General features: G+C 39.0%; 57 protein-coding genes and 1 pseudogene (1 of these 58 running past the window's edge). 13 read left to right on the top strand and 45 right to left on the bottom strand.

Going from position 1 to position 57,671, the window contains the following annotated elements; all coding sequences use genetic code 11:
* The 5 genes from hetF to petJ form a co-directional block, all read right to left on the bottom strand.
* On the bottom strand, positions 1–343 hold the beginning of the coding sequence (gene hetF / locus H6G74_RS17940) for a cell division protein HetF (protein ID WP_190968958.1). Its footprint begins 2,144 nt before the window's first position; only the first 343 of its 2,487 coding nucleotides appear in the window; its start codon is at positions 341–343; its stop codon lies beyond the left edge, outside the window.
* Positions 344–761: 418 nt separating this feature from the next.
* Positions 762–2,861, bottom strand: a complete 2,100-nt coding sequence (locus tag H6G74_RS17935) for a TonB-dependent receptor plug domain-containing protein (RefSeq protein WP_190968957.1) — start codon at positions 2,859–2,861, stop codon at positions 762–764.
* A gap of 226 nt (positions 2,862–3,087) precedes the next feature.
* Complete coding sequence (locus H6G74_RS17930) at positions 3,088–3,318, bottom strand: hypothetical protein (protein WP_190968956.1); 231 nt, start codon at positions 3,316–3,318, stop codon at positions 3,088–3,090.
* A 342-nt stretch (positions 3,319–3,660) separates the two neighbouring features.
* A complete protein-coding gene (locus tag H6G74_RS17925) occupies positions 3,661–4,575 on the bottom strand; it encodes a tetratricopeptide repeat protein (protein ID WP_190968955.1) in 915 nt (304 codons plus the stop codon).
* 84 nt (positions 4,576–4,659) lie between these two features.
* The gene (gene petJ / locus H6G74_RS17920) at positions 4,660–4,998 is read right to left on the bottom strand and encodes a cytochrome c6 PetJ (RefSeq protein ID WP_190968988.1); all 339 of its coding nucleotides are present in this window, start codon (positions 4,996–4,998) and stop codon (positions 4,660–4,662) included.
* 105 nt (positions 4,999–5,103) lie between these two features.
* Here petJ and H6G74_RS31560 point away from each other — a divergent pair, with 105 nt between their 5' ends.
* On the top strand, positions 5,104–5,229 hold the full coding sequence (locus tag H6G74_RS31560; RefSeq protein WP_277927163.1) for a hypothetical protein: 126 nt from the start codon (positions 5,104–5,106) through the stop codon (positions 5,227–5,229).
* A gap of 82 nt (positions 5,230–5,311) precedes the next feature.
* Positions 5,312–5,569: an ATP-binding protein gene (locus H6G74_RS31255; protein ID WP_242051269.1), complete on the top strand. Its 258-nt coding sequence runs from the start codon at positions 5,312–5,314 to the stop codon at positions 5,567–5,569.
* Here H6G74_RS31255 and H6G74_RS17910 read toward each other — a convergent pair.
* The 7 genes from H6G74_RS17910 to H6G74_RS17880 form a co-directional block, all read right to left on the bottom strand.
* Positions 5,492–6,283, bottom strand: coding sequence for an ABC transporter ATP-binding protein (locus H6G74_RS17910; RefSeq protein ID WP_190968954.1), 792 nt, complete (start codon positions 6,281–6,283; stop codon positions 5,492–5,494). The genes H6G74_RS31255 and H6G74_RS17910 overlap by 78 nt on opposite strands.
* Before the next feature lie 191 nt (positions 6,284–6,474).
* Positions 6,475–7,515, bottom strand: coding sequence for a FecCD family ABC transporter permease (locus H6G74_RS17905; RefSeq protein WP_190968953.1), 1,041 nt, complete (start codon positions 7,513–7,515; stop codon positions 6,475–6,477).
* On the bottom strand, positions 7,512–8,543 hold the full coding sequence (locus H6G74_RS17900) for a FecCD family ABC transporter permease (protein ID WP_190968952.1): 1,032 nt from the start codon (positions 8,541–8,543) through the stop codon (positions 7,512–7,514). Before H6G74_RS17900 ends, H6G74_RS17905 begins: the two co-directional genes overlap by 4 nt.
* Before the next feature lie 257 nt (positions 8,544–8,800).
* Positions 8,801–9,268 (bottom strand): hypothetical protein, encoded by a 468-nt coding sequence (locus tag H6G74_RS17895; RefSeq protein WP_190968951.1) that lies wholly within the window; start codon positions 9,266–9,268, stop codon positions 8,801–8,803.
* A gap of 129 nt (positions 9,269–9,397) precedes the next feature.
* Entirely contained in the window at positions 9,398–9,904 is a 507-nt protein-coding gene (locus H6G74_RS17890) for a hypothetical protein (RefSeq protein ID WP_190968950.1), read from the bottom strand.
* Between the two features lie 297 nt (positions 9,905–10,201).
* Positions 10,202–11,479, bottom strand: coding sequence for an adenosylhomocysteinase (ahcY, locus tag H6G74_RS17885; protein WP_190968949.1), 1,278 nt, complete (start codon positions 11,477–11,479; stop codon positions 10,202–10,204).
* A 286-nt stretch (positions 11,480–11,765) separates the two neighbouring features.
* The gene (locus H6G74_RS17880; protein ID WP_190968948.1) at positions 11,766–12,611 is read right to left on the bottom strand and encodes an Rpn family recombination-promoting nuclease/putative transposase; all 846 of its coding nucleotides are present in this window, start codon (positions 12,609–12,611) and stop codon (positions 11,766–11,768) included.
* Positions 12,612–12,840: 229 nt separating this feature from the next.
* Here H6G74_RS17880 and H6G74_RS17875 point away from each other — a divergent pair, with 229 nt between their 5' ends.
* The gene (locus H6G74_RS17875) at positions 12,841–13,494 is read left to right on the top strand and encodes a glycoside hydrolase family 24 protein (protein WP_390849968.1); all 654 of its coding nucleotides are present in this window, start codon (positions 12,841–12,843) and stop codon (positions 13,492–13,494) included.
* Between the two features lie 86 nt (positions 13,495–13,580).
* A complete protein-coding gene (locus H6G74_RS17870) occupies positions 13,581–14,159 on the top strand; it encodes a Uma2 family endonuclease (RefSeq protein ID WP_190968947.1) in 579 nt (192 codons plus the stop codon).
* A 102-nt stretch (positions 14,160–14,261) separates the two neighbouring features.
* On the opposite strand, the gene menH is transcribed toward H6G74_RS17870, so the two are convergent.
* Positions 14,262–15,071: a 2-succinyl-6-hydroxy-2,4-cyclohexadiene-1-carboxylate synthase gene (menH, locus tag H6G74_RS17865; RefSeq protein ID WP_190968946.1), complete on the bottom strand. Its 810-nt coding sequence runs from the start codon at positions 15,069–15,071 to the stop codon at positions 14,262–14,264.
* Between the two features lie 23 nt (positions 15,072–15,094).
* Here menH and H6G74_RS17860 point away from each other — a divergent pair, with 23 nt between their 5' ends.
* Complete coding sequence (locus H6G74_RS17860; protein ID WP_190968945.1) at positions 15,095–15,613, top strand: dihydrofolate reductase family protein; 519 nt, start codon at positions 15,095–15,097, stop codon at positions 15,611–15,613.
* A 31-nt stretch (positions 15,614–15,644) separates the two neighbouring features.
* Here H6G74_RS17860 and H6G74_RS17855 read toward each other — a convergent pair whose 3' ends face one another.
* From H6G74_RS17855 to H6G74_RS17725, 27 genes are all read right to left on the bottom strand, one after another.
* Positions 15,645–16,097, bottom strand: a complete 453-nt coding sequence (locus H6G74_RS17855) for a DUF3592 domain-containing protein (protein WP_190968944.1) — start codon at positions 16,095–16,097, stop codon at positions 15,645–15,647.
* Positions 16,098–16,121: 24 nt separating this feature from the next.
* Positions 16,122–17,090 carry a glutathione S-transferase family protein gene (locus tag H6G74_RS17850; protein ID WP_190968943.1) on the bottom strand — a complete coding sequence of 323 codons (969 nt, stop codon included), beginning with the start codon at positions 17,088–17,090 and terminating at the stop codon, positions 16,122–16,124.
* A gap of 77 nt (positions 17,091–17,167) precedes the next feature.
* Positions 17,168–18,328, bottom strand: coding sequence for a hybrid sensor histidine kinase/response regulator (locus tag H6G74_RS17845; RefSeq protein ID WP_190968942.1), 1,161 nt, complete (start codon positions 18,326–18,328; stop codon positions 17,168–17,170).
* Positions 18,329–18,477: 149 nt separating this feature from the next.
* Positions 18,478–18,924, bottom strand: coding sequence for a response regulator (locus tag H6G74_RS17840; RefSeq protein WP_190589735.1), 447 nt, complete (start codon positions 18,922–18,924; stop codon positions 18,478–18,480).
* Positions 18,872–21,175: a sensor histidine kinase gene (locus tag H6G74_RS17835; protein ID WP_190968941.1), complete on the bottom strand. Its 2,304-nt coding sequence runs from the start codon at positions 21,173–21,175 to the stop codon at positions 18,872–18,874. Before H6G74_RS17835 ends, H6G74_RS17840 begins: the two co-directional genes overlap by 53 nt.
* 403 nt (positions 21,176–21,578) lie before the next feature.
* The gene (locus H6G74_RS17830) at positions 21,579–23,030 is read right to left on the bottom strand and encodes a dolichyl-phosphate-mannose--protein mannosyltransferase (protein ID WP_190968940.1); all 1,452 of its coding nucleotides are present in this window, start codon (positions 23,028–23,030) and stop codon (positions 21,579–21,581) included.
* A gap of 111 nt (positions 23,031–23,141) precedes the next feature.
* Positions 23,142–23,501 carry a XisI protein gene (locus H6G74_RS17825; protein WP_190968939.1) on the bottom strand — a complete coding sequence of 120 codons (360 nt, stop codon included), beginning with the start codon at positions 23,499–23,501 and terminating at the stop codon, positions 23,142–23,144.
* 130 nt (positions 23,502–23,631) lie between these two features.
* The gene (gene ppsA / locus H6G74_RS17820) at positions 23,632–26,196 is read right to left on the bottom strand and encodes a phosphoenolpyruvate synthase (RefSeq protein WP_190968938.1); all 2,565 of its coding nucleotides are present in this window, start codon (positions 26,194–26,196) and stop codon (positions 23,632–23,634) included.
* A 341-nt stretch (positions 26,197–26,537) separates the two neighbouring features.
* On the bottom strand, positions 26,538–26,837 hold the full coding sequence (locus tag H6G74_RS17815) for a hypothetical protein (RefSeq protein ID WP_190968937.1): 300 nt from the start codon (positions 26,835–26,837) through the stop codon (positions 26,538–26,540).
* Positions 26,838–27,149: 312 nt separating this feature from the next.
* Positions 27,150–29,036, bottom strand: a complete 1,887-nt coding sequence (locus H6G74_RS17810; protein WP_190968936.1) for a sensor histidine kinase — start codon at positions 29,034–29,036, stop codon at positions 27,150–27,152.
* Positions 29,037–29,324: 288 nt separating this feature from the next.
* On the bottom strand, positions 29,325–30,002 hold the full coding sequence (locus H6G74_RS17805) for a response regulator transcription factor (protein WP_190968935.1): 678 nt from the start codon (positions 30,000–30,002) through the stop codon (positions 29,325–29,327).
* A 181-nt stretch (positions 30,003–30,183) separates the two neighbouring features.
* Entirely contained in the window at positions 30,184–30,891 is a 708-nt protein-coding gene (locus tag H6G74_RS17800) for a hypothetical protein (protein WP_313888492.1), read from the bottom strand.
* A gap of 12 nt (positions 30,892–30,903) precedes the next feature.
* On the bottom strand, positions 30,904–32,316 hold the full coding sequence (locus H6G74_RS17795) for an HlyD family secretion protein (protein WP_190968934.1): 1,413 nt from the start codon (positions 32,314–32,316) through the stop codon (positions 30,904–30,906).
* A gap of 24 nt (positions 32,317–32,340) precedes the next feature.
* Positions 32,341–34,491: a peptidase domain-containing ABC transporter gene (locus H6G74_RS17790; protein ID WP_190968933.1), complete on the bottom strand. Its 2,151-nt coding sequence runs from the start codon at positions 34,489–34,491 to the stop codon at positions 32,341–32,343.
* An 83-nt stretch (positions 34,492–34,574) separates the two neighbouring features.
* Positions 34,575–34,913 (bottom strand): hypothetical protein, encoded by a 339-nt coding sequence (locus H6G74_RS17785; RefSeq protein WP_190968932.1) that lies wholly within the window; start codon positions 34,911–34,913, stop codon positions 34,575–34,577.
* Between the two features lie 111 nt (positions 34,914–35,024).
* Positions 35,025–35,276, bottom strand: a complete 252-nt coding sequence (locus H6G74_RS17780; RefSeq protein WP_190968931.1) for a CTB family bacteriocin — start codon at positions 35,274–35,276, stop codon at positions 35,025–35,027.
* 264 nt (positions 35,277–35,540) lie between these two features.
* Entirely contained in the window at positions 35,541–35,777 is a 237-nt protein-coding gene (locus tag H6G74_RS17775; protein WP_190968930.1) for a CTB family bacteriocin, read from the bottom strand.
* A gap of 447 nt (positions 35,778–36,224) precedes the next feature.
* A complete protein-coding gene (locus tag H6G74_RS17770) occupies positions 36,225–36,731 on the bottom strand; it encodes a hypothetical protein (protein ID WP_190968929.1) in 507 nt (168 codons plus the stop codon).
* Positions 36,732–36,830: 99 nt separating this feature from the next.
* Positions 36,831–38,216, bottom strand: a complete 1,386-nt coding sequence (locus tag H6G74_RS17765) for a hypothetical protein (RefSeq protein ID WP_190968928.1) — start codon at positions 38,214–38,216, stop codon at positions 36,831–36,833.
* A gap of 122 nt (positions 38,217–38,338) precedes the next feature.
* Entirely contained in the window at positions 38,339–38,905 is a 567-nt protein-coding gene (locus H6G74_RS17760) for a Uma2 family endonuclease (protein ID WP_190968927.1), read from the bottom strand.
* Positions 38,906–39,004: 99 nt separating this feature from the next.
* Positions 39,005–39,184: a hypothetical protein gene (locus tag H6G74_RS17755; protein ID WP_190968926.1), complete on the bottom strand. Its 180-nt coding sequence runs from the start codon at positions 39,182–39,184 to the stop codon at positions 39,005–39,007.
* Positions 39,185–39,210: 26 nt separating this feature from the next.
* Complete coding sequence (locus tag H6G74_RS17750) at positions 39,211–40,563, bottom strand: eCIS core domain-containing protein (RefSeq protein WP_190968925.1); 1,353 nt, start codon at positions 40,561–40,563, stop codon at positions 39,211–39,213.
* Positions 40,564–40,731: 168 nt separating this feature from the next.
* Positions 40,732–42,756: an AAA family ATPase gene (locus tag H6G74_RS17745; protein ID WP_190968924.1), complete on the bottom strand. Its 2,025-nt coding sequence runs from the start codon at positions 42,754–42,756 to the stop codon at positions 40,732–40,734.
* Positions 42,757–42,873: 117 nt separating this feature from the next.
* Positions 42,874–43,965 carry a Kelch repeat-containing protein gene (locus H6G74_RS17740; protein WP_190968923.1) on the bottom strand — a complete coding sequence of 364 codons (1,092 nt, stop codon included), beginning with the start codon at positions 43,963–43,965 and terminating at the stop codon, positions 42,874–42,876.
* Between the two features lie 27 nt (positions 43,966–43,992).
* Positions 43,993–45,258 (bottom strand): DUF4255 domain-containing protein, encoded by a 1,266-nt coding sequence (locus tag H6G74_RS17735; protein WP_190968922.1) that lies wholly within the window; start codon positions 45,256–45,258, stop codon positions 43,993–43,995.
* Between the two features lie 80 nt (positions 45,259–45,338).
* Positions 45,339–46,022 (bottom strand): response regulator, encoded by a 684-nt coding sequence (locus H6G74_RS17730; RefSeq protein WP_190968921.1) that lies wholly within the window; start codon positions 46,020–46,022, stop codon positions 45,339–45,341.
* Positions 46,023–46,133: 111 nt separating this feature from the next.
* On the bottom strand, positions 46,134–47,324 hold the full coding sequence (locus tag H6G74_RS17725) for a sensor histidine kinase (protein WP_190968920.1): 1,191 nt from the start codon (positions 47,322–47,324) through the stop codon (positions 46,134–46,136).
* A gap of 588 nt (positions 47,325–47,912) precedes the next feature.
* On the opposite strand from H6G74_RS17725, the gene H6G74_RS17720 reads away from it, so the two are divergent.
* The 8 genes from H6G74_RS17720 to H6G74_RS31750 all read left to right on the top strand — a co-directional run bounded on the left by H6G74_RS17720 (position 47,913) and on the right by H6G74_RS31750 (position 53,015).
* Positions 47,913–48,455 (top strand): Pvc16 family protein, encoded by a 543-nt coding sequence (locus H6G74_RS17720; protein WP_190968919.1) that lies wholly within the window; start codon positions 47,913–47,915, stop codon positions 48,453–48,455.
* Between the two features lie 129 nt (positions 48,456–48,584).
* Complete coding sequence (locus H6G74_RS17715) at positions 48,585–50,255, top strand: phage tail sheath family protein (protein WP_190968918.1); 1,671 nt, start codon at positions 48,585–48,587, stop codon at positions 50,253–50,255.
* An 88-nt stretch (positions 50,256–50,343) separates the two neighbouring features.
* Positions 50,344–50,829, top strand: coding sequence for a phage tail protein (locus tag H6G74_RS17710; protein WP_190968917.1), 486 nt, complete (start codon positions 50,344–50,346; stop codon positions 50,827–50,829).
* Between the two features lie 243 nt (positions 50,830–51,072).
* Positions 51,073–51,537 (top strand): phage tail protein, encoded by a 465-nt coding sequence (locus H6G74_RS17705; protein ID WP_190968916.1) that lies wholly within the window; start codon positions 51,073–51,075, stop codon positions 51,535–51,537.
* A gap of 113 nt (positions 51,538–51,650) precedes the next feature.
* Complete coding sequence (locus H6G74_RS17700) at positions 51,651–52,142, top strand: phage tail protein (RefSeq protein ID WP_190968915.1); 492 nt, start codon at positions 51,651–51,653, stop codon at positions 52,140–52,142.
* A 1-nt stretch (position 52,143) separates the two neighbouring features.
* On the top strand, positions 52,144–52,452 hold the full coding sequence (locus H6G74_RS17695; RefSeq protein ID WP_190968914.1) for a hypothetical protein: 309 nt from the start codon (positions 52,144–52,146) through the stop codon (positions 52,450–52,452).
* Positions 52,453–52,500: 48 nt separating this feature from the next.
* A complete protein-coding gene (locus H6G74_RS17690) occupies positions 52,501–52,872 on the top strand; it encodes a phage tail assembly protein (RefSeq protein WP_190968913.1) in 372 nt (123 codons plus the stop codon).
* On the top strand, positions 52,836–53,015 hold the full coding sequence (locus H6G74_RS31750; RefSeq protein WP_313888494.1) for a DUF6760 family protein: 180 nt from the start codon (positions 52,836–52,838) through the stop codon (positions 53,013–53,015). Before H6G74_RS17690 ends, H6G74_RS31750 begins: the two co-directional genes overlap by 37 nt.
* 1,250 nt (positions 53,016–54,265) lie before the next feature.
* Here H6G74_RS31750 and H6G74_RS17685 read toward each other — a convergent pair.
* From H6G74_RS17685 to H6G74_RS31555, 5 genes and pseudogenes are all read right to left on the bottom strand, one after another.
* Entirely contained in the window at positions 54,266–55,579 is a 1,314-nt protein-coding gene (locus H6G74_RS17685; RefSeq protein ID WP_190968912.1) for an ATP-binding protein, read from the bottom strand.
* A 141-nt stretch (positions 55,580–55,720) separates the two neighbouring features.
* Positions 55,721–56,257, bottom strand: a complete 537-nt coding sequence (locus H6G74_RS17680) for a methanogen output domain 1-containing protein (RefSeq protein WP_190968911.1) — start codon at positions 56,255–56,257, stop codon at positions 55,721–55,723.
* A gap of 209 nt (positions 56,258–56,466) precedes the next feature.
* Positions 56,467–57,042, bottom strand: coding sequence for an HD domain-containing protein (locus H6G74_RS17675; RefSeq protein WP_190968910.1), 576 nt, complete (start codon positions 57,040–57,042; stop codon positions 56,467–56,469).
* 90 nt (positions 57,043–57,132) lie between these two features.
* Positions 57,133–57,381: a PEP-CTERM sorting domain-containing protein gene (locus H6G74_RS31250; protein ID WP_242051268.1), complete on the bottom strand. Its 249-nt coding sequence runs from the start codon at positions 57,379–57,381 to the stop codon at positions 57,133–57,135.
* Positions 57,382–57,396: 15 nt separating this feature from the next.
* Positions 57,397–57,573, bottom strand: a pseudogene (locus H6G74_RS31555) (collagen-binding domain-containing protein); the annotation flags it as partial.
* Positions 57,574–57,671: the final 98 nt, after the last annotated feature.

Raw genomic sequence — 57,671 nt, 5'->3', positions numbered from 1 at the left:
GTGCTAATCTATTGTCCTTGAGACCTAACCGCAAGCGCAGTACTTGTTGATGGTTTTGGGCAATGCCTTGAGCAGTAATCCAGCTATCTCTGAGAGTGCCGTGAAACAGAGCATTATAAAATTGCTGACCCAATGCCACCAAGTTTACAGAGTTTCTGGCGATCGCATCACCCTGTAACACCGACTGTAATGGGTCATTCATGAGATGTCCTGCGGCTGCTAACCAATCAGCTACAGGCCATGTCACTAGTTCTTCTGCCAATGGCACCCCAGGCGCGACTTGTTCCGTTCGCACCAAGTAGTCATTCTGCCCTACTGGAGTTACGGAAATGTGAAATTCCATACAAGTAACGCAATCTCAATGTTTTTAGCTGTCAAACCCTCATTCATACTCAATAGATGCCCAAACCCGGATTTTTGTTTTTGAACATTAAATTTTAGTATAGGCCTACACTAAATCTTCATGCTCAAACAATGCTCATTCCTCATTATGACAACTAGAGAACATTTTTAGCAGCCTCTCATATTATGTCTGGCAAAAGGGAGCAGAGGAGTAGGGGCTTAAAACCCACATTTTTCGTTGCTCCTCTCTCGCCTTTTAGGTTAGGGCGATATTTCTAGTTGAAACACCTGATAATAAGTTAAGAGAATAGTAGGTTGGGTGTAGCGATAGCGGAACCCAACAAAGTATGCGTGAATGTTGGGTTCCGTTCCTCCACCCAACCTACACCAGTCTAAAGTTATTGCCTTAACTGAACTGTCTACAAACTTGAGCTTAACCCCAAACGAAAGGTAAACCCAGGGCTATAAATACGATTTACTCGCTCGTATTGCTCACCTAGTAAGTTTTCTAAGTAAACTGTCAGCCCTAAATTGCCAGCTACAGGGATGCGACCACTAAAATCTAAGTTGAAATAGGATGGGGCAAAATCTGTAATTTGGTCTCCGGTTCGATTAAACAAGGCTCGTCTTGCACCAGTGTTGTAGGTCATATACAAGTTAGCTTGCCAACCAGAATTTTGATACCCAACACCAGCTTGTAGTAAAGAATAGGGAATCAAACCCAACTGCAAGCCCCTTTCTGAGCCTGTTTTAATTTGAGCATCTGTGTAGGTGTAGTTGAGAAAAGTTGACCAGCCAGAATTGAGTCTGAGTTGTAAGGCTGCTTCTAAACCGTTGGTATCTACTAGCCCAATATTTGCCCAGCGTCCAGCTACAATACCGAGACGATTATCGATACTGCTGCCGAAATAAGTAAACTGTCCAGTTAAATTCTCGGCAAATTTGACATCTACTCCCGCAGTCCAACTCGAACCGGTTTCGGGGTCTAAATCAGGGTTTGGTTCCCAACCATGCACTGTGTCATAAACATATAACTGGTCTAGTCCGGGGTTGCGTTGTCCGCCAGCCCAACTTCCCCGCATTGCAAGTGTGGGGGTGAGGGCATAACGCAAGCCGACGCTCGGATTAAGATAGTTACCAAATTCTGTATCAAAACTCTGTCTGAGTCCTAAATCGATTTGAAAATTTTTGCTGATATTCCAACTATTAACAGCAAATAAAGCTGTGTTTAATAAATCTCGGTTTTCGGTTTCATTATTAGCGATACGCTGTGGGCTGGTACTTAAAACATCACCGTTTAAGTTAGTATTTTTTAAATCTAATCCCCAGCGTAATTTATTGCTTTGCCCTAATTGCCACTCATGGTCTACTCTGGCGGAAAACTGTTGTGTATCCAAAGCCCCTGTCCGATAAAAGTTACCTGTCGGCCCGTAGGTACTGAAATAGTTTTGATTGTAACCAATGGTAGTGGTTAAATTAGAGCGATCGCCATTTCCTAACCGAGCTTTCCAAGATAAACCAATATTTAAACCATCATGGTCTAAACGGTCTCTCTGCAACGGAAAACCAAAATAAATTAAACCTCGACGGCTACTCAAAGCAGTCACATCTAAATTTAAAGTATTGCGAGGATTTAAATCTATGCCGATGTTACCAAAATAAGTACTTGTCGCTGTATCTGCGTTGAATAAGAAACCTTGAGCATCTCTATTTGCTGCACCTACAGGCACACGATAACGGTTATCGGTAAAAAATCTTTCAAAGCTAAAATTATATCTCGCCGCCCCAACTGAACCACTAAAACTAGTTTGTTGATTATTTAAGCTTAAGGAGCCATATTCCACACTACCAGTTAGCTTTGGTTTACCATAACCTTCTTTGGTGATAATATTCACCACTCCACCAAAAGCTGAGGAACCATACAAAGTAGAAGCGACACCGCTCGATAATTCGACTCGTTCGATTGATTCTACTGGAATGCTATTTAAATCGGTTGTGCCGTGATAAGTGTTGATATTATTATTAATCGGTCTGCCATTGATTAAAAATACAGACTGATTAATCGAAGCACCACGATAATATGTGCCTGTGTGAATATCTGCGCCATGACCGACATCATTAATCGCAAACCCAGGTAATCTTTTTAAAACATCTGCAACGCTAGTAGCACCTTGTTTTTGAATTTCTTCTTTTTCAATTACATAAACAGGTGTAGAGCCAGATAAAGTATCTTGTTCTCCAATAACTTCTGTAGAAATATCTGCATTATCAGCAGGTTGGATTTCTGCTTCTGGTGGGGTTTCTTGTTTAAATTCTATATCATTCTCATTACTCGTTTCTTGAGTTAATAATTCGGCACGAGTAATCGGTAAATCAATGTCTTTTAAGTCAGAAATAGTTGAAGTTATCGGAGTTAATTCAGTATCAGCTTGCTGTTGAATTTCAGTATCAATGGCTTCAGCAGGTAGAGTTATCAGTAAATTAGGTACAGCAACTAGCAGCCAACAATTTTTTTTCACTTCTTGTCTCACACCAAGTAACAATAATTACTACTAGGTATTGTTACTGTTACTGTAAAATCTTGTCAAAAGACATTTTGTCATATTTCCCATCAAATATTCATGAATCAAGCAAATATTAGGATTCTATATTATTGGTCTGAAAAATTGATTCAATCTAAGAAAAAAACTAGAAGAGTAATCATAATTACTCTTTTAGTTAATTAACTTGCTCATGAATTAACACCTAACAGAAGGAATTATATCCAAAGCCATAGCCACCATAACTACCAAAGCCACCAAAGCCACTGTAGCTACCAAAACCACCATAGCCTGCACTTAATCCAGATGGTGTTGAATAAAAACCACCTTCAAGAGATAGTATTTCTTGGCTATTTAGCCCGTCAAGAAAGCTTTCAGAATCATTAAACAATTCATAACCAAGAATATTTAATTGATTAATTGTGATATTTGTCATTAGCTTTGCTCCTTGATTTGTAAATATTAGACAGATGAATTTAGGTTTTGTCTAATTTTGATGTTTGCAAAGCAATGAGATAAATTCAATATTTTTAAATATAATAAATGGACATAATGGCAGTGTTTTTGTCTATTGCTTAATGAAGAGTGCTGAGTTGAAAGACCGCCAGGCGAGTTTCCCGACTTGAGAGAACTGAAATCGGGGTATTTACCATAATGCCAAAGTGCTGAGTAAAAAAGTACTCAGTACTCAGCACTCAGCACTCAGCACTCAGCACTCAGCACTCAGCACTCAGCACTCAGCACTGAGAATGATGAATTACCTGTTTATGAGGTGGAATTAACCTATTTGGATTGCAAGTTGAACTTCTTGCTGCAAACGATGGAGTAAATCTTTGGTTCTCTCGTAGGCAATTTTTTGGTTTTGCTGTTCAAAGTACTCAGATGCTTTATTTAAATCTGCGATCGCTCTTTGATTGTACCCCAGATAATATTGAGCTATGGCGCGATTCAAATAAGCTTGACCATTACTCGGATCTAATCTAATCACTTCTGAAAAATGATTGACGGCGGCGGTGTTGTCTCCGTTACGACCACAGACACAACCAAGGTTAAAATAAGCTCGGTAATCATAAGCGTTGAAGCGAATCGCTAAGTGAAAGTCTTGCATTGCTGCATCTAAGTTATGCAACTGAAAATGCGCTAAACCTCTGTCATTGTAAATATCTGCAAAGAATATATTGGCTACTAATGGAATTTGTGTTAATGCCAAATTAAAATCCGTGATTGCAGATGTGTGATCACCAATAGCGTTATGCGCTACACCACGATTATAGTAGGCGCGAAAATCTTGGGGTTTGTGGGCGATCGCTAAATTATCATCGTCAATCGCACTGAGATAATTACCTTGTCTGTAATGGGCTAGTCCTCGATTCAGATAAGCTTCCACATTATTTGGAGAAAAATTTATTGCTTGTGTACAATCAGCGATCGCTTGATGGTAATCTTGTAAATGAAGATAAGCCAAACAGCGATTACTATAAGCCACAGCATTTTTTCCATTCTGGGCAATTGCTTGATTAAAGTGAACTATGGCTAGTTCATAATTACCTTGCTGCATCTGCACAACGCCTAAATCCACAGACTGGTTAGAGACACGTTGAGCCAAGGATGTTGACGGCAATAAAAGCTGACTCGCAAAAGTCACAGAAAACACAACTAGCAAACTGAATAAAAACCGCCAAAAATTAGTCATAATTATCGTCGACAATTTCGGCAAAACAACATAATCTGCGGGACAATTCGCCCCGCAGTTTGTAAGACTATACCAGTCTATACTCTATTTCCAGTCTTTGTTATTTGCTTCGTCTAATACGTAAGCAGCTACATCTTCAATTTGATTGGATTTTAGACGACCTTTAAAAGCAGGCATGGCATTTTTACCATTTGTTACTTGAGCAATAATGGCCTCTGCTGAGTTCATACCGTACTTATCTAAAGCGTCTTTTTTCAAGGTCTTGTTAGCTTGAACTAAATTTTTACCGCCTGCATGACAAGAAGCGCAATTAGCACTAAATACTTTAGCTCCGTTGCTGGTGTCGGCGGCTAAAGCGGGGGTGCTGAAGGCAAAAGTGAAGATAGCAATGCCTAACAGCAAAACGGAAATAACTTTTTTCATGGAGTGTTCTCTCTGAAACCAACGTACATTTCGGACGATATCATTCATAATTGTCAATTGATGAAATTCCCCTCGTCAAAAGACAGGCTGTCAAACTTCGCTGTAATGATTGTGAATAGCGAATTTCAGCAGTTAAGAAAAGCTCATCTAAAAATCAGCGATCGCACTCTTGCTATACTCACAATCAGTATGCAATTGGTTGCAGATCAAGCCTCACAAGATACAACATAATCGTCCCGCAATTACAGTTATCAAAGAATGTTGCAACTTACCTTTAGTAGAATGCTATCCAAGAAAGTTGAATCAGGTTTTTATGAACATTTTGGTCAACGCTTTAGATGCTTTAGAAGAACGAGATCAAAAATGTTCTCTCGAACAAATTCAATCAAAATCTAGTAATATCTGCATTCAGATTTCTGTATCAGATACACAACATATTGTCATTCGGTTTATTGATAATATGCCAGGTATTCCAGAGAATTTACTCAAACGTTTATTTGACTCCCTTACGCCCGATCGGAACACACATTGGTGTTCCAACAATTGGATCAGGCACAATCCGACATTCTAAGCCAAATACTTCTTGTACCATATCCTCTGTCATAACATTTTGTGGTTCTCCAGCCGTAAAAATTCTTCCTTGCTTGACAGCCACTAAATAATCTGCATAACGACAAGCTTGATTTAAATCATGCAGCACCATTACAACAGTTCTTCCTTGATGCTGGTTTAATTCATATAACAAATCTAAGACTTCTATTTGATGTGCTAAATCTAAAAAAGTGGTCGGTTCATCTAGTAATAAAATATCTGTATCTTGTGCCAATGCCATTGCAATCCAAGCACGTTGTCTTTGTCCGCCAGATAAAGTGTCTAAGGCTCTGTTTGCTAAATCTAATAAATTGGTAATTTCGAGTGCTTGTTGGACAATTTTTTCATCTTTTTCTGACCATTGTTGTAGCCAGTTTTGATAAGGGTAACGTCCTTGTCCTACTAAGTCTTTGACGGTTAGCCCTTCTGGTGCTAGGGGATTTTGCGGCAAGATTCCCAATTGTTGGGCTACTTCTTTGGTAGAAAGATTAAAAATAGATTGACCATCAAGATAAACTGTACCACCATAAGGTTTTAGAAGTCTGGCTAAACCTCTTAATAAAGTGGATTTACCACAACCATTTGCGCCTACTAAAGCACTAATTTTGCCGCCAGGAATTACCAAATTCAAGTCACGAATAATTGGCGCACCATCATAAGCTAAAGATAAACTTTTCGTTGATAAGCCTTTCATATTTTTTACCATCTTAAATTATTAAAATCAGATTTTTACCTAGTACAAATTGGCGTAAATAAACAGACCATACTTCGACTATACTCAGTGAATATCTGGAATTGCTAAAAGGCTTGTAATATCACTAATTCTTTCTTTTTATTTTTGCCTTTTTACTTTTGCCTTTTGCCTTGTTATACCAGTTCACAAAACTATTTCTTCCGATTACGAATTAACAAATAGAGGAAATAAGGCGCACCGACGGCAGCCGTCACAATGCCACAAGGAATTTCAATAGGTGCAAACATAGTTCTTCCTAGAAAGTCTGCTATTACAACTAACATTCCTCCCAACAATGTCGAGATAGGAATCAAGCCTTGATGATTTGTACCTACTAACTGTCTGCCGATATGGGGTGCAATTAATCCTACAAAACCAATCATTCCTGCTGTGGTGACTGCTGCACCAGCTAAGGCGACACCGACTAGCACCAGTAAACCCCGTTGCCATTCCACGCGAGTTCCTAAACCTTTGGCGACATCATCCCCCAAATTTAAGGCGTTCAACTGTCTGGCTAATATCAATGCCATCGGCACAAAAACGATTAACCAAGGTAAGAAGGAAAAGACTTGTTCCCAGGTGCGTCCGTAAACACTGCCCGCTAACCACACTAAGGCATCACTGACGCTATAAATATTGCCAAAGGTAATCATCAAACTGGTGAAAGCACTGGCGATCGCAGACAAACCCACGCCCATTAAAATAAATAAAACGGGGGAACTACCATTGTTCCAAGCTAAGGAGTAAATTAACCCAGCCATTAATAAAGCACCGCCAAAGGCTGATAAAGGCAAAGCGTAAATGGGTGCTGTTGGCAATAGTACAATTACAGAAACGGCTGCTAAACTTGCGCCTGCATTAATCCCAATAATACTGGGGTCAGCTAATGGGTTGCGTGTGATGCCTTGAAAGATAGTCCCAGCAACCCCCAGTGCCATTCCCACCATGACAGCTACTAAGGTACGGGGTAGACGCAGATTATCAATCACAAAAGCATGATCTGGGTTGCCTGTATCTATACCCAATACAGTTTTGACGATATCTAAGGGAGAAATCGGATATTCACCCTGTCCTAAATTCATCACCATCGCCACCACAATAGCCACTGCCAAACATAACAGCATTGGTGGTACACGGCGGTCAATCCGCAAAGATATCGTTTCAGAACGAAATACAAGCCAATCCAATTTCATTTTCTTACCTTCGATTTAGCCAAGTAGACAAAAAAGGGTGCGCCAACCAAGGCTGTCATGACTCCTACGGGTATTTCTTGGGGTTTGAGTAAGACACGCGCCGCGATATCTGCAATTAACAGTAAAGTTGCACCCAGGACTGCGGAATAAGGCAAAATCCAACGGTAATCAGCTTTGATAAAAAACCGCACAATATGGGGAACAATTAAGCCAATAAAGCCAACTGGCCCAGCTAAAGATACAGAACTTCCCGCCAGTAAGACTACGCTGATGGCAGTCGTAATTTTTACCCAACCCGTCTGTTGACCCAAGCCTTTAGCCACATCTTCACCTAGACTCATGGTGGTAATTTGTCTACCCAGGGCAAATGCTACTACTAAGCCAATCACGACAAAAGGTAATGCTGACAATAATATATTGATATCGCGGCCAGCTAATGAACCAGCTAACCAAAATCGAATTTCTTCTAAGGTTTTTTGGCTAACTATGAGCATCGCCGTCATCACAGAGGAAATCAGGGCGGTAATTGCTGCACCTGCAATGGTGAGATTCAGTGGGGTGGCTCCGCCTTTGCCCAAGGAACCAATCAGGTAGACTAACATTGCTGTCACACCTGCACCTAAAAAGGCCACGAGCGTTAAAACATTTAAGGAAGAGCTACCAAAGACAAAGGTTGTGGTGACTACAGCTAATGCGGCTCCTGACTCAATACCCAAAATTCCGGGATCTGCCAAGGGGTTGCGTGTCAAACCTTGCATTAGTGCGCCCGCAACTGCCAAGGCTGATCCTACCAGCAAGGCAATGAGCGATCGCGGTAATCTCACTGTCTGAATGACCAGATGTTCATAAGACCCATCAAAGATGACGAAGGATCCCAAAATCTTATTCATTGGTATTTCTGCCGCACCCAAAGTAACACTAAATACCAAGCAAATCAGCAGAATCAGTATGCCCAAAATCAGCCCCAAGAATGGCGATATTTTGGGTTTATGCCAGTTTATTGGTGATGCTGTGGTTGCTTTTGTCATGCTCTTGGATTAATGGAAAATCTCGTCATTTAGGTAAACTATTTGTGTTTTATTTGACACGGGCAATTACAACATCTTAATTAAGAATATTTAGTAAATATTGAGCCGCATATTCTTAGATGCACGGCTTTATAGCTCAATGTGAGCAATGAGTTTCCAAAACTTACTTTATACTTATTGGTAATTTTTTTCAACTATTGGGGTCAAGGAGGCGATCGCATCAACCAGGGGCTAATAATTTAATTTTTCCTGGCTCTTCATCTCTCTTGTTCTGCGGCGCTGCGTTCTCGTGCCAAGCTATCAATAGCATCACCCAAGGCTGTGGTGAGACTTTTACGTGTTTGAGCGTGACTTTCTTGTTCAGTTTTCAAAGCTTGCAACAAGCGATCGCGCTCTTTAATCGCTGCAATCAATTTTGTCTGCAATTCTTCCACAGTTTGGATTTGAGTAATTTCAGCTTGAATAGCTTCAACTGCTTTACCGTCAGCCAGTGTTGCAGCTTCGATACCTTGGAGTTTGTGAATATTGGCTTTGAGAGATGCGATCGTTTGTTGGAATAAATGTGCGTCTGTCCGGCGTTGTTCTGCTTCTGTATTGTAGAGTTTGCGCCATTTTTCGGCACTTTCCCAAGCCGCTTCTAAATCAAGTCTTTGTTCTGCCAGTTGGCGTTTGAGTGCTTGAATTTCAGCTAACCACTGCTGTGTTAAAGATGTACTTTCACTCATTTTTCTAAGGTTGTATTTGTATAGTGTCAGTTGTAACTGCACTCTGATTATCTGTCACTTTTAATTTGGTGAGGGTTGAGCATTGTGGTTACAGTTTTACCATTGCCAATACTCGGTTGATTAATCAATTTACCAATTGTCTAATATCAGATTTGCATCTTCGCTAATTAACTCTTCAGGAGATTGAGCCGCCGACTCTATAATTATCTTCGCTTCAGGAGTTCCAATTTCTGCTAATGCTAGGAGAGACTTTCTTGGCACATTGAACCATTCATCATAAGACCATCGGTATGTCAATGCTTTGGATAATGCCGGAATTGCTCTTTCATCGCGCAATACATCCAAAAGTTCAATAACTGATTCGTGAAGACCATTATTACTCTCATCATTGAGGATTTGACAAAGTATAGGTGTGTAATCCTTTGATAGGTTACTCCATGCTGCCATCATGATAAACCAAGCCCCAGGATAATCTGGATTTGAAGCATATTTTTCCAACTCCTGAATTACTTCGCTAACTGAAGGAGGTGATGCCTTAAATTCTTGTTTCATTTCATCAGCAATTCTGTCAGTTTCTCTGTAATTAGGAGAATCTTTGAATAATTTTAGATATTTCTCAATCGTCCTACTTAGCATTTTACAGCCTATTGATATTAGTGCGATCGCCTCTTGCGTAGGTTGGGTGGAACGAAGTGAAACCCAACAAACTTTCAACTACAAAAGTATCTCAATTCCAAGGGTAAAATTGACACTGCAATTATTTTACCTATTAAAATATTGCCTCAAAATATCATGATTTTGTTTTGGGTTACGGCGCAATATATCTTGTGCGCTTGCACCCAATCTACTAGTGTTGAAATTTGATATTACCAAAACGGGATAGGCTAACCTATCCCGTCAACATATCCTATCGCTTAAACTTTAACACTGAGTTTAAGTTCCACTAGTCCAAGAGTTGATGTACTCAATTTGATCTGGTGTTAAGGAGTCAATGCTAATACCAATAGCTTGCAATTTCAATCGCGCAATTTCTTGATCTACTTCGGTAGGAATCGAGTGCAAACCCGGTTCCAATTTACCTTTATTTTTCACCAAGTATTCACAAGCCAATGCTTGGTTTGCAAAACTCATATCCATTACCGCGCTGGGATGTCCTTCGGCTGCTGCGAGGTTGACTAAGCGTCCTTCACCCAAAACAATCACTGATTTACCACTCTTCAGTTTATATTGTTCGGTAAAGGGGCGTACTTGCTTAATTTCTTCAGCTTGACTAGCTAAATATTTCAGGTCAAGTTCGATATCAAAGTGACCAGAGTTACAAACGATCGCACCATCTTTCATAACATCGAAATGTTCACCGCGAATGACGTGCTTGTTACCAGTTACGGTAATAAACAAGTCACCTTGGGGTGCAGCTTCAGCCATTGGTAAAACACGGAAGCCATCCATGACAGCTTCAATCGCTTTGATGGGGTCAATTTCGGTGACAATCACGTTTGCACCCAAACCACGAGCGCGTAATGCTGTACCTTTACCGCACCAGCCATAACCAGCAACAACAATAGTTTTGCCAGCCAAAAGAATATTTGTCGCCCGGATAATCCCATCCAGGGTTGATTGTCCTGTACCGTAGCGATTATCAAAGAAATGTTTGGTGTCTGCGTCGTTAACATTCACAGCCGGGAAGGTGAGAACGCCATCTTTGAACATCGCGCGTAAGCGCACAATTCCCGTTGTGGTTTCTTCTGTAGTCCCAATTAAATCAGCAATTTGATGTTGACGCTGCTGAACTAATGTAGCAACCACATCACTACCGTCATCAATAATAATGTTAGGACGGTGGTCTAAAGCAATTTGAACGTGGCGGTTATAGGTTTCGTTATCTTCGCCTTTGATCGCAAAAACGGGAATTTCATGATCAACAACAAGACTAGCAGCTACATCGTCTTGAGTTGATAAGGGGTTACTTGCAATTAATACTGCATCTGCACCGCCAGCTTTGAGCGCAATGGCTAGATGCGCTGTTTCGGTGGTGACGTGGGCGCAAGCCACAAGACGCAGCCCAGCAAAAGGTTTTTCTTGGGCAAAGCGATCGCGGATTTGCCGTAAAACAGGCATTTCCCGTCCAGCCCATTCAATACGCTGTCTTCCCAAGGGAGCGAGGGCGAGGTCTTTAACCTCGTGCTTTAATCGGGGAGAAGTTGCGGTCATAAGTTCCTCAAAAACGTAAAAAATGTACGTAAATATCGCTTACGTACTTTATTTAGTTTATTGTACGACTAGAATTTTTGGGTTGTTTAGTTCGGATTTAGAATTGGAGGGCGTGAAGAGCGATCGCTAAAAATTGCCCCTCCGCTCCTCTAGATACTTTTAATCTCTTCTGTAAGACCCTTCGGACAAAAGGTTTTGTCATAATTTGGCTAGGATTTTTTAGGCGTAATTATTTACGGAGTCGAGACTAAGGCATAAAACAATCCAGTTTAGCAAGTCCAAATTATCACTTATCTAACCAAGCCTGTAAATCAGCCAAACTAGTAAAATCTAACAATGCTTCGCTCAACTCTTCCAGAACAGGCAAAGGCAAACCAGCAATTTTAGAGCGAATTTCCTCAGACAGTTTGCCAAACCGCTTAGTTAGCTGTCGGGTAATCAGATTAACTGTTGCTGCTTCACGCCCTTGTTCTATCCCTTCTTCTTTAATTTCTCGGTAAACTCTCGTTTCTTTGAGTGTAATTCCCAGCATTGACTCAACCTCTGTTCTAGTTAACTGTTCAAACTTGTACACCATAATCGTGAGAATCATCTCTATTATGGCGCGACTGCCTGTCTCTGTGACTTCTTGGCGAGTTCTGGTTAACAAATATCTCGCTTCTTCTGGTGCTTGATTTTCCTCTAGAGTTGTCAGCACCATCAACGCCACCCATATTGGTAAAGAGCGAATATTGCCTAATTCGTTCAGATACACCCGATGCACTTGTCCACCATTGAGAAATGAGCGATGTGGATGAATGTCGGCTTGTTCAGTATTGCGTGATGGATAAATGATAACTGCTTGCCAATCGTTGAATCTGAAACGGTTGCGGTAAAAATAAAGTGCAGATTCAGCAAATACTCTTTCGTAAAGCTGTTCATCTGTTTGGAATTGTACCTCACAGAAGTAAACCACGCCTGCACCTTGATTTTCTGGCGGGAGAAACACACCATCGATTTCAAATTTCGGTTCTTTGACGGCTACTGAATCAAATCTGTATGCTTCTGCATTGCTGGGTGGTGTTGCTAATAATTGAAATAAGAGTGTAGGAGATTGTTGAAATAGTTTGTAAAATATTGAATCTCGGCGCATAAATTAGTATGAATCATATATATTCAGTATTTTAGATTAAAATGCGTACTTTTAATTAATATTCCTTCTATTTACCGTCAAAAATCAAACATAAAGTAATCAGAGAAAAGTCGCCCATCAGTGACAACAAGTTCATTATGTAACCAGTGTTGCATTAGCTAGTATTGAAGAAAGTCAAGTGAGGAGTCGGATTCTGAAAAAGTTTGAACTGAAAGGGGTTGAAAAATTAATTGGGCCGATCGCGGCGCTACTTGCTTTTATATGCTTGTTACAGTGGTATATCTTTGGAGACTTGCGATCGCCTTCTGATCCTGTCTTTAATGATAATCAACCACCCCTAGTCATGAAAGGCGGCGACCCCTATATCCGCGCCTTGATGCGAACCATTTCCGCCAGCGAAGCCAATGGGAACCGTCCTTACTCTCTGTTGTATGGCGGACAACAAGTTACAGACTTAAGTCGTCACCCAGAAATCTGCGTTACCATCGTTACCGGGCCAAACACAGGTAATTGTTCTACAGCAGCAGGCAGATATCAAATTATCAATACCACTTGGTTTAATATCGCACCCCGCTATCATCCCAATCCAACAAGAATGGTGTTTTGGACTTCTTATAGTTTTGAAGCAGAATTTCAAGATGTAGTAGTTTACCGTTGGTTAAACGATAATCAAGTTTGGGGTGTGGATATTTCTAAACTTTTGCGTCAAGGCAAAATAAATGATGTTTTACGCCGTTTATCTCCGACTTGGACAAGTTTAGGATATGGAATCGAAACAAATTCTATCAGTAATTCTTTACCTAAGATTTATCAGAAAATGCTAAAAGAAGAATTAGCCGCAGCTAATCAACCAACTTCAGTAAATGTCACACCAACTCCTTAAGTAAACTCACTTCAATGTTGATTGATATGAAGATGCGCTATCTGTCTTGATTTTCTCAGTAAATGAGCAAAAACAGTAATCTTCCTATGACAGCACTAACATTAAATCTTGATTCTGTAATTAAACTCACAAGAGAGCAATTTTACCGCCTATGTACAGAAAATCCAGATTTAAAATTAGAACGTAATGTTCAGGGAGAATTAATTATTATGCCCCCAACGGGAGGAGAAACAGGTAGAAGTAATGTTAATTTAATTCTGCAAGTTGCTTTGTGGAATGAACAAGCACAAACTGGGGAAGTTTTTGATTCTTCTACTGGATTTACATTACCAAATGGTGCTGACCGTTCTCCTGATGTTTCTTGGGTAGAAAAATCTCGTTGGGATGCTTTGACTAAAGAACAAAGAGAAAGGTTTATTCCCTTGTGTCCAGATTTTGTCATTGAGATTATGTCACCATCAGATTCTTTGGCAAAAATTCAAGCTAAAATGACTGAATATATGGCAAATGGCTGCCAATTAGGTTGGTTATTTAATCGCAAACAACAAGAAGTTGAAATATATCGTCCAGGACGAGAGGTGGAAGTTTTAAAATCGCCTCAAGTTCTTTCTGGTGAAAATGTATTATCTGGATTTGTCATCAATCTGCAAAAAATTTGGTCTTAACAGAGATTACCAGATAAATAAAGAGTAATTAACCGCAGATGGACGCAGATGGACGCAGATATTTTTTACATCAACAGACTATAAAATGTTATATAAATCCAATTATCCTGCTAAAAATTCTTGAATATACTGCACAAACTCTGGAGTATTTTCTAAATGAACGTTATGAGCAGAATTACTAATTATCTTTAATTGAGCAACTGGGCATATCCCGGACATTTGGATATTGATAATGATAAACTTTTCATCATTATGACCTACTAGTAATAGTAAAGGTACTGTATTATCTTTAAGTTTATGCCATAACGACGGTTGACTACCTGTCCCCATAGTTCTGAGTGATTTAGCTAATTCAAGCGGTTGATTTTTTAATCGACTTGCTAACATTCTGTCAAATACTGGATGTTTTTTGATAGAACCAAAAATTGGCTGATTGTACCAGTTTAATAAAAATTCTCGAAATTCATTTTTAGCAAGACATCTTGAGAGTTTTCTGGCTATTTGTTCATCTTTTTTAATTCTTTCTAGTCGTTCTTGTTCTGTAGATAAACCGGGAGATGCTGATTCTAAGATAACTTTGTCAAAACGCTCAGGAAAATGTAAAGTTAGGTATAAGGCTAATCTTCCACCCATTGAATAACCAACTAAAAAGCATTTATGTATATGCAATTCATCTAATAAATTAATTAATGCTTGAGCAGTTTGTTCAATGTTATAGTATTTATCTTCACCAAATACTTGAGTTTTACCATGTCCGGGAAGGTCTACAGTGAGATAAGAAAATTCTGTACCCAGAAGTTTGATAACTTCGTCAAATTCATCTAGCTGACCAATAAAACCATGTAGAAAAATAATATATGGTTTATGAGAATGGCTAACTAACTGATAGTGAAATTTATAATTTTCTCTCATACTACTAAATTTACACAAATTTTATGCGGAAAATTAGTTTATTTATTGCGTCTAGCCTTGATGGATATATTGCTAGAGAATCAGGGGAAATAGATTGGCTATTTACAGACCAAGACTATGGTTATTCTGAGTTTATTGCTGAAGTTGATACATTAATTATGGGTCATAAAACTTATCAGCAAGTACTGGGTTTTGAGGAATATCCATACAGTGAACAAGAAGTTTTTGTACTTTCTCATACTCTGCAAGGTAAAGCAGAGAATAACGCAATATTTATTAATGATGATTGGGCTAATTTTATGACAAATTTGCGTCAATCTAGTGGTGGTGTGATTTGGTTAGTTGGCGGAGGGCAGACAATTCATTATTTTTTACAGCATAATTTGATTGATGAGATAATTCTCTCAATTCATCCCATTATTTTAGGCAGTGGGATTCCATTGATTATTAAAGACTCAAATATCGCTACAAAACTGGAGTTGCGAAATGTGAAAAGTTATGATTCAGGGTTAGTGCAAGTTACGTATAATGTGAAAAGTTAAGATTAATATTGTCCAGCGATCGCTCTCTATTTTAGCTTCTAGATAGGAATGATTTTATTAATGGGATTCCCCCAATTACAACGAACAGTGAACCCATACCAATAAACATTATAGGTAAAAACCATAAATCAAACCAAGAGTGAATTGCAGCAGATTCTGGCTCTTGGGGATTGTAGAGAATTTCTACTTGTTGCCCTGGAGAATATGCTGGGGGGTTGCTGCCACTACCAGCTTCAAATTCTACTACTTTACCAGAATTTGCTGTAAATTTGATGACTGGATAATAAATCGTAGAAGAACGCCCTTTACTATCTCTAGATTTATGTTTGACTACGTTAATCACAGTTCCTTGGGCGGGGATAGAATTTTTGGAGAAACTGCGAGTATCTATAGCAATGATGATACCTGTGATCAAAAAAATACTACCAATCCCCGCAAATATAGAACCAAATATGCGAAAAAAGGTGACATCTTGATTTGGCATATATTTGAGACTTGAGTAAAATATCTAGATTTGGCGATCGCGGCACTTATAAGGTAAGTCAAAATTAATTATGGGGCCTACTGGCATCACTCCACTAGGATTTAATTCTGGTAGACCGACATAATACAGTTGTTTGATATGACTAATATTACACCATTGTTTCACACCAGGATATTGATATAGCTCCCGGCAATAATTCCAGAGATTAGGATACTCAACTAACCGCTTCAAGTTACACTTAAACAAGCCATAATATGCTAAATCATATCGAAACAAAGTCGTAAACATACACCAATCGGCTAAGGTAATTTCATCACCGCAGAGATATGGCTGTTTACCTAAAACATTTTCCCAATGTTCCATAGCCAAGAATAATTCTTTCATGGCTTGTTCGTAAGCCGTTTGGGTTGTAGCAAAACCAACGCGATATACACCATTATTTATCGGCTGGTAAATAGCATCGATGGTTTGATCAATGACAGCTTGTAGGGATTTGGGGTAAAAATCAACCATTTTCTCAGCAAAGAAATTAAATTCTGTATTTAATATTTGGATAATTTGCCGAGATTCATTATTGATAATGCTGTTTGTATGTTTATCCCACAGTACTGGAACGGTAACTCTTCCGGTATAAGTGGGATTTGCTTTGGTGTAAATTTGCCAAAGATAATCTGCTTGGTTAACTTTATCTCGAATACATCCTTGTTTATCAGAAAATTTCCATCCTTGTTCACTAATTACAGGGTCAACGATAGAAAGACCAATCACTTTTTCTAACCCTTTTAAAGCACGTAATAAAACAGTGCGATGCGCCCAAGGACAACCCAAAGAAACATACAAATGATATCTATCGGCTTCTGCTCTAAATCCACTAGCGCCATCTGCGGTAATTTTATGATGAAACTGTGTGGGCATTCGCTGAAATTCGCCTTTTTCATTCCGTTCTGTCCAGACAGTTGTCCATTGTCCGTTAACTAATCTACCTAATGCCATATTTTTTCCCTGTATAAATTGATGAAATGATTTGGCGATAGTTTAACAGACTTTTGCAATTTAGAGATTTTTGGCGTTTACAGCTTAATCAAAGGTAGAGTGACGATAAAAGTTGTGCCGACTCCTACCTCGCTGTTGAGCATAATTTCGCCGTTATGGGCATCGACACACTTTTTTACAATTGCCAAACCTAAGCCAGTCCCAGGAATTCCGCCGACGTTTTCGGCACGTTGGAAAGGTTGAAACATGCGCTTTTGGTCTTGTTTCGGGATACCGATTCCCCAATCTTGAAAACGGAACATGACGGAGTTTTCTTGGCTAATTAATTCAAACTGAATTTTGCCATTAGGTAGAGAATATTTAATGGCATTGCCTAATAAATTGCCTAAAATGTGGCGTAGTAGAGTTTCATCCCAAACGGCTTCAGCTAATTCTCCATAACTGGTGAATACCAGATTTAAATTTTTTTCTTTGATATTTAATTGCGCTTCATAAACTAATTGGCGACAAAATCCTTCTAAGTCTAATGGTTCAAGGTCACAGGGAAATTTCCCAGAGTCAACCCTACCAATTACAGACACTTCGTCTAACATTTGTGCCATGTTTTTGATAGCTGCGCGAATCATTTGTAAATGATTGCGTTTTTTCTCTTGAGTTAATTTATCTTCGTTATTTTGGAGTAGTCCGGCGGCTAAGAGGATAGTATTTAGCGGTTGACGAATATCATGAGAAAGCATGGAAACTAATTCTGATCTGAATTGGTTAATTTCGTTAGCTTTCACTAGTTCGGCGGTACTTTCTTTAACTTGTACTTGTAATGTTTGATTAACTTGGCGTAATGTTTCTAAAAGCTGTTTACGCTCGATCGCATAACAGATAGAACGAACCAAGCCATTAGCATTGACGTGACGCTTGACTAAATAATCTTGCGCTCCTTCTCTGACTGCTACAATTGCCAGTTCTTCGTCGTTAGTATTTGTGAGTACCACAATTGGCACGCTGGGCGCACAATTAATCAAGACTGGCAAAGATGATAATCCTTGACTGTCTGGTAGAGTCAGGTCGAGTAATATGATATCGTAATCGCTGCTTTTTAGTTCGTTGAGTGCTTCTTGTAATCGCTTGACATGAACTAGCACAAATTCTTTAGCGTCGGCTTGCTGCAAAAACTCTTGCAATAACCTAGCTTCTGCCAGATTGTCTTCAATTAACAAGATTTTTACTAAGCTTCCAGCCATAGTTTTTTATTTCAAGCCCTGGGAATTGAAAAGGCAAAAGGTAAAAGGCAAAAGGTAAAAGGCAAAATAAAGCTAAAGCTTTACTTCTGATTCTTTCTTTTTACTTTTTACTTTTACCTTTTAACTTATTTTTACTTTTGCCTTTTAACTTACTCTGAAGGTAAGGTGACGGTAGATAGCCAAAAATCTTCGATACCTTTGACGATTTGGAAGAGTTGGCTGAGGTTGCGAGATTTTGTAATGTAACAGTTAACGTGCAAGTCGTAGCTGTGAAAAATATCATCCTCGTTTTTTGAGGTTGTCAGTACGACTACCGGGATGCGTTTCAGGAGTGGGTCGTTTTTAATTTCTGCTAAGACTTCTCGACCATCTTTTCTAGGTAAGTTTAAATCTAGCAGAATCAGGTCGGGGCGGGGAGCATCGGCGTATTCACCTTCTTGGCGTAAAAAGGCCATTGCATCCACACCATCTCTGACTATCACGACTTCGTGGGGGACTGCGCTATTTTTCAATGCTTCTTGAATTAAGCGGATATCGGCTTTATTATCCTCGACCAAAAAGATGGTTTTGGGCTTGTCTTCCGTTTCTACGCTCACGCTCGCGCCCTCCAACTGGAATTGTAAAGTAGAAGGTAGCTCCCTCACCAAGTTGTGATTCTACCCAGATGCGACCTCGATGACATTCGGCAATTTTTTTACAAATGGCTAAACCCATACCTGTACCAGGATACTCATCTCTGGTGTGTAGGCGTTGGAAGATAACAAAAATGCGATCGCTAAATTTAGGTTCTATACCGATACCATTATCGCGCACCCAAAACAACCATTCATCTTCTAATCTTTCTGCACCTACGTGAATGCGGGGTGGTTGGTTGCTACGGAATTTGATGGCGTTAGCAATCAAGTTCTGGAATAGTTGCATTAACTGGGTACTACCAGCCATGACTGTGGGTAAGGGATCATAGGTTATTACCGTACCAGTTTCAGCAATGCGCTGGCGTAAGTTGCTGAGGGCGTGTTCTAAGGCGGTTTCGACTTCTGTTAGTTGAAATGCGATCGCTTGAGTATCAACTTTGGAGTATGCTAGTACGTCATCAATCAAAGTCTGCATTAAACTCACACCCTGAACAGCGAAGCCAATAAATTCTTTCGCATCTTCGTCCAGTTCTTCGTTGTAGCGCATTTCCAATAACTGCACATAATTCGCTACTTGATTTAATGGTTCTTGCAAGTCATGGGAAGCAACGTAAGCAAACTTTTTCAATTCGGCGTTAGAACGTTCTAAATCTTGGGCTAATTGAGCGAGTTCATCGGCTTGGCGCAAGACAATATTTACAATTGCTTTTCGCAATTCCAATGCAGCTTTAATTTCGACATATTGCCAAGGTAAAGATGTCAGTCTTACTGTTTCTTTCCACAATTCAAAAGATTTGCGGGGACACAGACGCACATCGCCATCTGTTTGACTAACTTCAAACGCTTTATTGGGATCACCACCCCAATTCACTGTTTGAATAACTTCGGGACGGAACCACAAAACATAATTGCGTTTAGAAATGGGAATTGCTAATAAACCACTCGCAACGTTTTTAAATTTCTCTGCATCGGGATAAACTTGCGGCAAAGAATTGGTATAGAAAACTTCTTCATCGACATTATTCTTTAACCACTGTACCAAGAAATTCAAGTCTTCTTCGGCGGGAGTCTCACCTATGAGTGTACAGCGATCGCCAAAACAAACAGCCGCACCTTGGGCGCTGGTTAAATCTAACAAATTCGGCTGATGTTTGACTAAACCATCGATGAAGTTTTCTTCCTGAGACATATATTCAACCAACAGCGATTGAATATGTGTCAAATTCATCCGATAGTCGTAATCTTCTGTTTCTTCTCTGGCAGAAATTTCGGCAAATATGACTCGTCCTAAAAATTCGCAGGCTTTCCGCAATTCATAGGAGACAAATTTTGGTGTTTGATGATGACAAGCAATCAATCCCCAGAGTTTTTGGTCTTTAATTAAGGAGATAGTTAAAGAAGCACCCACACCCATATTATGTAAATATTCCAGATGGCAAGATGCCGCACTTCTCAAAATAGAATTGGTTAAATCTACAGAACGCTGACTAACTGGATTGATGGCGGGAATTAGTTGTACTGGTTCGGCTTTGGCATCCGGGATAATTCTAATAGAATTAGATGCAAATAACTTTCTTGCTGGTTTAGGAATATCTGATTCAGGATAATGTAAACCTAAATAAGGCTCTAGGGTTTCTAGCTTTTCTTCGGCAATCACTGAACCATGTCCATCATGATCAAATTTATATAACATTACCCGGTCAAAACCAGTTACCTTCCGCACTTCTTGGACAATGATTTGGCAAAAATCCCGCAGGTTTGAGGTTTTTTCTAACTGGTTAATAGAAGCTTTCGCTAGATGGTAAAAGCTTAAGAATGGGATGTTTTCTTGGGAAAATGTTGGTTCTAGTTCCAGAATTAAACACCCTTCTGAGTTGCGGTGAAAAACTGCATCAAAAACTATGTATTCATCACCTTTTTTGCGGAACCAAAGTTTTGTCGGGTTGATAAACTCTAGATTAGCTTCGGCTAACCCTGCTTTAATTCTTTCTAGTTGATAAGAGTCTAATAAATCTTCGAGTTTCTTTTGTAACATTGCTTCGGGTTCTATCCCGAATACAGCCCAGGTATTATTACTCACTTGTAAGATTTGTAATTCTGGTTCTGCCAAAACTAACAATACTCCGTGGGGCTGGATTTGGCGAGAAGTATGAATTGGCGCTTCTTTTAAGCTAGTAACATTAATGCTAGGAAGTTGTAAATTTAATTCCATTAGGATTCCCCTCTCTATACTAGGAAGCATCAAAAGCAGGCTCTATATAGGTGTTACATATAGTGTGGATAACTTTATGACACTTCCTAGATGTAAGCTAATATAATTGTGATTCTATAAATCTAGTAATTACGAAATTCTTACAGTAACAAAATAGAATGATGAATTATAAAATCTTTCTTTATTTTTCTTCATCATTTATGATATTTTGATACTTAATTTTTGCTACCTCAGTTGTGCTACTTAGCTGTATTTTTAGCTTAACTTGCGTTTTTAGTCTAACAGTCAGACTCGATAAATACAGATAAGAAATGTAAAAAAGATGTGATTAATTACCCTGCATATATGTAGCAGTATTAAGGAGATTAGAGGTGATATGTGACGGGTTAGAGGTATTTTAGATTTAAATCCAAGAGTTAAACCACATTCTGAGGCGATAAACTTCGGTTGTCAGTGGTAAACCTAAATAAATCGGCAACCAAAACACAAAAGCTGCCAAAATAATTACAAAAAGGGCGACACCGATCGCTTGCAATGGACGATAATAACTACGTAGGCATTGATCTACAAACCAAGCGATCGCTAAAAATGCAAATACCACAGCCGTCATATAGTGGTAAATAAACGCGCACCGCGATACTCTCATCCAAGGTACTAAGTTAGTGGCATAATTTACTACCAAGTATAAAGCAATCCAGGTATCGACAGTAAAGTTTTTAGGTAAGGTAAATTGTTTTTTTTGCTGCAAAAACATTACTATTGAGACAATGAGCATTCCGATTAAAAATAACATGGCAGCAACACTAAACCACCATAAAAAAGGATTGCCCATTGCATGAACATCATAAATAATTTTCCCAGCATTAGCAGGTAAATCTGGCCCCAAAACAGGCAATGGCTCATGAATACTGTGGGCTGTTTTGTAATAATATGCCATTGGTCTGATTAACAACGGCCATTTATACCAAGCAGCACAATAAGGATGTACATTAGCATTATTTCCCCCCAACCGTTCATGAAAACTCAAAATTTGCTTGTGGACTTCAATAAATCCATATTTGGTATCTAGTTGTAAATGGGGAATCCAAATCAAGCTATAAACAATAAGTGGGATAACTCCTAAAAATAATATTATTTGCCAAGCATAGATTTGAGTTAGCTTTTGTAGTGGTGATTCAGTCTGCTGATGAGTTTCTTCAGCATGATGATTGATTTTTCTGCCAATGATTTGCCATATCCAAGCAAATAGCCACAAACCATAAACACCAGCTAGAAAAAATAAACCATTCCACTTTGTCGCAATTGAGCAACCAAAAGCGATACCAGAAATAATTAAAAATAATTTACGTTGTTGTTTTTGATGATTTAAGGCTAAAAGAAACAACCAATGCCCTAATAAACCAAATATTACTATATATATATTAATCAAAGCATAGCGGGATTCAACAATAAAGATGCCATCAACAGCAGTAAATAAACCAGCAATTAAAGCAAAGCTACGCCGTGAACTTAATTGATAAGCAATCCCAGCATTTAATAAAGGGATAAATGAACCTAAAAAGGCATTAATCCAACGATAATCCCAAGGCGATCGCAGTGAACCCGTAAGTCCATTCACACTTTCATACAAAAATTTTACATGGCTACCCAGCCATATACCGAGAGCAATGATCAGTTTCCCCAATGGTGGATGACCATCGAAAAACGGAACATGGGTAAGATAGTTATTTCCAAACTTAGCGTAGTAAACTTCATCAAAGACTAAGGTGTTAAACCTGTCTAGTCCCCAAAACCTGACAGCGAGTGAGAGTAAAAAGATACTCACTAGCCCAATGCGAAACCAGTTTTTACTCATTAGTCAACGGTCATCAGTCAACAGTCTTTAGCTATTTTCCCCTTTGTGCTGCTTTCTGTTGAAAAATTTTTAGGGCGAGTGTTGCCCACCCTAATAGTACTGAATGTTAGGCTAGGCGATCGCAAATTCTGAATCTTGTCGCAGTTCTTCAGACCGGAAACCCAACACAATATGATTTTTCGGTACGCCAGCATTGACGAGTTCTGCGGCTACTCCGTCTTCCGTACCGTCACGCTGAATCCAAATCTTACCATCAATAATATCAACGTGAATCAGACAGCCGTGAACGCGCCGAGTCACAGTTGGAGAAAAGTCATACGCAGGTTCTCGCCCCAAAATCATCACCAGATAACGATCTTGTTCACTATCAAAAACTGTCTCAAATTGAATGTTGCCAGTACTGAAAGGAGTTTTTGTATGTTCAATTAAAATATTTCGTATTAGCTGTCTGTATTGCTCCAGGGTATCCATCGGAAAATAACCTCTTGTTCTAGGTTAAAGACAACGACATTAACTTTGTAATCCTCTACCAAAAGTTTAGCAATTGGCTCATCTTACAACAGAGACGTTGCAATACAACGTCTCTACTTTATCCCTTTATTTAAGACTCAGGATTTTCCACTTTTGCAATTTCCAGCATTGTTTTTAAAACCGAATCGGGATTTAGACTAATCGAATCAATTCCCTGTTCGACTAAAAACTGAGCAAATTCTGGATAATCGCTGGGTGCTTGTCCGCATATACCGATTTTCCGGTGGCGTTTTTTAGCAGCTTCAATGGCCATTTTCACCATTTGCTTGACGGCGGGACTGCGTTCATCAAATAATCTGGCAACTAAAGCCGAATCTCTGTCTAAACCCAAGGTTAGCTGCGTTAAATCATTAGAACCAATGGAAAAACCATCAAAGACATCGGCAAATTCTTCTGCCAAAATTACATTACTTGGTAACTCACACATCACATAAACTTGCAAGTTATTCACACCTTGTTGCAAGCCATTTTTTGCCATCTCTGCTAATACTAACCTGCCTTCTTCGGGAGTGCGGCAAAATGGAATCATCGGGATGACATTTGTTAAACCCATTTCATCCCGGACTCGTTTGATGGCTTGACATTCTAGGGCAAAAGCAGCTTTATAACCTTCATCATAATAACGTGCGGCACCACGCCAACCCAACATCGGGTTTTCTTCCCCTGGTTCAAATTGTTTACCACCTAATAAATTGGCGTATTCATTACTCTTAAAATCCGACATCCGCACAATCACAGGTTTGGGATAAAACGCGGCGGCAATTCTGGCTATACCTTGGGCTAATTTATCCACAAAATACTGTGGTTTATGATGATAAAGTGCGGTGATTTCTGCTATTTGAAGTTTGACTTTTTCATCTTGCAATTGGTCGTAATGAATTAACGCCATTGGATGAATTTGAATTTGATTAGCAATAATAAATTCTGTCCGCGCTAAACCTACGCCATCGTTGGGAATTGCAGATAAACTAAAAGCCTCCTGGGGATTACCGACATTCATTAAAATTTGTGTATGGGTGCGGGGTAAGTTTTCTAAGGGGACTTCTTTAACTTCAAAGGGTAACAAGCCAGGATAAACTTTCCCGTCTTCGCCTTCAGCACAGGAAACGGTGACTGCTTGACCATTTTGCAAGACTTGTGTCGCATTCCCACAACCGACGATCGCCGGCACACCCAATTCTCGTGCAATAATCGCTGCATGACAGGTACGACCACCAGCATTGGTAATAATTGCACTGGCGCGTTTCATAATTGGTTCCCAGTCGGGATCGGTTCTCTCGGTAACTAAGACATCCCCTGGCTGGAATTTATCAAGGTTGTGAACATCGACAATGACACTCACTTTACCTTGGCTGATGGCTTCACCTATGGCGCGTCCGGTAACTAGGGGGAGTGGGGAGTTGGGAGTGGGGAGTTGGGGGGAATTTTGCCCATTCCCTACTCCCGATTCACTATTCCCTAACATTAAGCGATAGCTGCGTAAGACATTGCCTTTTTTCTGTGACTGCACAGTTTCGGGACGTGCTTGCACAATGAATAATTGATTGGTAATGCCATCTTTTGCCCACTCAATATCCATTGGGGTGTAATTACCGTGGACTTGGGAATAATGGTCTTCGATGACGCAAGCCCAATGCCCTAATTGTAAAATTTCTGCGTCATTCAAGGCAAATTTGGTGCGATCGCTTTCCGAAACCGGGACATTTTTGGTTAACTTGCAATTATCATCTGATCTAACTGTTAATGTATGGGCGTTGTCAGCAGCACAAGCAACTAAATCAATTTCCGAAGCTGACACATAAATCATTTTGATTTCTTTACTGCCCAATTTCTTATCCAAAATCGGCCGGAAACCAGTTTTTAATGTGGGTTTAAATACTACATATTCATCAGGATTAACTGCACCTTGGACAACGTTTTCTCCTAAACCGTAGGCGGCGGTGATTAAAGCTGCATCTTTAAATCCGGTTTCGGTATCAATGGAAAACATTACTCCAGATGTGGCTAAATCAGAACGCACCATTTTCTGGACACCAACTGATAAAGCCACATTAAAGTGATCAAATCCTTTTGTATGACGATAAGAAATAGCGCGGTCAGTAAATATAGAAGCAAAACATTTATGACAAGCTGTAATTACTTCATCAACACCAACAATATTTAAATAAGTTTCTTGCTGTCCAGCAAAACTCGCGTCGGGGAGGTCTTCCGCCGTGGCGCTAGAACGGACTGCAACATCAGTTTGAGTTTGATATTTATCACATAAAGTTTCGTAGGCTTGGGCAATGGCTTGGCGCAAATCTATGGGGAATGGTGTGTGTAATAATAGCGATCGCGCTTTTTCTCCACGTTCGCGTAAATTGTTCACATCATCAACATTCAAGTCAGCAAAAAGTTGCCGTAACTGGATTTCTAATCCTGCTGATTGAATGAAATAACGATAAGCATAAGCAGTAGTTGCAAACCCCGTCGGGACATTCACACCTTTGGGGGTTAATTGTTGAATCATCTCTCCCAACGAGGCATTTTTTCCACCTACTAGGTGTATATCTTTAATACCTACTTCATCAAACCAAAGAATCAGCGATTGTTCTTTAGAAAATGAAGACAAAATTTGATGAGATGCTGTAACCATAATTGTTACCTCCCCAATAAGTATTTTGAATTAATGAGCTTTTAATTTTAGTGATTAATTTCATATCTCGCACCCAGCAGGCATTTCGGCGCTGATTTAGCGTCTGGTCTATCTTGTTGGTGCTTAATAATTCCTTTGGGATCACGATAACAAATAAATTCAGATTTTGGGTAAGATATGCAGCATTCCTTAAGATATTGCTGGCAATTTCTCCAGGTATTACAAGCATTCGGAACTCTCTCAAACTATGAGAAAGAATGTAAAGAAAAATAAAGAGACGTTGCATTGCAACATCTCTAGTAAGGTTTGGGATAGATGCACTGTTTTCATCAAGTATGAAGTCAGCGATTTTGATTTCGCCGTGGCTGATTGGAGGGGGTAATACTGTTTGATGGTTGTGTGCGAGTCACAGCAGAACCAATGATTAGTGATGGCGATCGCCTATTATTAGTTTTGCATCCTAACCTGACACCTGATGAATCTGAATGGCCTGTTGGGGGTTTTTGGTCTTTTGGTGGTTCATATCCAGCTAGTGCTGTTTGACTCATACCTAAGATGATACTGAAAGCACAAGTTGTTAAAATCTTTTGCTGCCAAAGTTGATAATTTTTTATCTTAAATACCGAAGATTTGAACATCATTTTTCTCCTTCAGTAAATTATTCAAAAAATAATTTCAAAAATCAAAAAGCTATTTAATATGCAATCAAATCTGTTTAAATTATATTAGTAATTTATGCTGCCTATATAATTATTTAGCAATTTTTAACCAATTTAATTAGGGGATTCTCTAAATAGATTGCAATATGTAAATCATTAAATTTATCACCATAGCAGCCAGAATTCACGATTGAATTCTATGCACAACAGTTGATGAATAAACAATGTTAAAAGCCTCAATAAATAGAAGATTGAGTGGCTTTTTATAAGTGGCGATTCTGATTCCTGACTTCTTCAATACCAAAAATAAAACTTAGGTATAGGCCAAGATAACTCACACAGAGTTCCTCTAGGGGAAAGTGGAACGCGGCGAAATTTCCCTTTAAATTGTCGCGCTAAATTTCTAAATTGTTGTGTTCCCCGCCCTTCTATCGATGAGTTAATTCCTAAACCATCATCGATAATACTTAAAGTGTACCAACCTTCCGATGCTGAACAAGTTACTTCTAGGCGGGTGACTCCTGTGGCGTATTTACCTACATTACATAAAGCTTCTTCTAAAAACCGACAAAGGTCACGCTTATGATCAAGATTTAAGCAGCGTTCATTGATCGGTTCAAAATTTCTGATTTTAACTTTGATAGTTTTAAAACAAGGTAACTCTCGCTCTAAGGTAGAATTATAAACTTGATAGAGAAGCTCATGTAAAGGGTCACGCAAATTTAGAACTATGTTTTTCCCTAAATACAAGCTAGTTTCTTGGTCGATGGGTTCTCGTTGTAAAAATTCATAAATGCCTCGTAAATCATAGTTTAATTTTTCTAGTTCTCTTTCGAGTTCAATGAGTAATTCATTGACTGGTAAATCTTTATCTCGCACTAGTTTTAAAACTTGAGCGAGGCTTTGTAAGGGTCCATTATGAATTTTGGCAAAGGTGCGTTCAATGATGGCTTGTCTGACTCTAATTCCCGAACGTAAAGCTTGCTCATATTGATATAAAGCTGTAATTTCCATACCATTCAAACTTAAAACTAAAAATGTAGGAATTAACGAAACCCACCAACCAAAAAATAACAAAATATAACATAATATCAATAAGCTACAACCAGCAATAGCCACAACTAATAAACTACTAAAAGGTGATTTTGTCAGTCTTGCGATCGCAATTCCCACTAATCCCCAACTAACAATCCATAAATATTCCCAACCTTCTGACCAAGTATTTAAAAGTGGTCGAGAGTCAAGGACGGCGCTGATAATTTGGCTAACAGTATGTGCTTGAATTTCTACACCATAAACTCTCCCTGGTGCAGACTCTAAAGATTCAATTGCAGAAGTGGGAATAAAATCTTTCCGACTGGGGGAAGTGATACCGATAATTACAATGCGATCGCGTATCCAATCTGGATTAAATTTATCATTTTTGAGTTCGTATAACGATAAAAACCGAAAGCGTTCTCGACCACTGCGAAAATTAAGTAGGACTTGCACTCCCCCCGCGTCGGTTCGCACATATCCTCCAGAATTGGGGAAGACTCTGGGTATCTCGGTTTGACCAAATCTAATCGCCGCGCGATCGCGTATGCCATTTTCTAGATTAAGCTGATAATGATTTAAATATACTGCTGCTAACTTGAGAGACAACGAAAATTTATAACCTTGATTGGTAGGCGTACCTAATAAACTACGGCGTAATTTACCATCACCATCCATAATTTGATCAGCAAAACCAATTTGTTCTGGTGACAATGCTGGCGGTGGTGCAATTTCATCAGGTAATACTTTATCAATTCCAATAATATTTTTAAAATTTTGCAAAACTGCGACTAATTCATCATGACCAGGATTTACTGGCGCATCTCGATAAACATCCAGTCCAATAACTCTTGGTTGATAAGTCTGCAATTTTAATAGTAACTGTGCTAAATCATGGTCTGAAAATGTAAAATCTGTACCATTATTAATATCATCTTCATTAATTCCAACCAGTACAATTCGTTCCTCTTTCGATTCTTCAGGGCGTATCCGTAGCAAACTATCAAAAGCCAGCCACTCTAAAGATTGCATCACACCAAAAAGACGAGCAATTATCACTAATCCAATAACTGCAATCCCTGGTAATATACCTACACGCCAAATATTAATTTCCTCTTTAATTTTTTTCCAATGTTCGGGCTGCATAAATCTTCGCTTGCATTTTGCTGTTAATTAGCCCTGAACTATAGCAGGTTGATTTATCGCCTTTCTTATCTAAGATACAAACAACAAATAACTAACTACACTTGACACAAAGCAGCTTCCTGTATGGTTGGACACAGATTAACAGCAATAAATTTGTATCTCAGCAGACCGGGAACCGCTATCAATCACTTTCTAGACATCAAAATAGGGAACAGAAAATCAACAAGAAGTTTTTTTCGGACTTGTGAACAAAAATACTCTCATAGATTTAATTAATTCTGTTAAGTCTTAATCAATCAAACCTTCTTCTCTAGCTCGCATTTCAGTTTGAATACGGATATTTTTACCCTCTTCAGGATAAACATTTAAAGCATCTTGCAACTTACTCCAGTAATGACGCACCATCCGCTCAGAAATACACATTCGTTCTGCAATTGTTTTATCTTGCAATCCTTCTTCAAAGGCTAAAGCTAATACTCTCAGCCATTCTGGTTTAACTTCTAATACAGAATGTATACCTTTGATATCTTTTGTATGCGTTAAACCTTGCAAAGCCCAATCAACTCTCGTGAGCATTTCTTGAGTAGAAAGGCTTTTATCTGCAACGGTAAACCCTCCTTTATGACTGTCAATATCAGGTCTAATCCTCACTAAAGTTCTCACATTAGCACTCTGCACAACAATATTTAAGTGAGGATAATTTTTCATCAGAGTTCGCAGCAGTTGAACTCCGATATCGGGTCTAGCTATCATCCCTGAATTGTCAGGAATTGACAAATCCATCACAATTAAATCTGGCTGTAAAGCACTAATTTGATGGAGTGAATCTTTAGCATTTACCGCAGTAATAAATTTCGCATCAGGGTAACGCTTTTGCAATACATTAACAGTTCCCGCTAAAACTGATTCATGGTCATCAATTACTAAAATTGTGAGTAATGCTTTCTCTGTTAAAGCTTGTTTCATAATTAATAACCCACCAATTCCAGAAGTCACTATTAACTACATCAAGCACAATCAAAAAATATATTTTTTATATTATGATTATATGACTTATTACGCATATTTACGCAAATATTACGTATTCTTAATCTAAACACATTAACTGAAACAATTCTGCAAAACAGCAGGCAAGTTGCTACAAATATCACCAATAAAAATCACAAGTAATGCTGAGATGATGCTGACGATAAGAGCATTTCCCAGAAGTTAAAAATCGAAAGCTGTCGCAGAGATAATCTAATTCTTTTAATGTAGAATAAAACCTTACAGTGGATAAATCAGGATATGTGATGTGTACCCTGAGTTGAGCTAAATATGTTTGTTGTTTAAGGGTGACAAAAATAGATGTATTAATTGCACAATTGGGCAAGGTTAAGATGAGTAATTCTTCTAAAGACCGCAAAACTATCAAACTGCGTTCAACTGTCTCAAATCGCCAGTAGGCTGGAATATCCAAATGGAATTGGAGGTGAGAATTTGCAGTTGACCAAGGTTCTAATAAGCACTCAATAGCTAGGGGTAAGTTATCTTGAATGTAGGTAGGAAATAAGCGATCGCTCAATTGCATGAGAGCATGATGAAAGTTATCAGCTTGTTGGAGATATTCATGGGTTTTATTGATTGTCAAATTTAAATTATCCTGGGTTAATAAATCTAGACTGCGCCGAATTGCGAAGGATTCTTGTAATAATCCGTCACGAATTTCTTTCGCCTCTAGATAAAGTTTCAGCGATTGTCGAGAAAACCACCATTGCAATGCTTGTTGAAATCTAGAACAGTTTCTGACAAACATTAACGAGGTGATTATGTATAGCAGCACCAATATAATTTGTGTAGAAAATTTCAACAGCACATATTTATCCCCTTATAAATCTGTGGTTAATCTAGCCTTACGCAACATAAATTGTAATGCGGTTTCTTCTTGGGAAATAATATTAGCTTTCGCCTCCATACCAGCTTGGATATGACATTGGCGATCGCCATTACCAAAAATGATTCTTTCTGGTTGAATGGTGGCTTCAAAATAGCTACCTCCAGGAGTTAGAGCAGTTGATGTCGGAATATCTGTATTACTCGTTTTAGGCGAAATTGCATCAGGAGAAATTGCTGTCACCACACCTTTGAGCGTACCGTAATCAGGATAGGGACAAGCATCAATTCGCATCTGTACTTTTTGACCAACAGCGACATTTTTAATTTCTTGGGGTGGAATCATCGCTTTCACAACTAAAGGTGCATTAGTCGGTGCAATTTCCGCAACCGGTTCACTCACCCGTAACACTTGACCGGGGTTGCGTAAATTCAGCTTAAGAATTACTCCATTACTACTAGCTCGCAAAATAGTATCTTGCAATTGACTAATAACTTGTAAAAGTTCTTTTTGCGATTGTCCGAGTTGATTTTGCATTTCTACACGTCGTTGAATTAACGCTTGTTTTTCCTTTTTTAAAGTAGCGATATTAGCCTCACCTCTAGCAATTTCTTGGGCGATTCTCGCCTGGGCGATCGCAATTGAGGCGCTGCTAGGATTTACAGATGCTTGGGCGACTTGCACTTTGGCTTTTGCAATATCTACGGCTTTTTGTTCAGCTTCTAAAATGGCTTGGGTTTGAATTACAACCAGCTTTTTTTGTTCAAATTCGCGCTTACCAATTGCGCCAACTTGTGCTAATTGTCCATAGCGATCGCGATCCACCTCGGCAAAACTTAAATCAGCTTGGGCTTTATGCAAGTCTGCTTCCGCTTTTTGCAAACTGGCTTGTGCTGCGAGTAATTCGCTGCTGGTGGTAACTTGGCGTTCTTGATATTCCCTTTGATTGCGGGCTAAATCGGCTTCAGCAGAAGCGACAGTCCGTTCTCCTACCGTGGATTCTGCGACAATTTGTGAATCTAAAGTTCTGATTTGAGCATCAATTTGGAGAATTTGCAGCCTAGCTTGCTGAATGTTGTCTTGTAACTGACTTTTTTTGATTTGCAATTGTTCGTCATTTAATCTTGCGATCGCATCGCCTTGTTTGACGATTTGATTTTCTTGCACAAAAATACTTTTTACAGTCCCTTCAATTTTGGGTTGAACAAAACGAATTTCTCCCGTTGGACGCACAGATGCAGAAGTTTTCACCGTCACATTATATTTCACCCATGAAGCTAAACTCATCCCTGCACCCAAACTTCCAACTAAAAAAATTCCGGCTAAAGATGTCCAACGACTCACAGGCGGAAGAAAATCATCACTTTCTACTGATGGCAGAGTTTGTTTAGTATATGTGTACAGCATAATTACCTGTAAAATTCTCAATTATTAAGGATTTAAAAATTCCCAATGCTCTCCAGCTTGAGAGCGTAATTCTGCCAACGAACCTTGCTTTTTTAACTTACCTTGCTCTAGTAAAACTATCCAATCTGCCCGATTAACAACTCTGGGACGATGAGTAATTAAAATTGTAGTTTTACCTTGACGATGTTTAAATAATTTATCTAAAACTTGTGCTTCACTTACTGGATCAAGTCCACCCGTTGATTCATCTAAAATCAAAATTGGTGGGTCTGTAACAATCGCCCTGGCTATTGCTAATCTTTGACGTTGCCCACCAGAAATATTCGCGCCAAATTCTCCTAAAATAGTTTGATATTTATCTGGTAATTTACTAATAAAATCGTCGGCTTCTGCTACCTGACAAGCTCTGACAATTTGTTCAAAGGTGACATGAGGAGCGCCTAAGCGAAAGTTTTCCACAATTGAACGACTCCAAAAATGCGGTTCTTGGGGAACAAGTACGACTTGTTGACGCAGACATTCAAGAGATAAATCTTGTAGGTTATACAGCCCAATCCGAATATTACCTGATTGCAGAGGATATAAACCAGCAATCAGTTTAGCTAAGGTGCTTTTACCACAACCAGATTTACCAATTAAAGCCACAACTTGACCACCAGGAATTGTCAGCGAAAAATCATCAATTAAATCTAGCCGCCCAGCATAATGAAAATTTAAATTTGTACAAACAATATCAGCATCACCAGCAATTTTGGCGTAAGGTTTAATTTCATCGCCTGCATTTTCCGGCTTTGCGTCTATTACTTCCGTGAGTCGTTGAGTAGCAGTTTTAGCGCGGGTAATTTCATCCACGAAGCTAATAATGGTAGAAATTAATCCTAAAAAATTCCCATTCATAGAGTTGAAAGCAAAAAGTTGCCCAATACTCAAATTTTCGGCTGGATTAATTACTAAATTTCCCCCAAACCACAGCAAAACCACACCCCCAACCCCCGAAACAAAGCCAGAAAAAGTATGATTAATAATACCAATTTGAATTGTGCGATAGGTAACATTCGCTAACCGACCAAAGCGACTTTGTAATTCATCCCAAAATTGCAACCCAGAAGTTGTAGTTTTGAGGGTGAGTGCGCCTTTAAAGGTTTCGACTAAAACGCCTTGAGTTTCTGCTTCTTGGACTAATAATTCACGAGTTTTTTGTTGTAAAGTCGGCTGAAAAACTACTGTTGATAAGCTCATTACTATACCAATCAATGCAGCTACTAGTGTGAGTTTCCAGCTATAGAAGACCATAAACCCAAAAGATATCAAAGCAATAAAAAATTGACTGGGTAAACCAACAACTAGTTGAGCAACTAACTGATTAATTTGGTCAATATCTTGTAAGCGGCTGACAATTTCTCCACTGCGCCGTGATTCGTAATAAGCAAGAGGTAGACGCAGAATTTGTCTACCAAATTCTAGGACTAAACCTAATTGCAGCCGTTGAGCAAAGTGAGCAATTAAGTTAGACTGAACAAAAGAAAGACTGTGAGAAATTAAATTCATCACTACAACTGCGATCGCTACAGTCGTCAATAACTTTGTATCACCTCTAACTAGCACATCATCCGTCAAAATTTGCATTAAAAATGGCGACGCTAAAGATAGCAATCCCAACATCAAATTCAGAGGTAATGCTTGCGCTAAAATCGCGCGATAAATCCAAACACGCTGAAAGAAACGCCAAAATCCACCAACTTTTTCATCTGCTTGCGCGAAAAACTTAATCGGATCAGGTTCTAATAAAAGCATCAACCAATCAGCCCAACCTTCTGCTATCTCTTGTTTAGAAAGATAGCGAATCCCCACAGCCGGATCAGCAACTAAACATTTTTGACCTTTTCTGCCATATAATACAACCCAATGATTACCTTTCCAATGAATAATGGCTGGCAAAGGTGCTTCATTCATTCGGTTTAAAACTTCTGGTGAAGTTTTCACAGGGCGCACATTAAAGCCTAGTGTTTCTGCTCCTCTTTTCAGTCCTAATAAAGTAGTTCCAAATTGTCCAGTACCAACAGCTTCACGAATGCGACTGAGAGTAAAAGTACGTCCATAATATTTAGAAATAGCAGCCAAACAAGCAGCCCCGCAGTCTTCTTCACTGTGCTGTTTCACAAATTGGTGTTTCATAAGTAAATTACCCTAAATTATGACAACTGCTCAGTCGTCAATTGTGTTCTGCATTTTAGAGGTAATAGTATTAATGACAATATTTACCCAAACATAGACATCAACTCAAACAACATATTTAATAAATATTGTCTTCTTCTTCTGGCTTTCCTTCCTCTGCGTCCACCGCCAAATTCACCCCCACTCAAGCCAAAAGTCACCTGTGAAAGTCGATATCCAGTTTGTTGCTGAGAAGAAAAGCTGCGAATACCATCAGAATAAGTACTGTTAATGTTGGCAAAGCTGGCTATTTCTGTTCTTTGAAAGAACATATTATAAAGGCTAAGTCCAGGATAGGAAAAACCACCCTTTATAGGTTCTTGTTCTTTTTCTGATAAATCAATAAATAGTTCTGATGATTTATCTTCTAAGTGTGCAGACATAATAGTAACTCCATCTTTGGCAAATAAGAAAATTCCAGAATTTTCACTTGTTTCGACCGCCAAATTGACATAATATGAAAATTCTGGAATCTTGATTAGACGATTAATTACTTACCAACGAAAGGTGAGCATATCACCAGCACTACTTAACCGATGATCGTTTATAGCTTGGAATACCTTCGTTGAAGATGAACCATTAGGCCCAGAAGTTACTTTAGTATTAAACTGCACAACCTGCATATCTTGCTGATAACTAGAATAATTATACCCTTGCAGGTTGGGTAAACTCATTACAGCCATTGAACCACCAGTTACTATTTGTTGCTGCTCTTCATGGATATCAATAAACAGTTCGTAAGACATAGTTGAAACTCTCCGTTATTTGCATGACGTAAGTTGATTACTTGCTTTGTGTAGCTGCTAGAACTTACGTTTGGGTAAATTTACTAAAAATAAGATTCCAGAATTATCCTTTTTTCTCTGCTGGATAATTCTGATTTACCAAAAAATCCAACAGCAGAGTGATAGTATTGGCGATTCGTGGTAGATGCTTTTAGGGGGCGAATTTATCTGATGCAGAATCGCTATATATGAAAATTCTGGAATCTGAATGATGCAGATATTCAATTACAAAAAGAACCTGAGAATATCTCCAGATTTGCTGAGAATATTATTTGTTCCAGCACTGAAAACTTTAGTCGAAGATGCACCATTAGCCCCAGCAGTTGCAGTAGTAGCTAACTGTAAAACTTGAGTGTTTTGTTTAAACAGAGCAGAATTGATTTCTTGCACATTAAATAGGCTACCACCAGAAATGGTTTCTTGTTGTTCAATTGCTAAGTCGGTAAATAATTCTTGAGACATAGTGTAAACCTTCTCTTTTTTGAACGAGATTTTTGTTAGCTAGTTGATGAGCTTTGTTTAGCGGCTCAACTCCTTGCTTAATTAATAGAATAAGGTGAACACCTAAGCTACGTCATTTACAGTTTCAGTAAACTTAATTACCAAATTTAGAAACATAAATTGCACAATTACGTCAGGATATATTTCCGAAAAATACATATAGATTTATCTGGTTTGATTGTGCAATTATCTGTATAAGATGCTGGGAATGAAGAGTAGAAAAGAGGATTTTGTGACTGTACTGGAATAACACGACTACTATGATGTCATAGAGTGTGGGTAAAATTAACCGCAGATAAACGCAGATGGAATTTCGGTCATTGCAACATTTTAGTCTAGTCACGCCACTACGTATCTGTTAAAAAATCAAATGGGATGCCTATAGTTTTTCTATATAATACGTAGTTGTCATTCGCTACTAATATCAGGATGGCAGTTAATCGAACCTGCGACTGTGGCGAAAATTGGTAAATACTCTAATTCTGCGGTTGACTCTACCATTGCAACTAATCCATAGACCAGTTGATGGCATTGCCAACAAACTTGATATTGTGTAATTGGCAGTTCAACATCAGGAGGTTGAAACACAAAAATATCTAATCTCGCTGGATAATTATCAATTTTTGTTTGTGTTTGAGAAATTATTTCAAACTGTTCTGACTGTAATTTTTGTAAAGGTAATTGCAGTAATTCATCGGCAAGTTCTATAAAGTTTTGTTCGTGTTGTTCTATTTCTGGAATAAGAATTTTCTTAATAAAAATTTGGGGATTATTTTTCGATTGTGCAGGATAAAAATATCCTTCGGTTTGCTCATCTAAATGTTGATTCGCAATTTTTTGCCAAGTTTGAGGAATTTCTAGTGATATATTAAGTTTGTCACTAAAATGACGCTCAAATAGCAATGATTTATTCATATAACTACTCATATAGCAATCATAAATGGTTTAAAGATATCTATCTTCCAGGTCTTCCTTGTCTCCCTTGTCTGTATATCAAATAGGAAGGCTATCGGATTATTCTTGGTTGTTCTTAGAGAAGAAATTAGTGGCAGTTTCATAAAGAGATGATGCACCAGAGGCGATCGCACTTCCAGCTTTTTTCAAACCTTGGTAAGCTAATCTGGTAGGAACTTCTACTGCTGTACCTGCTAATCCCGCCGCACCAACCAACAAGCCACCAGCAACGGCAGTACCTTTATTGAGTGCCATCATTCTGCCTGCTTCGACTAATCGAGATTTAGTATAGGGACGAGTGGCATTTTCCATCATGGTGATATTTTTAGTATGACGACCATGACCTGCTTCGCCGACGATATCTTCAGTATTTAATAGCTGAGAGGTGTGTGCTTGTTTAATTCTGGCGAGGGTAGAGAAATTTGCTAATCCAGAAGTTTCTAGATCATGTTCAAAAAACGTACCTTTGAGATGTTCTCCTCCAGCTAAATCTACAATATCGCCTTTAGCAATGTGGTGAACTACCTCTGGTCTTTCTTCTTCTGGTAGCGATTCAATATTGTTGTGATATTGCTTGGCATTAGGCGCGGCCGATTGAAATGTTACCAGTCGTCTCACCAAAGTTGGATGAGTACCAACAAAATGTTGAGCTAATGCACCGCCTAAACTGTGACCTGTAACATCTATTTTGCCTGATTGCGAAACGATATTACCGATGTAGCCAGTGGGAACTTCCTTGAGTAAATTCTGAATACCACCATGTCCAGGAGAGTTAATATCTAAATCCTGCCACGCTGTTGCTAAATCACTGGTTCCGCGAAATGCCAACACAGGGTGTTTCCCGGCTGAGACTCCTTGTTCTGTTGGTAACAATAATCCATAATTCAATCCCTGACCAGCATTGACGACATTGCCATCAGGAAACCATTGTTCATGAAATCCTTGTTCTCGCAACCATTCTTGATCTTGATCTGTCAAAACGTCGTCATAAATCAAGCCATGACCAATTTTTTCTAAATCGATATCTTGGGGGTTAATTGGCGTTGTTCCATCTTGGACTTGAGTGGGGTCAATGTCTCGGTTGAGAATCTGATTTTGATTGCGCTGAATGGCCATGACAACAGGCATATCAAGCTGTTGCATAGCTTCTTTAACTACAGTTTCAGTTTCTTGTTCATAGGTATCTCCTGGTTCGCCAATCGCAAGTTTCATTTGAATGCGTGGCGGTGGTGGTGGTTGATAAGCAGGAGGAAAAACGGGGATATTGGCGAAGTTGTTTGAAGAAATTAATGTATTATTTTTAACTGCCTGTGACTGTAAATTGGGCGTTTGGGTGCTATCTTCTGCTTCAGTTGAGACAACAAAAGGACGGGGTGCGAATGGATTAACTATTGCATCGGAGTGATTTGTAGAAGTTTTAGCTGCTTTGGGTTGTCTGTAATACATTGTTATTCTCCAGATATTTCTGTGTAGCAGAACAACCACCGTCGGTTTGCGGCAAATTATTGTCAAAATTTGGCACTATCTTACTGAAGATAATTAGCGATCGCTCATATTGATACTCTTATTTACATAGATTGCATCTTCAGCCAACTAAAAACCTGCTCTACTGACAGATTTAGGTCGATTTCTTGTAAGCTTAATAGGCGATCGCTACCTTGTAATAATTGTGGTTGTTGATTTGGCGAAAAAACAAGAATGGAGCGATCGCTTGGATCGATTAACCAACCTAGCTGACAACCATTTTGCAAGCAGTAAAGAATATTACCAATTACTTTGTTAGAACTTTGTTCAGGAGAAAAAATTTCAATTGTCCAGTCAGGACACAATAAAAAATCATTAGGTACTTCCCCATCCGCATCAAAGGGAATGCGTGACCATTTAAACACAGCTACATCAGGGACAATTGAACGTATACCAAAACTACAACGCAACTCTGGAAAAGCATAAGCAATTTGTTGAGTTTCTGCAACGTTGTTGATGTTGTTGCACAACTTTAACTGCAACCGACTATGCTTTCCTTTCGGCATTGGTTTTTGAATAATCTCACCATTGATATATTCACTAGCTGGTTTGGTTTCTGGGAGCTTCAGAAACGCTTCTAGGGTGAGAGTTGGCGTAGTTGTGGCGCTCATAGCTCCTGAAGATTAAGAGGTGTGATTTTAGTTTAGCAGGGTGATTGGATGGGCGATCGCACTCAACAATGTCAAACTATTTGCTATTCAAGTTGGTGTTTATGAATTTTCTTGTTCTATCTGTTTGTTAGTTAACCTTTTTTCTGCTTGCTGTTTTTCCCATTCTTTTTCTTTTTGATGACGTTCTGCTAATTGTTTCTCAATTTCTTGTTCCAGTTCCTGTGGATTGTCTTTGAGATGTTCCAATCCTAAACGCTTCAATCTTTCTTCAGTTGACATAATTATCCTTACTTTTATTTCTTATTTTACTTGTTTTTTCTAAGTTCAACTTGTAAATCAGCAGCACTTAATACATTTTTTACTGTATCTTTGCCTGTAATCTGACTAACTCCAAACACAATACCAGTACCATTGAATTCCTTTTTTCCTTTATGTTTTGGGTGTTCTATCGTTGCTAATGTAGCCTCCTTTTCGACTTCAGCATCACTATTTATTGAGATGATTAATGTACTATCAACTATTTCATGTTGTATCTTTTGAGCAGCTGCTTCCAATTTTTGTTCAACATTATTCTTCATGATGTTACTCTTCTCAATGTTTTCAGTAACAACTACAAAACTAAATTCATCGCCTCCATGACGAAAACTTGCTACTTTGACTGTAGAAGATCCTAGAGATTTAACTTGCTCCTCTGTCATTTTAGCTATCTGAGTAAAAATTTCATCGGCTCCGGTATGGCCTAATACGCTGTTCAATCCTCCAAGATTTCTAATATCCACTTCCACGTAAAAGCCCCTAGCCATTTCATTTTTATTAATGAAGTCAATTGCATTTTGAACTGTAGGTATCCTGTCACCTCCTGGAGCAAATCCTGTAACTGTATCCTTAGCGGCTGCACCACTATTTTGGAAGAGTCGCCTAGCCACATTCTCATCCACGCCTTCTTTCAATGCCGAAAGTACAAAAGCATTTTCTCTATCTTCTGCGTTTGTTCGGAACGCAGGCTCACGCATCCGCATCTCAAACTCTTGAATGATGTTTTGCTGTTTTTGTGTGGCTTCACTCTCATCATATTTACTCTTTAACCATGAAAACAAAACACCAGCCGCAGCACCTCCCAACACCAAAGCCATTTTTTCCCAGCCATTAAACTGATATACTTCCTTCTCTGACCCTAATTGTAAAAGTTGGTTTGCTTCTGGTGCTGTACTTTGAGCAGCCTTCTGTCCCATCAAATCGGCTTCTTGCTCTAAAGATACGTCGTCGTTGATTTCTATACTTTGTAGCTGCATGGTAGGCTTGACTCGACCTTGTTTTTGTTGAACTATATGCCAAGCTTCATGAGCGAGATGTTGTTCCTGACCTTTACCTAAATGGATATCTGTACCTTGAGTATATGCCAATGCCTGTAATTCTGAAGGTTTGGCAGAATTATAGTGGACTTTTACGTCATCCATAGCTATACCTGAGAGGTTTTCAATCCCGACTTTCAGGTTATTTGGCATACCGGTTTTGTTTTCCTGATGTACCCTAGACGCAACAGGTGGTTCTTCTACTTGGGGCTGGACGACAAAACGGCGTGGTGCGAATTGATTGGTGGTTGAGGTTTCCGCAGAATTTGTTGAAGTCTTTTTTGTTTTGTATTGTCTTGTATACATTTACTCAACTCTCCCAATCTGTGAAGTAGTGGTTAATCATCCAGAAGTAGTTAGTATCAATTTTGGCACTCTTATGGAGGAATTAGTTAGCGATCGCCACCATTGTTCACAGAGTTAAAAGCAGGCGATCGCATTTTGGTTTACTCCCCGAAATATAGTTTTTTTCGCCTAAATCCAACCTTTTACCTCAGCATCTGTCAACTGTCGTTCTAATTTTGCGTATTCACTCTTAGCAGCTTGTAAAATATATTTCATTTCCACGGCTTCCCCAGCATCGGCGGCTAAAAAGGCGGCATTGAGGGCAATGTTACGAATATTACCGCCGGATACATTTAATTTTGCCAATTTACCAAAGTCTAAATCTTGGGTGGGTGTTTGCTGCGGAAAGATGCGTTGCCAAATCTCGTTGCGCTGAGTGACATCGGGGAAGGGAAACTGGACGATAAACCGAATCCGGCGCAGAAATGCTTGGTCTAAGGAAGCTTTTAAGTTGGTGGTGAGAATCGCTAATCCTCTGTAAGATTCCATACGTTGGAGTAAGTAACCGACTTCAATATTAGCGTGGCGATCATGGCTGTCTTTCACTTCGCTACGCTTGCCAAATAAGGCATCGGCTTCATCGAATAGTAAAATTGCGCCGCCTGCTTCAGCTGCATCAAATACACGGCGTAAGTTTTTCTCTGTCTCGCCAATATATTTACTTACAACTTGGCTTAAATCTATACGATATAAATCTAAACGCAGTTCATTGGCTATGACTTCAGCAGCCATTGTCTTACCTGTACCACTAGCACCCGCAAATAAGGCACTAATCCCTAAACCTCTACCGCCTGTGTTGCCAAATCCCCATTGTTCATAGACTTTAGCCCGTTGTCGCACATGGGCTGCAATATCGCGTAAAACTTGACGTTGGGCTTCTGGTAAAACTAAATCATCCCAAGTGACACCTGATTCAATTGGTTGGGCTAATTCATCTAAGCGCGATCGCGCTTGAGAACGGCAGGTATCCCAGAGGAGAGTGCTGAGTGCTGAGTGCTGAGTGCTGAGTTTGGATTGGGGAGTGTTGAGTGCTGTACACTGAGCGGAGTCGAAGTGTGAGTGCTGAGTGGGGAGTTGATTGGTGAGTTTTGATTTACCTATGGCTTCTGTGCAGACTGTGTGAATAGTGGCGGCGCTGAGGCTGAAGTGAGAAACTAGGATATCTACGTGACCGTTGAGGGTGGTGGCTACTTCACCTAAAGCATTTTGCCAGATTATGCGTTGTTCGGTGGTGGTGGGTTTGGGAACGTCGATCGCAATTATTGGTTTTTGGGTAAATCGCCTGCGTTCACGGCTAATGATAATGAGGGGACTGGAGATATTTGTCATCCAATGAGCGATCGCACTTTCTTTAGCAGCATCACTACTATCACTTTCCTCACAATCTAATAGTAGTACGCTGTTGGTGAGCATAGCTTCTCGATCCCACAGCCGCAATAATTCATTGATTTCGGTGGTTCGCAGGCTAGTAATTGCACCTGCTGACATAATGTATAAATTAAGATCAAGTAACTGACAAGCTGTAGAGGCGATCGCTTTTTTACTACTTACTTCATCTCCACATAATTGAATGATTGGTAAAGTTATTCCTTCTCTAGTATTTACCCAAGTTGTTGCTAGTTGTTCTGCCAAAATCTGGTGGGAATTTACATGGGCAATATTTTGAGGTTCCAGAGATTTTACTACACCTTGTAATCTTTCATCCAAATTATTCAATCCTAGTAAATAATGTAAAATTCGCTCATCAATTCGTAACGGACTGAGATTTAAACCAGAACCTTCGGCAATTTGAATTAACTGCAAACGTCGCAACGGTGCATCAGGTGTTAAAGCATTCCAATGTGCTTGAGGTAAAACTAATGTAGCCAACATGAAATTTGGATAAGGTTTACCCACACCACTTAGCGAATTGGCGCATAAAAAACCCCAATTTGGGTTTAATTCCATACCAACGCACAATAGTAAAATATAACGTTCAAAATATGTTAAACCAAAAATCCGACAAAGATTATTCAATGCGGCGTTAGGCAAAGTATTTTTAGCACTCGATTCTAATGGCGAATTTTCCTGATTTTCTGGATTATTTTCTAATAAAGTCCGAACTACAGCGAGTTCATTCATCAAATAATTATAATTATCGACTTGCCATTGCATTTAGTATTTATCCTTCTTTAAAAATTCAGCTATTTTCTATAGCAATTCTAAATAATTTATAAACATCTCTCTCCCTTGTCTCCCTTGTCTTCATTATTCACCCATCAATCAGGACTGCTATATCATCTCCAAAATGTATACTTCATTGTCATAGCTATTATTACCAGCCCAAGTATCAATCCATAAGCCACCATAAACAATCATTTGCTGATTAAATTGTATAGTGGAATGACCAAATCTTGGAGGAGGAAATTTACCAACAACTTCTGGAACTAATGCTTGATAATTATGGGAATTATTATTGTTAGCGTCAGGCATATTTAATATTATTAAATCACCAATAGTCATATGACTGACACCATCACCAGGAGCCATGCCAGCAAATAAAACTATGTTATTCCCAAACTCACTATAGCCGTGAATAGTGCGGCAAGGAATGACATTTTCTTCATCATCAAATTCATCTTCTATCTCTTCTTCATCATTATCTTGTAAATCAACTGAATATCTATAATTATCTATCCCTTTAAAATTAGCTAATTGCCAAGTATTGATATTATCCAAATTTCCTAATTCTAAAGTTAAAATATCTTGACAAAATCCGCCGTAAGCTGCATCACCTAAAAACTTGACTAATGTCTGGTCACGTACTTTTAAGCCAGCGAGAGAAGAACTGCGACAATTATTAATTTGAATATTTAACCAGCACATTTTGGTAATATCTAATATATGTAAATCATCTCGTGCTGAGTAGATATCATAAGACCCGCCATCAATCAATAATTTATCTTGAAATAAAACAGCACTGTGATGAGAACGCGGATCTGGCGGTATACCATCAGGGGTAATTTCTGACCATTCCCAAGTTTTTAAATCAAGGGAATGAATAGCCACATCACTAAAGATATAGCCACCATCTTGTGCTGCTTGATGCCCTCCCCAAACCAGCATTTTATCTTGATATAAAACTGTTGTATGAAAGCTTCTCGGTTCAGGAATTTGCCCTGAAATCTGAGGCTGTATCCAAGTCCAAGAAGTCAAATCTAGCAAATGAACATCATTGAAAGCTTCATAAGTGTTATTATCTTCCCCCCCAAAAATAATCATGGAGGCTTGATACAAAATAGCAGAATGTCCGTATCTCGGTTGAGGATAAATACCTTGGACGTTGGGCTTTTTCCAAATAAATTTAGGGATAGCAGCCTGCATAATTATGTTGTAAATAAAATAGAGAATCTAAGAAATAACTATTACTGGCCCGATATATTGTTCAAACGTGGGGCTGTTGGAGTCTGTGTCAACTGTGAATAAACTTTCTGCACCATCTATAATCAAGCGGACTAAATAACTTCCTGGTAAACAATCATGAATTGCAAAAGTAATTGAGTTGGAACTATTGCGGCGATTTTTAGTTTTATCAGTAGAGTAACCAGTAAATTGGGTGAGGGAAAATTCTGTTAAAACTAACGTTACTTTTTGTGTTTTCTCAGTATTCAAGTTAACAGTAATAGTTATATCAGCCGATCGCGGTTCATTGCCTCTACCATGTACATTAGATACAGTGATATCTAAAATAGTCGGGCGTAACAAGAAAGGTACAACATTGGAATTGACCTTGGCTTGGGGATGAATTACTTGTAAACTCTGGACACCAGCCCTGAGAGATTCTATCGGGATAGTAGCCAGATTTAAGGTAATTTGCTTGTCTGTCACATCTTGGGGAGTGGTTGTGATATCACCGATGCGGACTTGGGTGATATCTGCGCTTAATTTATTTCCTTGGATTAATAATGTACTGTCAGCCAAAACTAAGGGTGTAGCTGCATATTGGGTTTGCCAAATTTTAGCTAGTTCTTCTACTACTTTGATTTGCGCGATCGCAGGTTGATATGGTGTAACATGACGCTGAAGATTGCGGACGGGTAAGGGTTTTTTCGGAAGTTCACCGCTATCAATTAAGACCACACTGGCTTTATAAGCTAATGATAAAGCGTAGGGTGTTTGAAAAAATACCGTCCAAATTTTGGAAATTTCTTCGATATTCAAATCAACTGGAGAAATGGCGATCGCTTCTACTTGTTCGGCTAAATTAGAATCAGCTAAAAACGTCAAAGTTGCATCACTGACTGTTTCATGAATCATTGCTTGGGTAAGAATCGATTTGCTGTTGAAGGTGCGAATGACACTACCTATGAGGCGCTGTGGTTCTAGTTCCACATCGTTACCATAACAAGTCAACAAGTAGTATAAATCTAAGCCTGTTTGCTGTCGTTTACTATATTTCTCATCAGAATAGCGTTGTCTTAAATCAGCACTCCGCCAAGCACTATTCAGCAGAATATCGTAAAGATATATGTTCACTCCTGCTTCTGGTGTAGCATTATTCAGGCGGTCTGGTCTTAGGGTTGTCACCCGCGCACCATCCACCTCTACTTGAACACTGGCTTGTAATGTTCTTTGCAAAGTTGCGGTGACAGTGGCGATGGCTAAATGGTTACTCATTTGTTATTGGTCATTTGTCATTTGTCATTTGTTAAAAGCGAAAAAACCGATAATCATACTTAATACTTCACACTTCAGTTTTATGGACAAACCAAACCGAGTTTTAAAGCTTTGACAATAGCTTGGGTGCGGCTGGTGACGCTTAATTTTTCAAAGATGGCTGTTAAGTGTGCTTTGACTGTGGCGACCGTAATATATAAATGGCCTGCGATTTGTTCGTTAGAAGCGCCTTGCACTAACCAATTTAAAACTTCTTGTTCTCTTTCGGTCAGATGAATACAATTATTGCCGAAGCTTAATGAATTGCCTGTGTAGTAGTGAAATAATCTAAAAAAGGCAGTGGCGACTGCTGGTGGTAAATAAACTTGATGATTAATGACAGTATTGATAGCTTCGCACAATTGGGTTGCTAATTGGTCTTTAAATACATAACCACAAGCACCAGCCTGCATAGCACGAAATATCCATTCATCTTGTTGATGAGCAGATAATATTAATACTTTGCCGTTATAAGATAATTCTCCCAGACGGTTTAGGGCAGTAATGCCGTTTTCTGGCGGTAATTCTAAATCTAGTAAGATTAACGCTGGATGTTGTTCAACAGTTAATTTTACTGCTTGTTCAACAGATGCAGCTTCTCCAATGACATTTAATCCTATACTACTGCTACTTGTATAAAAGTTTAATAAGGTGCGTATTCCTTGACGAAAATGCGGTTCGTCATCAACCAGTAGAATCGAGATTACCTCTTTTTTAGGATTCATGGTAGTGTGCCTGGGATATTTAAGAGAAGTCTGTAGTCTGAATCAGCAGACCATCTGAAACTGTGAAAAGTTTGCAATATATAAGTCTGATTACTTTTTACTTTTACCTTTTTACTTTTGCCTTTTATAGGGTAATGTAAAGGAAAATTGAGCGCCACCTGTGGGGAGATTTTCTGCCCATAAGTTGCCTTGATGTGCCAAGATAATTTTTTGCGCGATCGCGAGTCCTAAACCTGTACCACCTACACGGCGAGAATAATAAGGCTTAAATATTTGCTTCAATTCCTCCGGTGCAATTCCCGAACCGCGATCGCAAATTTCTATTAACACTTCATGACTATAAGCGTACCAATTACAAGTGATTCTCCCACCACAGGGACTAAAATGAATCGCATTGCCTAATAAATTATCAAACACTTGTTTCATTTGCCAGTTATCTACTGTGACATATACAGGCTGCTCAGGATATTGAATTGTTAAGTTTTTTTCTGTTAGTAAATGTTGTAAGCTTTTAATACATTCCCTAATAATTGTTTGCAAATTATATTTTTTTAAGTTTAAATTTGCCCGTTGTCCACGGTAAAGTAAATCAGTTAATTTCGCACTCAACTCATCTACAGTTTGGCGAATCAAGATTGCTTGTTCTTGTAAACTACCCTCTGGTAATGCCAAGCGCAGATTTTCTGCATAGAGATTAATCAATGCTAAAGGATTTCTCAATTGATGTTCTGTTTGTCCGAGAATTTGAGATAAAGCTAAGATTTCTTGTTGTTGTTGCGATCGCTCTCGACAAATCCCTAAATAATTACTTAATATTTGAGCATTACCCAGCAGTAACTGTTGCTGTTCAGCAGACAGCAATTTATGAGTACATATCAATATATATTCGCCGATTGCTAAACTCTGTTTACCTATCCGACAAACATAGCTATGATAACCCCCTGATACTGCTAATTCCGTAACTTGCAGAACTGGTAAATCATCTCGCCACCAATTTTCCGCTTGCAAATATGCCAAATCTGGATGGAATTTCCCAGACGTAAAAGAACTTACTTGGTCATCCTGTTTCATCTGCACAGAACATAAATCTTCTGTGCTATACTCTGCCACTATCTGCCGTTTTTCTGTTGCTAAATCGTAATAAACTGTCCAGATAGCCACATTTGGCAACAAGGCTTTTAATTGTTGAATAGTCAGCTGACAAATTTGATAAAAATTTAACTCTGGCAGTTTATTTTCTAAATTGTTTACCAACCAAGGTCGCGGCAATTGAGAGGTTAATTTTTGTGTAGCCACCCTCATCCTATTTTACACTCCGAAACACTATAGCAACTCAGAAGCATTAGAAATGCTACCCAATCTCAAAGATTTTTGCTTGGAGAAATTATGCTTATTACTGTATAAATACGGACGAAATCAGCTTACTCTACAGCTTGTAAAATTGGGGAATTTAAAACAATAATTTTACAATATCGACCAAAGTCTAATAAACGCTAGACATCTAGATCCCTAAGCTAGAAAGAGTTAGCCCAATAGTGGCAAATTAGCCAACAAAAAAGCCTAATTCCAAGGTTTATTTTGTGCTGTCAGCCCTCCACCTTCCAATACTGTTCGGTTAAGATCCCCCCGCCTACGGCGACCCCCTTAAAAAGGGGGTAAAAGATAATTTTCAGCCCCCCTTTTTAAGGGGGGTTGGGGGGAGTTCAAAATGCCAAAACGTTAACCGAACCGTATTGCGCCAACTTCCGTAAGTTCGGTAGCAAAGTAGTTACTTTTTGCTTGCGGAACTCTGGTAAGAACGCTTCACCCTCCATAGATTCATACTGGCGGTAAAAACCTACCAGCCAGAGTGATTAAGGGAGCATTTCAGTCACCCTGCTGTTGTGTTTTATGATCCCAGCTGCTACCCAGACTTTAGCAAAAATTTTAGCTGGCGGGATTTCCCTGCTCAGTACAGAGCAAATTGACTTCAACCATCCTGGTGTGAAACAGAATATCAACCCTAGACTGAATTTATATTGTTACAACATTCAAGAAAGTGTTGACAAACAACAGTCTCATTGTCAGCAATCGGCAGACAAAAGGAAATTATTCTTATTAACACCAAGGTGGTTTGAACTCTCATTTTTGGTAAGTGCTTGGGATTTTACCAGTTTAAGTGAACAGCGTATCTTATCCGAGGCATTAATACTACTTTTGCATCATCACTCATTACGAGAAGAGGTGCTGGCTCCAGCACTGCGCGGTCATGGCGAATTAGCAATGACCGTTTCTGCTATTCATCCTTTGGATGCTGCGGTTTTGTGGAATGCGTTAGGAGTACCATTGCGTCCGGCTTTGTATGTGACATTAACAATTCCCCTAAACCTGGATAGTAATTTTGTCACTGAGCCAAGTTTGATTGACTGTTCAAAACCAACAAAAAAAGTATGAAGTAAGAAGGCAGGAGGCAGGAGGCAGAAGGCAGAAGGCAGAAAGAAAACATGATTTTAATTTCAGACTTCACACTTCAGACTTCACACTTCAGACTTCACGCTTCAAAAAATAGGAAAACCAATTGTTATGCCAAGATTAGATTATTTTGCACCTGGTGTCTACGTTGAAGAAGTAGACCGAGGTAGTCGCCCCATAGAAGGGGTAAGTACGAATATCGCCGGCTTTATCGGTTTTACCGAAGATGTCAGAGGCGATGCGGAATTGTTTAAACCGATGTTGGTGACATCGTGGAACGAATATTTAGAATACTTTGCTAAACAAGGTTCTGATGGTTACACAGATTTTGATGCTTATTTACCTTTTGCGGTAAATGGTTGGTTCCTCAACGGTGGTGGACGTTGTTGGGTAGCGAGTATTGGTACAAAACTACCAGGTTCTCAGCCACCACCACCAGAAGAAACCGCCTTAAAAATTCGTACCAGTGGGAACCGTCCTGCTTTAAGTTTTATCCTTAAGCCAGCTGAAGATGATGATGACGGTGGTGCAGAAGGCAGAATTAATGTTTCTGTAACGGAAAGTGAACCGCGTCCCCCAGAAAACCCAGAAGCAGAACCACCCGCAAATACTGGTGAATTTTTCAAAGTCCTAATTAGCCGCAACGGTGAAATTCTGGAAGAATACGACCACTTATCCATGAACCCGCAAATTGATGCGGCTGTGGGTAGTTATGCGGTGACAGCTTTGCAAGATTCGCAATTTGTTACAGTCGCCGACTTAGAAACACCAGGACAACCACTGTCTCGCCGTCCAGCTAACGGTAATTACGAAGTTAGTCCACCGCCAGTAGTTTCCACCCCTGACCGTTTTCCCAGAGATGTGCAAGGTGTCAGAGACGATCGCACCGGGATGCAAGGTATCTTTGAAATTGATGAAGTTACCATGATTGCTTTCCCTGACTTGATGCGGGCTTATCAAAACGGCATCTTGGATTTGGATCAAGTCCACGGCATCATGGAAGCGATGGTGAGTATGTGTGAAAATACTGCCCCCAACCGGATGGTAGTATTAGACCCGCCCCCATGTAAAGGCGGTGGTACAGCCGTACCTCCCACCCAGGTGAAGCCCCAGCACATGGCTCAGTGGTTGAGTGCATTTAACAGGCGATCGCAATTTGCCGCTCTCTACTATCCTTGGATTAAAGTCCCCAACCCCCGTAACGGTGGTAGACCAATTTTAATTCCTCCCGCCGGTCACATGCTGGGCGTTTGGTGTCGCACTGATGAAACTCGTGGTGTCTACAAAGCACCCGCCAACGACACACCCAGAGGTGTTATCGGTTTAGCTTACGAAACCAACCTCCGCGAACAAGAATTACTCAACCCTCTAGGTATTAACTGTATCCGTACCTTCCCCAACCGTGGAATCCGCATTTGGGGCGCTCGCACATTAGTAGAGCCAGATAACGTCCAGTGGCGTTATATCAGTGTTCGCCGCTTGATGAGCTATATCGAAAAATCTGTAGAACTCGGTACTCAATGGGTAGTCTTTGAACCCAACGACCAAGACTTATGGGCGCGTGTGACTCGTACCGTCAGCAACTTCCTAGAAAGACTCTGGCGGGAAGGTGCTTTATTTGGTGCTTCGGCTGCGGAAGCCTTTTATGTCAAATGCGACTCTAGCATCAACACTCACGAAACCATGATGTTGGGGCGGTTGTACATCGAAGTTGGTGTTTGTCCTGTACGTCCAGCGGAATTTGTCATCTTCCGCTTTAGTCAATGGTCTCCTAACCAATAAAAGTAAGTGCAGAGGTGTAAGGGAAATCATACTCCCCTACACCCTCACACTCTTATACCCTCTATTACAAAATTAAGGAGCTACAAATATGCCTGAATTAAAACCAATTGCTGCTAGTAACTTTTACTTTGAAATTGATAGCATGACCGACATGGCTTTTAGTAAAGTTGGCGGTGTCAAATTTGAAGCTAAAGTCAAAGGTCAAGATAAACCTTTAATGTCTACCAAAGGTGGTGTTACACTCAGACAAATTAACTCCGCTGGATTTGAAGGTCTATTTACAATAGACGTTTCTACCCTTATGAGTGGAGATAGTGATAGCACCAGCAAAAAAATGTATGATTGGTTCAAAAAATGTATGCCCAAAACCGAAAAAGGTGAAGGCAAATGGGCAGAAAGTAAAAAAACAGGCTCTATAGTTGCCTACGATACTGATGGTAACGAAGTTATGCGTTGGGAATTGAAAGAAGCTTGGCCTTCTCAATATAAAATCGGAGATTTAGATGTAAATGGCAACGATTATATTGAAGAAACTTACACATTAACTTGTGAAAATATCAATCGCAAAAAATAGATTTTGCCTAATTTTTTTTAGCTAATTAATTATTACCTATTTATCAAACAGACTTCAGGAGACAGGAAGCCCAAATTCAGATTTGAATTATATGTGACTGGTGGATGAATAACCGGGTTTAACACCTACACCAAATTGCAAATTTGATATTCTTCAATCAGTGGCGTATCTCAATCCCTTACTGATTACATTCTGACTCCTGAATTCTGACTTCTGAATTCTTCTTCAACTGGAGGTTGATTTATGCCAGAGTTTATCTCTAATGCCAAGTTTTACTGGGAAGCTGATGGTTTAACTGATGTTTTGGTAAAGAAAGTCAGTGGTATGCAAATGAAAATGATAGTTGCAGGTGGGGATGCACCTATTGGTGTCACCAAAGATGGTAAAACTCAAACTCAGGCTACTATCGGTGGCGTAGAATGTTCAGAGATTACCTTGGAATGTGTAGCAACTGCTGATTCTAAACAACTCCTAGATTGGTATAACAAATGCCATGCTGAAGCTCTGTCAGGTGGTAAATCAGAAGGCCGCAAGAACCGTAAGTTAGGAAAACTTTCTATATATGATGGCGAACAAGAAAAAGTTCAGTACGAATTTACAGATGTCTTTCCTACCAGCTATGCCACAAGTGATTTTACAGCAGGTAGTGGTGATTTATTAACCGAAACAGTCACCATTGGTTTTACTTATTTTGAAAGGAAGAAATAAGTAGAAGTGTGAAGTATGAAGTGTGAAGTATGAAGTATAAAATTAAAATCATACCTCCTGTCTCCTACCTTCCCACTTCAGACTTTTCCCTCATATTTTATATAGTGAAATATATGGCTGATTTTCCCGAAATTTTGACGAATAGCCGATTTTATCTGGAATTAAAGCTCAGTGGTAGCCAAGAACCTGTGGATGGCTATTTTATGGAATGCCAAGGTTTTCAAACTACACAAAAAGTAATAGAAATTTCAGAAGTCACCCCCCAAACTTGGGGTAAAAATGGTAATACGAGTGGTAGAATTATCACTACGAAAATACCTGGAAATATATCTTATTCTAATATTGTGTTGCGGCGTGGTTTAACTATTTCGATGACTATGTGGAATTGGTTAGCGGCTGTGCAAGAAAGTAAATGGGGTGATGAAAGGCGGGATGGTTCTTTAGTTATTTATAATCAAGCTGCGGAAGAAAAATTTAGATTGGAATTTAAAAATGCTTGGCCTGCTAATTATAAAATTAATGATGTGAGTGCCTCTGGCAGCGAACATGAAATTGAAGAAATAGAAGTAGTAGTAGAAGAATTAAAACGAGTGAAAGTAGCATAGAATGTTGCAAACTGAATTTGAATTTACTTTACCGAAAGGGTATCTTGATGCAGATGGTAATTTACATCGTAAAGGTGTGATGCGTTTATCCAGAGCGATAGATGAAATTATTCCCTTACGTGACCCTCGTGTAAAATCAAATCCAGCCTATGCAACGGTCATCATTTTATCTCGCGTCATTACTAAATTAGGTGCTTTAGATGAAGTAACACCTGCGGTTGTGGAAGATTTTTTCGCCTGTGATTTAAGCTATTTACAAAATTTTTATCGTCAAATTAATGAATTAGAAGAATTGGGGAGTGAGGAGTAGGAAGTAGGGAGTAAAAGAAAATCACAAATGACAAATAACAAGTGACTAATGACAAAAATTTATACAGAATTTAATTTTACTCTTCCTAGAGGTTTATTAGATGCTGAGGGGAATGTGCATCGCCAAGGTGTGATGCGGTTGGCGACAGCAAAGGATGAAATCATTGTACAAAAAAATCGGGCTGCTCAGGAAAATGTCACCTATGCTGCAATTGTTATGCTCTCACAAGTAATTACTCGTTTGGGAGATTTAACAGACATTACTCCGAGTTTGCTAGAAAATCTTTTTTCCAACGATTTGGCATATTTGCGAGAGTTTTACAATCGAATTAATCAGCAAGGTGATGCAGAAATTTCTGTCCAGTGTCCACAATGTCAGACTAAATTTCAAGTGGAGTTAGCTTTAGCGGGGGAATCATAGGCTACCCCTCAGATTTACTACATGAGGAGGTAGCCTGTATTGCGTTTCATTTCCACTGGAGTTTAGAAGAAATTTTAACTTTAGAACATGCTGACCGTCAACGCTGGGTTAATGAAATCGATAAAATAGTGCAGCCAGAGTAACTGAGAAATTTTATATCATACAAGCAAATTTTTGGGTACATACTTTAGGAAGATGCCCTACTATTTAACTCAGTCTAAATTTATTCTGGTGTGTCAAATAACTGCTTTCTACAGAGGTTTAGCCTTGAGCTAAACCTTTTTTATAATTGATATTTTTGTAAAAAACTAACTGCTACAGAATATCTGGCTATTTCAGAATAAATTTTACCATAAATATCAGATGAAACTAAATTGTTTCTATCCTTAGACAGATAGGTGAAATAAATTATGGTCAAAATTAATATAGCAATCCTAAATCATTGATAAATGTCTCTCTCCCTTGTCTTCGTGGTTTACATATCATAATTTATCATTTTTGTACACGACTAGAAGGAAGATGAACTGCATCCGATGAGGAGATAAATTATCTAGATATGGTAAACACCTGGTATATATGGGCTTGGCTGATTTCCAAGCCTTTTTCATATTTTTGAAGCAAAAAAAATTATTTTTAAGTTAGTAATTATTAAAATATTTAATGGGTTTTTATTATGCAATATGTCCACAATTTATACGTTATTTGAATATAGTTACTTTTTGTCTTAAACGTCTATCAATTTGTCTGGTGTTTAGGTACATCCTCAAGATAGATGAGGTCTATGGAGGAAAGTAATAAATTAATTGAGTACGTTGTTAAGCACAGCAATTTTTAAGGTTTGGCTATTGACCAAACCTTTTTTGTTGCTTGATTTTTTGGGAAATATATTTATGTTTATTTATGAGTAGTGTAAGCAGAAAAAGATAATTTTTGATTCAAGCGATATCAGTTATTTAATTATTTGTATACATCCTTGAGAGAGATGAACTAACGGATGACCTAGGATAAATTAAGCTTGGTGTAGTAAATGCTTGGTATACATAAAGGCTTGGTTCACCCAAGCCTTTTTTTGTACATCTTTGTAGTGTCATATTATGACGAAATCTTATCTTATATCAAGTCCAGGTAATCAGTCACGACTCCCTACATCTGTGCAGAAACGTCAAAACCCTCCTATCCTCTGCTCTCCTGCGTCCTCTGGCTCCTCACCAGAGCAAACGCATCTAAATGTTGGCGAAGTAGTAAGAAGAGGTGGTGATGAAGTAGTTCAGTTGAACTAAAAAAGTATGAGGGGCGATCGCGGGTGGAGTGGAGGTAAACAATCGAAAATTGATGATAAAGTGATAGTCAGGTGTAGAATCAAGCCCTGATATTAAACGGTATGAGTTCTTCTTCAACCTTGCTCAATGGGTAACTCAATACTAAATTCAGAACCCCAACCTGGTTCAGACCTCATATTAATTTGACCACCATGCCCTTCTATGATTTGGTAACTAATCGATAAACCTAATCCGGTTCCTTGTCCGACGGGCTTAGTAGTAAAGAAGGGATTAAATATTTGATGCTGAATCTCAGTAGGAATACCGTTACCGTTATCTTTGATGCGAATTGCAATATAGCAGTTATCGAATTTCTCTGTGCGAATCCAAATGCGATTGGGGTGATTTTGTCTGAATTCTGGCGATCGCAATTTTTCTGTTTCTTGTAAAGCATCAATCGCATTATTTAAGATATTCATAAACACTTGATTGATCTGCCCAGGAGAACAATAAATTAAAGGCAATTCACCATATTCCTTAATCACTTCAATACCAGAATACTCCGCACTAGGCTTGAGACGACTTTGTAAAATCATCAATGTCGCCTCTAAACCTTGATGAATATCAACCACTTTGAATTTTGCTTCGTCTAAGCGAGAGAAGTTTCGCAAAGATTTCACAATCTCAGCAATTCGTTCTGCACCCATCTGCATAGAACAGAGCAATTTTTTGATATCTTCTTGCATAAAGTCAAGCTCTATATCATCAATTGCTTGCTGAATTTTTTGGCTAGAATGGGGAAATTCTTGCTGATATAGCTGAATTAGGTTGAGTAAATCATTGTAATATCCACTGGCATACCTCAGATTTCCATGAATAAAGGTAATTGGATTATTAATTTCATGGGCAATGCCGGCAACTAACTGTCCCAACCCAGACATTTTTTCTGTTTGCACCGCTTCTAGCGCACTTTGCAGTTTGATGAGAGTGTGTTTTAAAGTTTCATTTGATTGTGCTAATTCTGCTTGAATACGTTGGCGCTGTTGAATTTCTTGACTCAGGGCATGAATTTTTTGGTTCAGCACCACAAATTCGTTTTTTGTACGCTTTTCTAAACGGAGTAAATTAATTGCTGGACTTTGATGCGATCGCGGTTGAATTACTGCACCTTGACTACGACAAGCAATTCCCTCGCCTTCAGTTTGGTGAATAGTAAAAGCGCCCAAAATCATTTGACGACTTTGGGCGCACATTTTAAGGTAGTCAATCACCTTTTCAGGAGATTCCGTGACAAACTCACTCAAATACTGACCAATCAATGCTTTACTGGTTTTACTAAACAATTTAGTAGCAGCTTGATTGACTGCCAAAATTTCACCTGCACTAGTTACCAGCAGCATAGGTTCTGGCAAAATCTGGGCAAAGGTTAAAAATTGATCAGGTGTCATGATCTTGAGGTATCACAGCAGAATTTTTGCCATTGCACGGAACACTAACAGAGTAAAAGTGAAAAGACTCAGCCATGTTTGAGAAAATTAACTTTAGCCGAGACATATTACAGCCACGAGATTATCAGCTTCATGCTGCTACTATACTTTGAAGTATTCTTGTCCGGCAAATTCCTCGGATGCGTCACTAGGTTTGAGATGAATGATCACAGTGCATTCCTTTGCACCTCTGGCGATTGTGTCTTTTAACTCTACCCTGGCATAACCGAGATTATCTGCTGCGATCGCACCAAATATATTCGATGTCATCACACACATAGCTTCGCGTCCTTCTACCTGTTCTGCAAAAGGACATTGACGATTGCCTAAAACAATCTTTTCATCAGTTTCTTCAATCACGTAAAAGTCACCTTGAATCCGGCGCTTCCAATCTACAAGAACAGCAGTTACCTGCTCACGCGAAAGATTAGATACTTGCAACCCGTGATGATATATCTGATTGACATGCTGACCTGTTCGATAGCCAACTACATTCAAAAAGCCTGCTGCCTCTTCAATACCAACAACATCTTGTAAAGTTCCCGCCAATTCTCGAATAATCGTCCGCAAAAACTGGTCACGTTCTATGGGTAGTTCTAAAGATTTTATCTGGTCGTCAAGCAAAGATGTTTGAACCATAATGAAGTTATTTCCTGGATATCTACAAAGAAGAATTTTCAATAGCACTATGTTTCAGGAAAATCAGCGAAATCTCAAAATATCTTCCTTAAGTACTATTGACACCCAACTAGTGATAGTTTTCCCTAATTAATTGCAAAACTCACATCAATACAGAAGAATCCAGAATTTAGAAGCCAGAGTTCCGAATTTAGCTGAATTTGACTAGTTTAAACATCCTCTGAATGTATATATGCCTTGTAATCTTCAATTTTACTAGCCAACCTTGTAGCTAAAAACGGACTCGCATCTTTCAAAGCTTCATAAATCTCTATCGCTTCTTCTCGATATTTAATAATTTTTTCTTGACTCCAGTAATGTGGCGGTGCTTGGAGGTTGCTGATTCTATCAGCTAACTTAACCATCCAGACTTCTGGAGGTTGTTGTTTGATTCTCCTTAAACTATCAGCCATTTGTAGATGTTTCGCCAAACTATTATCTTTGGTTAATGCAAGTACACCTTTGGCAACTGCTTCACCAAACTCAACTTTAATTTGTTCAAAAGTTATACCAGTATCTTCGATAGTGTCATGCAAAACTGCACATTGAATTGCTAAATCAGGATTAGCTACTTTTTCTACGTTTAAAGCAGCAATTAATTCCATGCTGACGAAACTCAAGTGCATAATATAAGGCATTTCAGAACCGGGAATAGTTTGGTTATGATGTGCGATCGCAGCAAACTTATAAGCCTTAATATAACTTTCTTGTGACCAGTTTTTTGGATTAATTTGATTTTGATTCATGTCAAATATTTAATAACTTAAAAGTTCAGATACCCGACTTCTTTAAGAAATCGGGTATCTTTTTATTCAAACATGATTGCAGGTTACTGACTAATTTTTTTCACCAGTTATAGCTGATTTAGTGAATAATTTATTCCGGCGAGAAAAGCCAAATAAACCAACTACAAAAAGTAACCCCATAACTGTACTTGGTTCTGGTACGGTAGTTGAAACAGGAGGCTCAGGTGTTGGGTTAGTTGGAGTTTCAGGTGTTTCGGGTGTGGGGTTAGTTGGAGTTACTGGTGTTTCAGGAGTGGGGTTAGTTGGGGTTTCTGGCTGTGGCTTGGGTATGTTAGGCAAGTTCCCAGCAAACTTAGTATTGTGAAATTCACCACTACCGGATAACGAAGAAGCTACTAAAGTTCCTTCTACATTCCCATTATTAAATAGGACATTAGCTTTAGTTGCAAGTACACTACCATAGAATGAGAAACCAGTAGTTTTTACTTGAGTAGCATCAACAAAGTTAAATAAAATGGTTCTTCCGGTAATTTTATGGAGAATTAGTAGTAAAGTGCCAAGTTAATAAGCTACGTAAGCGGAAATTACTAAAGTTGCGAAAGCCATATCCAAGTCTTTTGATTAACTTG

Origin of the sequence: Nostoc spongiaeforme FACHB-130 (assembly GCF_014698475.1) — a bacterium.
GTDB classification, from domain to species: domain Bacteria; phylum Cyanobacteriota; class Cyanobacteriia; order Cyanobacteriales; family Nostocaceae; genus Nostoc_B; species Nostoc_B spongiaeforme.
The sequence above is the reverse complement of the archived record's forward strand: the minus strand, read 5'-3'. Positions and strand labels throughout refer to the sequence as shown.

Bases quoted from the DNA above. Each gene is read 5' to 3' on its own strand.
- H6G74_RS17710 (WP_190968917.1), top strand. From the start codon at position 50,344: ATGCCTGAATTAAAACCAATTGCTGCTAGTAACTTTTACTTTGAAATT.
- H6G74_RS31255 (WP_242051269.1), top strand. From the start codon at position 5,312: ATGAACATTTTGGTCAACGCTTTAGATGCTTTAGAAGAACGAGATCAA.
- H6G74_RS17790 (WP_190968933.1), bottom strand. From the start codon at position 34,491: ATGAAACACCAATTTGTGAAACAGCACAGTGAAGAAGACTGCGGGGCT.
- ppsA (WP_190968938.1), bottom strand. From the start codon at position 26,196: ATGGTTACAGCATCTCATCAAATTTTGTCTTCATTTTCTAAAGAACAA.
- H6G74_RS17880 (WP_190968948.1), bottom strand. From the start codon at position 12,611: ATGCGCCGAGATTCAATATTTTACAAACTATTTCAACAATCTCCTACA.
- H6G74_RS17680 (WP_190968911.1), bottom strand. From the start codon at position 56,257: ATGGTTCAAACATCTTTGCTTGACGACCAGATAAAATCTTTAGAACTA.
- H6G74_RS17780 (WP_190968931.1), bottom strand. From the start codon at position 35,276: ATGTCTTACGAACTGTTTATTGATATCCATGAAGAGCAGCAACAAATA.
- H6G74_RS17825 (WP_190968939.1), bottom strand. From the start codon at position 23,501: ATGGATACCCTGGAGCAATACAGACAGCTAATACGAAATATTTTAATT.
- H6G74_RS17910 (WP_190968954.1), bottom strand. From the start codon at position 6,283: ATGAAAGGCTTATCAACGAAAAGTTTATCTTTAGCTTATGATGGTGCG.
- H6G74_RS17705 (WP_190968916.1), top strand. From the start codon at position 51,073: ATGCCAGAGTTTATCTCTAATGCCAAGTTTTACTGGGAAGCTGATGGT.
- H6G74_RS17720 (WP_190968919.1), top strand. From the start codon at position 47,913: ATGATCCCAGCTGCTACCCAGACTTTAGCAAAAATTTTAGCTGGCGGG.
- H6G74_RS17925 (WP_190968955.1), bottom strand. From the start codon at position 4,575: ATGACTAATTTTTGGCGGTTTTTATTCAGTTTGCTAGTTGTGTTTTCT.
- H6G74_RS17830 (WP_190968940.1), bottom strand. From the start codon at position 23,030: ATGAGTAAAAACTGGTTTCGCATTGGGCTAGTGAGTATCTTTTTACTC.
- H6G74_RS17775 (WP_190968930.1), bottom strand. From the start codon at position 35,777: ATGTCTCAAGAATTATTTACCGACTTAGCAATTGAACAACAAGAAACC.
- H6G74_RS17845 (WP_190968942.1), bottom strand. From the start codon at position 18,328: ATGGCTGGAAGCTTAGTAAAAATCTTGTTAATTGAAGACAATCTGGCA.
- H6G74_RS17855 (WP_190968944.1), bottom strand. From the start codon at position 16,097: ATGCCAAATCAAGATGTCACCTTTTTTCGCATATTTGGTTCTATATTT.
- H6G74_RS17745 (WP_190968924.1), bottom strand. From the start codon at position 42,756: ATGCAATGGCAAGTCGATAATTATAATTATTTGATGAATGAACTCGCT.
- H6G74_RS17795 (WP_190968934.1), bottom strand. From the start codon at position 32,316: ATGCTGTACACATATACTAAACAAACTCTGCCATCAGTAGAAAGTGAT.
- H6G74_RS17755 (WP_190968926.1), bottom strand. From the start codon at position 39,184: ATGTCAACTGAAGAAAGATTGAAGCGTTTAGGATTGGAACATCTCAAA.
- H6G74_RS17900 (WP_190968952.1), bottom strand. From the start codon at position 8,543: ATGACAAAAGCAACCACAGCATCACCAATAAACTGGCATAAACCCAAA.
- H6G74_RS17740 (WP_190968923.1), bottom strand. From the start codon at position 43,965: ATGCAGGCTGCTATCCCTAAATTTATTTGGAAAAAGCCCAACGTCCAA.
- H6G74_RS17685 (WP_190968912.1), bottom strand. From the start codon at position 55,579: ATGACACCTGATCAATTTTTAACCTTTGCCCAGATTTTGCCAGAACCT.
- H6G74_RS17750 (WP_190968925.1), bottom strand. From the start codon at position 40,563: ATGTATACAAGACAATACAAAACAAAAAAGACTTCAACAAATTCTGCG.
- H6G74_RS17890 (WP_190968950.1), bottom strand. From the start codon at position 9,904: ATGCTAAGTAGGACGATTGAGAAATATCTAAAATTATTCAAAGATTCT.
- ahcY (WP_190968949.1), bottom strand. From the start codon at position 11,479: ATGACCGCAACTTCTCCCCGATTAAAGCACGAGGTTAAAGACCTCGCC.
- H6G74_RS17715 (WP_190968918.1), top strand. From the start codon at position 48,585: ATGCCAAGATTAGATTATTTTGCACCTGGTGTCTACGTTGAAGAAGTA.
- H6G74_RS17785 (WP_190968932.1), bottom strand. From the start codon at position 34,913: ATGTCTGCACACTTAGAAGATAAATCATCAGAACTATTTATTGATTTA.
- H6G74_RS17905 (WP_190968953.1), bottom strand. From the start codon at position 7,515: ATGAAATTGGATTGGCTTGTATTTCGTTCTGAAACGATATCTTTGCGG.
- H6G74_RS17730 (WP_190968921.1), bottom strand. From the start codon at position 46,022: ATGAATCCTAAAAAAGAGGTAATCTCGATTCTACTGGTTGATGACGAA.
- H6G74_RS17735 (WP_190968922.1), bottom strand. From the start codon at position 45,258: ATGAGTAACCATTTAGCCATCGCCACTGTCACCGCAACTTTGCAAAGA.
- H6G74_RS17815 (WP_190968937.1), bottom strand. From the start codon at position 26,837: ATGATGTTCAAATCTTCGGTATTTAAGATAAAAAATTATCAACTTTGG.
- H6G74_RS17690 (WP_190968913.1), top strand. From the start codon at position 52,501: ATGACAAAAATTTATACAGAATTTAATTTTACTCTTCCTAGAGGTTTA.
- H6G74_RS17770 (WP_190968929.1), bottom strand. From the start codon at position 36,731: ATGAATAAATCATTGCTATTTGAGCGTCATTTTAGTGACAAACTTAAT.
- H6G74_RS17810 (WP_190968936.1), bottom strand. From the start codon at position 29,036: ATGCAGCCCGAACATTGGAAAAAAATTAAAGAGGAAATTAATATTTGG.
- H6G74_RS17725 (WP_190968920.1), bottom strand. From the start codon at position 47,324: ATGAGGGTGGCTACACAAAAATTAACCTCTCAATTGCCGCGACCTTGG.
- menH (WP_190968946.1), bottom strand. From the start codon at position 15,071: ATGAGAGAAAATTATAAATTTCACTATCAGTTAGTTAGCCATTCTCAT.
- H6G74_RS17895 (WP_190968951.1), bottom strand. From the start codon at position 9,268: ATGAGTGAAAGTACATCTTTAACACAGCAGTGGTTAGCTGAAATTCAA.
- H6G74_RS17860 (WP_190968945.1), top strand. From the start codon at position 15,095: ATGCGGAAAATTAGTTTATTTATTGCGTCTAGCCTTGATGGATATATT.
- petJ (WP_190968988.1), bottom strand. From the start codon at position 4,998: ATGAAAAAAGTTATTTCCGTTTTGCTGTTAGGCATTGCTATCTTCACT.
- H6G74_RS17700 (WP_190968915.1), top strand. From the start codon at position 51,651: ATGGCTGATTTTCCCGAAATTTTGACGAATAGCCGATTTTATCTGGAA.
- H6G74_RS17695 (WP_190968914.1), top strand. From the start codon at position 52,144: ATGTTGCAAACTGAATTTGAATTTACTTTACCGAAAGGGTATCTTGAT.
- H6G74_RS17870 (WP_190968947.1), top strand. From the start codon at position 13,581: ATGACAGCACTAACATTAAATCTTGATTCTGTAATTAAACTCACAAGA.
- H6G74_RS17805 (WP_190968935.1), bottom strand. From the start codon at position 30,002: ATGAAACAAGCTTTAACAGAGAAAGCATTACTCACAATTTTAGTAATT.
- H6G74_RS17675 (WP_190968910.1), bottom strand. From the start codon at position 57,042: ATGAATCAAAATCAAATTAATCCAAAAAACTGGTCACAAGAAAGTTAT.
- H6G74_RS31560 (WP_277927163.1), top strand. From the start codon at position 5,104: ATGATTGTGAATAGCGAATTTCAGCAGTTAAGAAAAGCTCATCTAAAA.
- H6G74_RS17835 (WP_190968941.1), bottom strand. From the start codon at position 21,175: ATGGAATTAAATTTACAACTTCCTAGCATTAATGTTACTAGCTTAAAA.
- H6G74_RS17850 (WP_190968943.1), bottom strand. From the start codon at position 17,090: ATGGCATTAGGTAGATTAGTTAACGGACAATGGACAACTGTCTGGACA.
- H6G74_RS17930 (WP_190968956.1), bottom strand. From the start codon at position 3,318: ATGACAAATATCACAATTAATCAATTAAATATTCTTGGTTATGAATTG.
- H6G74_RS17765 (WP_190968928.1), bottom strand. From the start codon at position 38,216: ATGTATTACAGACAACCCAAAGCAGCTAAAACTTCTACAAATCACTCC.
- H6G74_RS17760 (WP_190968927.1), bottom strand. From the start codon at position 38,905: ATGAGCGCCACAACTACGCCAACTCTCACCCTAGAAGCGTTTCTGAAG.